Genomic DNA, 43,042 nt, shown 5'->3' on the forward strand with positions numbered 1-43,042 from the left:
ACCTATAACATTTTACTATATATGTTAGGTGGCTCATTTTTGTTGCAATTTAACGGATATAGACAAAATAAAAATACTAATACAAGATTTTTACTTATACTATCGAGTTAAATTACAATAATATTTTATTTTTTATCTATTACATCTAAATTTAATTTTGAAAATAACAAAAAACATTCCAGCTGTTATATATCCTTTAAAAGCAAATGTTTTTAAAAATTTAAACTGTGCCACAAAAAACTGAATGGATAATTGAATGTAACTATTCAAATTTGTGTTTTGCCACAATGCAGCATTGCCCAATAACTTCATTGGTAATCCACCTAATTTATGTCAAATAATAATTAATCACACGTTGCTCTCATACAAGCAAAAAGCGCACCAATTAATTATTTCGTATTTCATAAGTGTAGCAAATTCATAATAAGCGATTTTGTAAAAATTAAGATATTCAAATTTTAAATTTTTATTGAATAACCATTTTATGGTTTTATTTTTTGCTTTTATTAAACCATTTTCTCACTATATCAAACGAAGTTATTGAAGTATCTATCTTTCATTTTCATAATAGCATCTTAAAGATGCTTTTCTTTAGTAGCACGCTTTTTATTACTACTGAATTGTGCTTTGTTAAAATGTCTTCTATGATTTGTCAATAATTAGACCACTTGTTATTTTCTTTGCAATTTAAAAAGAAATTCCTAATGGTTTTATCTATTTTGCACATTTTTTATGGTCTGAAACGTAAATATTTAACTATTTCTCTCTTCCTAATTTCTTTATTTTATCTCCTTAAGAGCAAAAAATCTAGACACAAATGTATCTAGATTTTTATATATTTTTTAACAAACACAAACTCGTTATTATAAAAATTTAAGAACCGCCGGCAAATTTAAATAAAACCGATATAAATTTGATTGTTTTAAAATATTCCTTGCAAAGTTAAAAGAATTAAATATTTCTAATTTCTCTTTAGAAGTTTCTTTAAAACAAACCATATCCTTATTTTTTTAAAGTTGATAGTTACCATCGTGATATGGGTAGCTTAAATAGAATGCAAACTTAAAGTTTTGGTACTTTTAAGTCATCTAGTTTTTTGTAAAAATAGTTATTATTCCTTCTTAACTATTTTTTTCCTTAGATTCTTTACTTTCAGGAGTTAATTTTAATTCACCTAATTTAATTTTGTCATCAAATTTAGGAATGTTTTTTTTAATTTGATCTGGAAGATCGGTAATTAATTTTTGTAAATCTTTTTCTAAAACTTGCTTTTGAAGGTCTTCAAAACTCTTTTTAAATAGACCTTGAAATACAAGGACTTCATTTTTTTCAATTTCTTTAACCTCTTCTTCATCAAGATTATTTATCAAATCATCTTCTTCTGGTGTTGGCTCTGGTTTAGGTAGGGCTGGAGATGTAAGGGTATCCTCGCCATCCTCATCTTCTGTTTTGCCGTCAGGAAGGGTTTTTCCTAAATGTTCATTATTTTTATTATTTTCTTTTTTTGAATCATTATTCTTGCCATCATCTTTTGGATCCTTATTTTCAGGTTCAGTTTTGCCATTAATTTCTGGTTTCTTTTCTTGTTCTTTGCCTTCTTCATTCTTTTTAGAATCTTCTGGTTTCTTTTGATCATCTATTTTAGGATCACTAGGTTTTTTATCATTATTTGAACTGCAAGAAATAACAGTTGCAGCTGTTATAAAAGGTATTGAAATGCTTGCTAATGTTAATAAAATTTTGTTAGATTTCTTCATGATATCTCCTTAGATAAAATTTTTATATACAAAACAAAATTATAGTTTTTTTTTTTTTTTTTTGCAAAATTTGGTAGCAAAATAGCAAAAATTTGTTTTTTTGTATGCCATAACATATTATTTTAGCTTTACTACGAATTTGCTATTATCAAAAACATATGCAAAAATAAAGGTATCATTATCATTAGCCTATTGGTCAAATAATTATATTTATGAGAATTTTACAATTAAAATTAACTTAAAAAATGAGATAATGTTGTTTCCAATTTAAGGCATCTCTTTAATCAGACTCAATTTCTCAGTAGACACAAATGATAAATAACAAAAAAATAACCAAACATCAGATACAAAAATTTTTTCAATTATTTTGTTGTTTGGTTATTTTTATATAATAAATTTAAATTTGCGTAATTACCATTCTCAAATCTCTTAATAAAAAGTAAGCTAGAAATTAATTTACGCAAAAAATTCTTACACTTCCTTATTAAAAAGATTTAAATTACGTTCTTTATTTTTATACTTAAATGAAGGGCATAGGAAAGCAAGATTACTTATGCTACCTTTTTTATTTTTTTAAAAAAATCAAGCTTTAAGTTAAAGTTTATTTATTTTTTTAAGCTAAACGGTACTTCTTAACTTCTGAAAAATTTATTAATCTAATAGCATTTAATATTCCTTAGTGAATTCATGAAATGTTTATGCATTATTTTATTCCTTCTTTATTTTTTGAAGTTCTTTTTCTTTAACAGATACATTCTCTTCATCTGATTTTAATTCTTTTTCATTTTTTAGAATTTGTTTTTTTATATTATCACTTTCACTAAGAATATTTTTAATACTTAAATCAACATCGTTTATTGTTTTAATTATTTCTTGATTAAGACTATAAATATCATTAAATTTATTTTTTGCTTTCTCTAATTTTTGCTGTTTTAGATTAATTTCAATAGCTATTTTTTCTAATTCCTTTTGTGCTTCTTTGAGTTTATATTTTTCATTATTTAGTTTCAGTAAAGCAGCATCATTTTTTTGCTTAGCATTTTCATATTCTTTTTGTTTTTTATTTGTTAAATTATTATTATTATTATTATTATTATTATTATTATTATTTGTTTTATTGATAGCTTTTTCAATATCTTGCAGTTTTTTTATTATTCGCTCTACTTCCTTAGTTTTTTGGCCTACATTTTCAAATAAACTTTGAACTTTATGATTAGCACTATTTAATTCATGTTGAACTTTTTGCAATTCTATATTATTCTTGTTAGCTTTTTGCACAGATGCATTTTTATTAGAAGCTAGCAGTTCACGTCTTTTATTTAAATCACTTAATTCGTTACTTTTTTGATTTAACACATCAGTTTTTAAAGAAATATCATTGTTAATACTTTCAAGCGCCTTCATTAATCTCTTATTATTCATAAAAGAATTTTGCTTTTGCACTTCAACATTACTTTTACTTTTCTCATTTTTAGCTACTTCTTTTTGCTTTTCATCCACAATTTTTTTTGCGTCCCTTAGGCTTTGTTCCAATGCAGCTAAAATATCATTAGAACTATTTAATGCATTATTAGCATCTTGAATCTCTTGATTTTTTGTTATTCATTTTTCCTTAGTTAATCTTAAATTGTTTTCTGCATCTTTTCTACGTTTTTTAACTTCAGCGGCTTCTGCTCTTGCCAATTGTAATAATTCAAACTTATCATTCTTTTGCTTCTCTTTGATTGCTACATTAGCATCAGCTTCTTTTAGTTTTTTTTCAGATTGGGCTTTTCTTTCAATATTTTCGTCTTTTTCTTTAGTTAACTCCAACAGTCTTTTCTCTGCTTGTAATATTTTTCCATCAAAATCTCAATATTCTTTTACTACTGGCACAATTTCCTTTTCGAGTTTTTTCTTTTTTTCTTCCCATTCTGCCAATTCTTTTTGTGCCCTTTTATAATCTTTCTCAATACTACTCTTTTCGGATTGAAGTCGATCAATTATCTCTCAAATTCTATCCTCCGCCGCAGCTCCTCCATCACCAATACCAGTATCAGATCCATTGGCCTCAGCAATTCTATCTAATGTTTCATGATAATCACTTATATTTTTATTATATGAATCAATTAGTTTCTTATTTTTTTCAACCAATTCAGATACTTGTCCGATCTTGATTCTCATAGATGTACGATTATTTCCTAGTTCAACTAGGTTATTTTCTAATAATTTTTTTTGATTAGTAAATTTAGCTATATCTAATTTTTTTTGTTTTATTTCTTCTAAATTTTGCTTAATTCTTTTTTCGATATTTATAGAACTTTCAGCAGCACCATCTTTAAGATCATTTGCGAGTTTTAAATTTTGTTTCAAAATTTCATATTCAATGTTTAACTGGTTAGCATAACGATCTTTATCGATTTCATCATTTTTAATATCAGCAATTAATTTTTCTATTTTCTTAATGGTTCCATCAACTAATTTTATTTCATTACCTAGTTTATTAATCTCTTCATTTTTTTGCTTTTTATTTTTTTTAATTTCATCTAATTGTGTTTGTAAGTTATTTTGTGTATCTTGAGCCTGTTTCAATAATCTTTTTGATTCTTCCAATTCATTATTTATTTGATTAAAATTTTGCTCTTTTTCTTGATATTCACGTTTAGAATTTTCAATTTGTTTTAAGATGTTTTTTTGATTGTCCTTTGCTTTTACTAGATTATTATTTGCTTTCTCTAATTCTTTAAAAATACGACCTGCGTCAATGGAAATTTCTTCTTCAAGTCTACTTGCTTCTTGAACTTGATTGTTTAGTTCAATATTTGTAGAAATAAGACTATTCAGTTTTTGAGTTGTCTCACTTACTTCCTGCTTTGCATCATTAAGTTGTTTATTTGCTTGATCTAGTTGTTTTTGAGCATTATTTAATTCATTATTTATTCTATTTTTATCACTATTAAGAGCAATTATAGTATTATTAGCTTTTTCTGATTCTTTTTTAGCTTCTTCTAATTCCTTAGTTTTCTTTGCTAAATCATTATCTATATCAATAGCGTTAGAAGTTGAGGATTCAACGCTTTCTTGAGCATTTTTAACCTTATTTTTAGCTTTTTCTAGTTTCCTATTTTCTTCATTTAATTCTTTGGTTAGTTTATCTACTAACTCATTATTCGCATAAATAACGCTATTTTCTAATTCTTGTTTATTTTGCTCCGCATCTTTTTTTGATTTTTCAAGCGTTTTTATTTTTTCTTTAATAAGTTGAAGTTGTTTTTCCAAAGCTTCCTTATTTTTCCTGGTTTTATTTAGTTTTTCATTAGCCTTGTTTAATTCTTCTGTCTTAGAAATTACATCCCTATTTTTTAATAAATCATTTTGCTTTGCTTTCTCTAGTTCGCTGTTTGTTTTATCTAATTCATCTTGTGAATATTTTTGCTCAGCTTTTAAGGTTTTAAATTGATGAATAAAAACAATTTTATTATTATAAACCATCTGAAATTCATAATCAGTATTAGGAGATAACGGTTTCTCATTATTTAGCCCAAAATGCATATTTTCACTATTTTTTCCGACTGTGTGAGACTTTCTAACTATTTCATATGGTGTTTTTTTGGCATAAAATAAAACTAAAAATGTTCTATCCATATTATCATTTTCATCAATATTTTTCAAATTAAACACTGCTGAGTTTGAAGCAATTTTCTGGTCCTTTATTTTTAAACCTTTAATATCATTTGCACCATTAACTCCATTTTTATTGGCATTTAAGAAATAATAAGCAACCAAAGCTCCTGTCGCAACAATTGATAGTGAAAGGGATAAAGCTAAAATAATGTTGCCACGTCTTTTCTTTTTTTGTTTGTTTTCACTGGTATTTTCCATAAATTTATACTCTTTCTTTTTTTAAGCTATCGTTTTCAAATATTTTTCAATTTTTATAGGTTATATGTTACATTTTTTTTTTTTTTTTTTTCGCAAAGTTGCTTATTTTGAAAGGCTATCATTATTTATAATAATGATAAAATTTGTATATGTTTTAGCTTATTTATCCAATATATTCATGCTTTCTAACCCTGGGTAATAAAAAAGAGGCAACTGCCTCTCTCTAAAATAATTTACTTTTAAAACAGGAATTCTTACATCTTCTTATTTTAAAATTTATTGTAAATAATTTCATTGCTTTCATCATCATTTGAATATTTATTATTCAAATGGGATTTAGATTTAGATGAATCAAAACCTGAAATTGTCAAATATTCTTGTGTATCATCATCTGTATGATTTTCGATTTCACTATTTGTGAGTTTAAAATCATTTTCTTCTTTATTGTTGGTTCTATTTATTCCTGTAGCAATTACAGATACATAAATTTCACCAAGTTTTTCTGCTTCTTCATTAGCAGGAGAACCAACGCCAAATATAACATCAATATTTTCGCCAGCAACATTCTTTAAAACATCAATTGCGGCTTCAAAATCATTGATAGTGCTATTTCTTGATGACGAAAAATAAACTATTGCTTTAGTGATACCTTTTATATTACTTTCTAAAATAGGACTGCTTATCGCATTATGCATTGCTTTCTGCGCCGCATTTTCACCAGTTGATTGTCCGATTCCTACAATGGTTTCACCACTGTTTTTAATTAACGTTTCTAGGTCGGCTAAGTCTAAATTAATCAAACCAGGTACAGCTATAATATCGACAACAGTTCTAATAAATTGCTTAACAATATTATCTGCAACCTTAAAAGCATCCTTAAAAGAAATTTCGCCAAAAGATTCTTTTAATTTATCATTTGAAATAATAATATAAGAATCTACATTTTTCTTTAATTCTTCAATCCCTTGGAGTGCAATCTGACTTCGCTTTTTTCCTTCAAATGAAAAGGGTGTAGTTACAATTGCTATTACCAAAGAATTTTGTTCTTTAGCTAATTTGGCAATCACGGGGGCTGCTCCAGTACCTGTGCCGCCACCCATCCCAGCAGTAATAACTACTAGGCTAGCATTTTTTATCTTTTCCTTTATTTCATGTGTTGAATGCTCGGCAGCTTGTCTTCCAATTTCTGGATTAGCACCAGCCCCGATACCTTTTTTATCACCTAATTGTAGTGTTAGTGATTTATCAAATTTATCTAGAATTTGTCTATCTGTATTTGCAACAACAAATTCTAATCCATCAATTTTTGTATCAAGAAGACTTTGAATACTATTATTTCCACCACCACCAACACCGATAACCTTAATATTAGCAACGGAATTGAAATTTTCAAATTCTGGCATGGCAGTACTCCTTACTTTTTTTCTACTTTATCTTTAATTTAACTAAATTATATAAATAAAATTGAGTTTATTTTTTGTAATTAAAAGAATATCCTTTTTCCTCTCGTTTATTTACGTCTAAAATAAATAATTCAGAGGTTATAGTCATTTCTTTAATAGTATTTTGTCTTTTGTTAACAAGATTAATAATTCCCATCATTTCATAACTAATAACATCAATTGCGCAATAAGCTTTGTCTGATAAATAACTTAAAATTTTAAAGTTTTTAAACGTTTTTATGGTTTCTAGGAATTTGCTATTACTTACATTAAAATTAACTTTTATATTAATATCTTTTATATTTTTTAAAAAAGATTCAACATAATCATTAATTTTTTTTAAATAATATCCCAGAACTTTTTTAAATAATAAATTATTGCCAGAATTTAAGTTACATTGCCATAAATTAAATTTAGTATAAGCTATTTTTTTGGTAGTTTTCAATTGTTTAGCAATGAATTCAATTAAATAATCTATTCCTAAATTAACATTTTTTTTAATTATAACTACATCATTTTTTAAAACATTTAATTTCAAGCTGTAATCATCTAAATAAATTTGGGTAGCTATTCCAGAATCTCTTTGTTGATTAAAATAAATATTTTTAAGAAATTCATAGTCATAAATTTTTAAAATATTTAGGTTATTTTTCTTAAATAGATTAAAAATGTTTTTAGCAACATTTCATTCTAAAAGATTAAGACTTATTAATTGATTGTTATTATCATTATTTAGATATGAGTAATCAAATAAGTAATTACTATTTGATTTTTCTAAGTAGTATAGTTTCTTAGCTAATTCATAATTAGTTAGCTTTTGATTACTTTTATTAGAAATTATTTTCTTATTAATTTTCAAAAAAGATGAATCTTGAATAATTACAACAACATTTTTTATTGTCAAAGATATGGTTGCTTCAATTTCTTTTTTAGTTTTGCAAATAAATGAATCTAACTCAAATAGGTTAAAAATTGTGCTACTAATGCTTCTTTTATAAATCAAAATATTTCCAAAAGAATTTTGCTCTATAACCTCAACAGAAAAACTGCTGACCTCAAATTTGTATGCTATAATAACACTTTTCTTCATAAATTAACCTATTTTTGTTATCACTCTCATTTTTGCGCTACGTGATCTTTTATTATTCTCAAATTCGCTTTGAGAAGGAAAAATAATTTTTTGTTTTCACTTTAATTCAGTCTGAACTGGCAATCTTTTTAATTTAGGATCTACATAATTTAAATTTTGAAAGAATCTTTTGACTTTTGCATCTTCCTTGCTATGAAAGGTTATAATAGCTAACTTGCCGTTAACATTTAATAAATCTATAACCTGATTTAGCAAATCATCTAATGCATTTAATTCATCATTAACCGCAATCCTTAAAGCTTGAAATACAGCTTTCGATGGATTCTTTTGTCTAACAATTTTGGCTGGTAATGCTTTTTTAATAATTTCATTTAATTCAAAAGAAGTACTAATTGGTCTATTTTTAACAATTGATTTCGCAACTATTCTTGCTAGCTTTACATCACCATAATCGTATAAAATTTGTGCAATTTTATCTTCTTCTCACTCATTGACTATTATATGTGCATTAAGTTCTGCATCCAAATCCATTCTCATATCCAGTTTTGTATCCTGTGAATATGAAAAACCTCTTCTAGCATCATCTAGTTGTGGACTAGATACGCCTAGATCAACTAAGATTCCATCAACTTTTTCAATATTAAGTTTCGCTAATTCTTCTTTCAAGAATCTAAAATCACTCTTAACTAATATAAAAAGGTCACTCACTAATTTTAATTTTTGTTCGGAATCACGTATTGCTTCAATATCTTTATCAAAGCAAATAAGTCTCCCGTTACCTTGGTCTTTTATTTTTTTTAAAATTTCAACACTATGTCCAGCTCTTCCTAAAGTTAAATCAAGATAAATCCCATTTGGCTTAATGTCTAATGAGTTAACTACTTCATTTAGCAAAACAGGAATATGTTTTTCTATAATTTAACCCCTTGTTCAAATAATTTCTGAGCTAGATTATTAATGTCAATTTCATCTTCGAAATATCTTTCTTTTGCATCATAAACTTCTTTTGCAAAAAGTTCACAGGTGTTTCCTGATCCGATGAAGACAACATCCTTTTTGATAGTGGTTTTAAAAGCTAAATGTTTCGGAATAATAATACGATTTGACTTATCTGGCACAACTAATTCTGTATTTGCAAAGATAAATCTACTTAATTCTCTCAAATCTCTATTAAGCAAATTATTATCCTCAAGTTTAGATTTTAGTTTTTCAAACTCAACCTTATCTCTCAAAACTAATTGTTTGTCAAAACCAATTGTGATAAAAAATTCCTTTCCTAAATCATTAAGTATTTTAGGCGGAATGACAACTCTTAATTTGTCATCTAAGCTTCGCTCGTATTTACCATACATTTCCACTTCCTCCCACTATCAACCAAATTTTACTATTTTTATAAACTATTTTTTGAAAAAAGTATTTTTTTAATAAAAAGCGACAAGTTTATATTTTTTAAAATTAACAAATGAATAATTAATAATTTAGAAAATTACTTTTTTACTAAAATTTGCTAAAATAATTTACATGCTGGTTTAGCTCAGATGGTAGAGCAACTGATTCGTAATCAGTGGGTCGGGGGTTCGATACCTCTAACCAGCACCATAATTGCCGATAATACGAGATATGATGGTGCTTATATAAATAAATTAAAAATTTTTATTAAGAAATATTTTTTTAGGTTATAATAATTAAGCATTTACTTATATGAGTGCCGACTTAGCTCAGCGGTAGAGCAGCTGGCTGTTAACCAGTTGGTCGTTGGTTCAATCCCAATAGTCGGCGCCAGTATGGCCCTATGGTGAAGTGGTTAACACATATGGTTTTCATCCATACATGCGTGGGTTCGAGTCCCGCTAGGGTCACCATTTGGAGAATTAGCTCAGTTGGGAGAGCATCGCCCTTACAAGGCGAGGGTCGTGGGTTCGAGCCCCTCATTCTCCACCATTTGTAAATCACCAATAAAAAATGCCTTCACGGCATTTTTTTTATGCTTTATTTGTTATCCACTAATTTAAGCGCATAACAAATAAACCAACATAATAAGATTTTTAACTATAAAAAAAAGTAATTACGATTACCGCAATGAATTATCATATATGAAATAATTGCATCAATATAAAAATCACAAGCACCCAAACTAACTGCTTTAAAATTCAATTTATGCTCTAAATTCTTAAGAGCTTTATATTGGCTGCCAATGCCTGAAAACATTTCAAATAATTTCATTTTCCTCATAACATATTAAGTTTAGCGCGCAATTTGAATTATATTAATTATTTTTTCATTATAAAATTTAAAATAAAAAAAGAAAGGCATTTATAACCTTTCTAAACAACATATTTAATGATATGGTGCGCGAGGAGGGACTTGAACCCTCACGCCGGAAGCATTAGTGCCTAAAACTAACGTGTCTGCCAATTTCACCACTCGCGCATATATGGTGCCGTTTATAGGACTTGAACCTACGACCTACTGATTACAAGTCAGTTGCTCTGCCAACTGAGCTAAAACGGCTTACTTATTTAATGCTATATTATTATATATAATTTTTTTGTTATTTAATAAAAAAAGTAGCATATATTTTAATTTTTTGAAATATGATTCAAAACACCTATTTTTATTTTATACACTTTTATAAATTAGTAAATTAGTGTTTTTATAAAATAAAGAGATATTTTTTAACTAGCAAATCAAGTAAAACTTGTCTCATGATAAATATGGTAATCTTCGTTAATACATAAATCCAACACTTAATTTAAAAACTAAGAAGATAAAGCTTTTGATATTCAGTTATCTCATCAATAACCCCTTCAATTGATTAAATAATTTAAAAATGATATAATAAATTACATTGAGGAAAAATGTTTTTTAAGATTAATAAAAAAAGAGGAGAATCAAGTTTTTTTGCAATTAAAAAATTTGCAAAAGAACATAATATTAAAAAGATTGGTCATAGCGGTACTCTTGATCCGTTAGCCCAAGGTCTTTTAATAGTTGCTAGTGATGATGATACAAAAGTTTTGCCATGACTTATTAATGATACAAAACAGTATTTTGTTGAAGCTTCACTTCATTGCTCTTCTAAAAGTTATGATGAAGGTGAAGAAGTTATTTTTTTAAAAAATAAAAAAATGATTACCAAGGAACAATTAGAAAATGCGCTAAAACATTTTAAAAATCAAACCAAACAAATTCCTCCAGTTTTTTCGGCCAAAAAAATAAATGGACAAAGAAGTTATGATTTAGCTAGAAAAAACATAGATTTTTCATTAGCAGAATGTAATATTAAAATACACAACTTGGAGTTAATAGATTTTAACTATCAAAAACAATCATTCATCATTAGGACAAAAGTATCAAAAGGAACTTACATAAGGTCATTAATTCATGATATTGGAACATATCTTGAAACGGATGCTGTTGTAAATATTTTAAAGCGAGAGAAAATTGGGAATATTAAATTAAATGAAAGTCTCGATTTTGAGCAAATCAATAACATAAACTCTCTTTTTAGAGTAAAATTATATACACTTACACATTTTGAAGTGAAATTAATAAAGTCAAAATTGGTTTTTTTCGATAGATTTAAAAACTTTAACGGAAAAGGCCTTTTTACATTTAATAATCAAATAATTGGTTGAGGACAAATAAATAACGGTTTCATAACCTTCGACAAGGTTTTATTCAACCGTATATTTTCATTGCCTAGTTAAGAGGTTAAAATGAATAACAAGTACAAGATGGTTGTGTTTGATATAGACGGTACATTGCTACCATTTGGCATAGATGAACTTTCTCTAAGAATGAAAGAAATGTTTCGCAAATTAAAAGATGCAGGTTATATTAATGTGCTTTGTTCAGGACGTGATATTTTTACAGTCGGAAAACAAATACATAATCCATATGTTGATTATTTTATTGGTGCAAATGGAACATTTATTTTAGATTTAAAAACTAATGAATACATATTTGAACAAACTATTGATTATAATGATTTTGTAAAGTTCAGATTATTTGCTAATGAAAGAAAGATACCATTTTCATTTGTAGGATATAAATGGGGCTATTATAATGATTTATTTAATCTAAATCATTGATTCTATCTACCTTATAAAGATAAATTTATATCAGAAAAAGAATTCGAAACAAAAAATGATAAAAACTATCTAATCACTGTTAGCACAAATAATCCCGAATATTGAGCTAAGCAACTTAATATTTTATTCGAACACCATAATATGAATATGTGAGTTTTAGCAACATGACCTGGGGGAATATTTCTTTCAGCTAAAGGCATTACCAAGGCTGTGGGTCTAGAAGTATTGGGCAAACTGTTGGATATTAAGCCAAGTGAAATGGTTGCATTTGGTGATTCTGAAAATGACATTGAGATGCTAAAACTAGTTGGTTTAGGAATAGCTATGGGAAATGGAGAAGATACCACTAAAGATGTTGCTAATGAAATATGTTTACCTGTTACTGAAGATGGACCATATTTCAAACTAAAAGAAAAAGGATTTTACGAGTAATCGTAAAATTTTTATTTATTTTTAAAATTATTAATTAAAGTAAAATTATTAATATGAAAATTTTTGAATGAAATTTTAAACAAATTTTTGAAATAAATAATGACTTAATTATGGTTTTAGGCAGTTTTGAAACTCTTCATCTAGGACACTATGAATTAATCAAAATTGCAAAGGACCTAAAAAATTCAGGGGCAAATTACAAATTAGCAATTATGCTATTTAACCAACCATATAAAAAGTCGAAAATACATGAAAACAAGGCCTTTCAAGTCCAAACAAGACTATATACATTATTTAATTTAGGATTCGATTTCGTATTTTTAGTTGATGTTAATGAAGATACAATGAATGTTTCACATTATGACTTTTGCAATAATTTAAAAAATAATAACGTTAAATATGTTGTATGCGGTAATGATTTTTATTTTGGCTTTCGTAGAAGTGGCGATGTTAATTACCTTAAAAAAAATTTTGAAGTCTATACAGCAAACGAACGAAAGATTAATAAAAGAAAAATTTCCTCAACATTAATAAATGAATTAATTGATGAAGGCAACATTTCGGCAATAAATAATCTGCTTATTGAAAAATATGCTTTTATTACCAATTTTGATAAATTTCATTTTAAATATCCTGAAAATATCAAAAAAATTAAATCAGGAATTTATATTACAAACGTTGTAATTAATGATATAGAATATCACGGTTTAGTTAAAATTGGTATAAAAAATGATGAAGGTTTTGATAATGTTGCCTATCTTTTAGATCTTGATATAATTCCAAGCAAGTATCAAGAAATATTTGTCGAGTTTGAAGCATTAATAAGATATATCAGTCTTAATCATGAAAATAAAATTCAAGACAGCGATATACAAATTGCCAAAAAATGATTTGCTAAATAAATTAAATTTGGATACTGTGGATAATTTTGTATAAATCAGTCTCAAACTTATTTTGAAGGTAGTATAGAAATTTTGTGTAAATTTATCTCTGGCTTACTTTTTTTAGTAAAAGATTTGAGATTAGCAATTACGAAAATCTAAATTTATTATGCAAAAAACAACCAAACAACATGACAAAATTGGAGAATTTTTCTTCCAAATATGTTGTTTGGTGGTACTGTAGATAATTTTGTGTAAAAATCTTCTATTAAATATTTGCTATTTAGTGATCTCTACACAAAATTATCTACGATAGCATTTTAAAGCACGAGTGCTATAGACTTTCAATAAAATCATCAAATTTTTGACTAAATTCGGTGGTTTTTAATTTATTGAAAAAAGGCATACCAATAACTCTTCAATTACCATTATTTGGCATAAGATTGATGTCACTGTTTATCAAGCTCAATAAATTCGCTTTCCAATTATCATGTTCGATTAGATGTGTACCTTTAGGTTCAACAAATACTTGCGAACTTATTTTATTGGTTTTGAAATAAAGAAGAAAATCAGGTTCAAAACGATCACCACTATCAAAATCATAAAGCGCAAGATCACTAAAACGTTCATTTCTAACTAAATAGAATTCAATATTTTTGTTTTCGAGTCGCTTTGCATAGTTATCACTAAATCATTTGACAAATTCTTTTTCTTCACTTGTTCCATAATTTTCATTAAAAACATATCATTTTTTAGAACTAAGATCCATTCTAAGTTTTTCGCTTGCTTTACTTTGAGGGTTACCATTTCCGTCTTCATCCTCAACATTAGCAACATACATTAATTTATCTTCAATAACATCTTTAAGATATTTAGGACGTAGAACTTTTTCACCTACACTTGCATCTTTGAGTGAATAAAGATAATTTTCAATTTGTTTAAATGCATCCATAACAGCACTAAAAATATCTCTTCCACTTATTTTTGCTTTCGAGTCATTAGACTTAAAGATAATTTTAACATTTGAACCTAGATAATCAGATGAAGTTAAAAATTCTTGAAGTGATTTAAGATTAGAAAACTTAGATTTTAGAAAATCAAACTTCAGTGTTTCAAAATAAAGCGCACAGCCCTCAAGAATGTGATATTCAACATCTTGAAGATTAAGTTGTTGAACAATTTTAAGTTCTTCTATTTCATTATCTGATTGTGTGTCTAAATCAAAAAGTTTTTCCTCATTAGCCTTAATTTGTTTAACTTTAAAATCAATAGTTTTAGTAAAATTAACTTTATCTTGCTCGCTTGGCATACTATTTTGTTTTGGAACTCTTTTGTTAGTTCAAACTAAAGCATTTTGAAAAAATTCTGAATTTTTAAATTCTTCTTTAAGTTTAATTTCAACTACTTTACCATTATCATCATCAATAAGACCAGTTTGTTTAAGTGTATTTTGAAGGTCATTGATATAGCGTGAATCGTTTTTGCAGTGGTAATAAAGAGTTTCTAGAACACGATATTTATTGCTTAAGTCTGCATCGAATTTTCGTTTGTTTCGATTTTGTTCATCATTGTTATACACAAAAGGACAATAACGGGCTCCACGTCCAATTAATTGAGCTTCTTTAATTGTATACTTGTTGGTTTTTACACGTGTATTTTCTTGACGTTCATCATGCAGTCTAACAATGTCAAAAAGGTTAAGTACATCTCAACCCTCATTTAGTTGATCAACTACAAAAATACCTCGTAAGAGATTATCTTTATCCTCCAATGTATTGAGCAACACTTGCATTTGTGCATCAATTGCACTTTCAGAAGACGAGTTAATAATGACTAGCGTTTCCTCACGAAAACTTTCTTTGAGTAGATTAACTAATAATTGATAGTCTTGATGCCCTAAATTTTTAAAATAACTAAGACATTGCTTCATAATTGGAATATCAATAGTTTCAAGAGCAACTATGTCTTCAATGATTAGTTTTTGAATTTTTTGCTTAAACTCTTCAAAAAACTTTTTACTTTCTGCAATGCTTTTTGACTTAAATAAAACAACAGGTTTTATTTCTAACCCTAAATCATTAAAAAGCATATGACGATATTCACTCATAATTAATGCTATAAGCGATCTTTGTCAATATGTTGTCTCAGAACTTATGTTTTGAAAGTTTTTGGTTCATTTTTCGTCTCTAAAAGTTTTGAGTGGATAGTCAAAAACTAGTTTATCAATGTATTTTTTATTAATATCTTCATTATTAAGACCTGCAGTTGCGCTAAATTCAAGTAGAAGCGATTCGGGATGTTTATTATATAAACTAATTACAGTGTTTTCTCAAGAGGGTTCTTCGAATATCTCGAGTTTTTGCACTTTACTTTTAGCTTTTGTGCTTGCATTTAGATGATGAGATTCATCACTGATGAATGCTACTTTATGATTGCTAAAATCATATTCACTCATAGCATTTTCACGTGGACTAATAATGTCATTGTGTAATTTTTGAATGGTTGTAAAACATATATTAATTGAGTCTTTATCAATGTTTGAAGCTTGAAAATTATCAACAACATTGATTTTTATTGTTTTATTAAATTGTTTTAAAGGCGAGGCAAATAAATATTTTGAACTAGTTGGATTTCCAAAGTTTTCTTTAGTTTTCTCAAGAATATTGGTTTGTGATACAAAGAAAATAAATTTTCTATAACCTTGTTGATATAAAAACAGAATTAAAGCAGCCATTATTACTGTCTTTCCGCTACCTGTTGCCATTTGAAATAGGTTATGTATTTTATCTTGAGTACGTAATTTTGTATTACCTTCATCAAGGTAATACAAAATAAATGACTGAATTGCTCTAGTTTGGTAATCTCTCAATTTAATTTTAGGATTTAGTCCATTTACAATAAATGTATCAAGGTCTTTAGGCGGAAAATAATCTAATATATTTTTTAATTTATCAGCTAAATTATTATTCATTCTCTACCTCATAAAATAATTTGTTAAATTGCTTGTCAGCTTCATTAATTCCATATGACTCATCATCTATTTGAGAATAATTTACATACAATTTGTTTTTGTTAATTATTGAAATAAGACGAGCTTTTTTCTCATCAAGACTAAGTGAATCAAAAGTACTTAAGTTAAATTCAATTTCTGCTTTACTTAAATAAGGAATTATGTCATTAGAATTTAGTATTTGGTTTTTAACATCAAGAATGTCGTTGTTAGTTGCTTTTTTCACCAAATCTACTCATTTTTGTGTATTTTGGGCTAATTCACAGTACACAAATGAACCACCGCCCTGTCAGCCTACTAGCTGAGATATTCCGCCTTTTTCACCATCAATAACTTTTTTAAGTCTTTCTACTGTGATATCTTCGATATAATCCATTTGCTCAATACCAATATATTGTCGATTCATTTTGTGTGCTACAGCAGCGGTTGTTCCTGAACCAAGAAAGAAATCTAGAATAATATCACCCTCATTTGTAGTAGCATCAAGGAGTTTTTTTATCAATTCTTCAGGTTTTTGACCCGCACCAAAACCTACACTTTGTTTTGCTCCTACGACCCAATCCATTGAATAAATCCCATTTTCCTTTGCTTTTATAATGCTTGAAGTCATTATTTTAGAACCTGAACTTGATAATTCAAATGTATAGGTAGGTTTATAAAAAATTTTATTACGCACCTTACAAAAATGGTAAATTGTTTCATGAACACGAGGCCATATGGTGCTAGTCGCTTTATACCCAAAAGGTTTTCCGCTTTCTCATATTAACTCTTTAAAATAATCAAATCCCAAACTTCTAATCAAAATATCTAAATATGACTTCATATTTTCGTCTATACTTATAAAAATACTTCCATCATCCCTTAATAATTTTTTGGCTAGCTCTAATCTGTTCTTCATAAAGACAAGTCATGTTGAATTGTTAAATTTATCATTGTAATTAAATGAATCATTGCCAGTGTTGTAAGGTGGATCAATATAGATACATTTAACTTTTCCCTCATATCTCTTTAATATAGAGCTTAATGCTATAAGATTATTCCCTTTAATGATAAGATTATCTTTTTTATTAAATAATATGTTTTGTTCAACTCCTTGTGAGCTATGGCGTTTTGCATTAACTAGGACTTTAGGATCAAGAAGTCTGTTAATATCATCAAGCCCAAGAGTTTCATTGAGCATAACCTCGCTACATTTCTGGTCGTCTTTGTCTTGATTGCCAACTAAAACACAATCTTTGAAGGGGAATGAAAGTACAACATCGTTGCTTTCGTCAAGAAAGTGTCCATTGTCATCAACTAGGCCAATGCGATTTTTAAAAGAAGTAAAACTATCAGGCATAAAGTCTTTTAGGTTGATAAAATCTATGAATTTTTTGTCATTAAAAATTCATATGTCTTTAACCTTAACAAAGAAATTTTTGCGTATTAATTCATTAGAATAAAGAATCTCCAAAAGATCGCTATCATGATTATTAACTGCAGCAAAAATATTACCTAATAAAAGCTTATTTTGTTCAGAAGAATAATACTTATTATTATCTTTAAGTATATCTAATAAACATTGAGTTAATGACGTGATTTTTGGTTCCATATTAGTCCTTTCTTTGGGGTTTTTTGTTGCAAAAACTATAATTAAATTTCTTATCTTGTTCACTTATGCTGCGGGAAGCAAAAAACTATAATTTTGTTTGAATTATATAAAAATTTTATCTAAGTTAAGGTGATATTGTTAAGAAATACAACAAAATTTTATAGACATTAGCAAGTATTTTATTACTATTCATAAATACAACAGCAGTTGTTCCTAATTGAGAATCTGTTTTTAATCAATTACAAATTATTTTTGAAAAAGAAGATTAAATAATTAAAACAACCAAACAACATATTTGGAAGAAAATTTATCCAATTTTGTCATGTTGTTCGGTTGTTTTTTGCATAATAAATTTAGATTTGTGCGATCGCTATTCTCAAATCTCTTACTCAAAAAGTAAGCAGGAGATAAATTTACACAAAATTTACTACACCACCGTGGATTATTTATTTTGAAAACTAAAAACCTAAAATGTTTATTAAAAATATATGATTATTAATGTTTCATATTAAGAGATTCTAGCAATCCATTAGCTTTTGAAGCCTCTTTTTTAGCCCTATCAAGTTCTTCGATTTTACTATTTGAAATAGATTCTTTTTGTTTAATTTCCTTATTTGATTGAGAAATCTTCTTATTTAATTTCAAATCCTCTAATAAAGCATTCTGAAGATTATTATTCGTTGTGTTAATCATAGAATCTGCTTCCTTATTTTTTTGGATTGCTTCTTCATTATCTAAAATCGCTTTATCTAATTGTTTTTGCTTTTGATGCAAATCATGAGTTTTATTTTCAAAGTCTTTTTCAACATCTTTTATTTGACCTTGAATATTGTTCTTATCAAATAAAGAATCATTATTTGATTTCTTAGCATTTTCATAATCTAATTGCTTCTGAGCTAATAAATCAGTTTTATTTTTTACATCTTGATTAGCTAAATTAACCTTATTTTTAGCATTGTCCTTAAGGCTATTAGCATGAAGTATTGCCTGATTTAATTCACTTAAACTATTATTTTTATCTTCCAATTCTTTCTTTTTTTCTTCTAAATTAGTATTTAAATTTATAAGATCTTGCTCTGTTTTCGCCTTATTTTGCGATGCTTGTTCAATCAATTTAGCATTATTTTTTAATTCATTATTTTTATCAGCAACTTCTTTACTTTTATTATTTGTGTTTTCAAGTTCTTGTTGGTACTTTTGATTAGCCAGAGTTATATTATTAAGTGACTCTTGCAATTTATTATGAATCTCGGTTTGTTTTTGAATTAACGCTTGATGATTTTTTTGCGACTCTTGATGCTTAGCATTTGCACCATCTAAAGCCTTTGTTTTTTTATTGACAGCTTCTTGTTTCATGCTAGCTTCTTCATTCGCACTTTGCAATTTCTTTTCCAAATCTGTCTTGCTTTTTAGCGTTTTTTGGATTTGCTTATTAGCGTCATCAACAGCGCCTTGCTTTTGAGATACTAAAGTTGTCTCATTATTAACCTTTTGTTTTAATTCATTTAATTTTTCTTGTAAGAAAGACTCTTTGCTTTTAGCTTCTTGCAATAATTCTTGAGCGCTCTGAAGTTGGTTATTTTTATCATCATGTTCTTGTTTAGCTGATTGCAATCGATGTTCTGCATCTTCTCTGGCTTTTCGCGCTTGTTCTGCCTCAACACGCGCAACTTCTAATCGACTAAGTTTTTGTTTAATTTCTTCTTCCTTATCCTTTACGGACTTTATTGCTGTATTTTGTTTCTGTACAGATTGAGATTTTAGCTGCTCATTGTTAGATTTAGATTCTTCTAGCATCCTTTTATCATTTGTTTTCTTGGTAATATCAACTTCAATTTCTGAAATTTTTCGCGAAGCTTCCCCAATTAGATGTTGTTGCTGATTTATCTGGTCTTCATATTTCTTGAGAGAACTAGTTAAAATAGTTGTATTTTTATTAATTTCAGCAATTTTATTATGAATAGCATTTTCATTATTCTCTTGCTTATCATATTCGTCTTTAGCATTCGACCATTTTCTTTCAGCTTCTTGTTCCGCATTTTGGGCTTCTCTATATAAAGATTCATAATATTTCTTAGTATAGTAATCATCTCTGCCTCTTTTTGAATCATTTCAATCATCAAGTTTTTGTTGTGTGTTAGCTTTTTTTTGTAAATAAGCTTGATATGCCTTTTGTTTTTTATCTGCCAATGAATTCTTGTTTCTTAATATCTTTTCCAGTTCTTTTTCCAAACTATTTTTTGTTTTTAAATTTTCATAAGCATGATTCAATTCATTAAGTTTTTTATTATGATTTTCTTTAATGCCCTCTTGCTCTACTTTCATCCTATTAGCTTGGTCAATATCTTTTTGCTTTTGTGCTAAATCTATAATTGTTTTTTCAAGATCTCTATTTCTTCTTTCGACTTCGCTTGCTGCGCTATCCTTTAGACCTTGAAGCCTTTTTAGTTCTTGCTTTAATATTTCATACTCATTATTCAATTGATTAGCATATTGGTCTTTATCAGTCTCATTTTTTGATGCGCTATCTAGCTCCCTTTGAAATTTATTTCTATCATTTTCTGCGTCGGTTTTTGCTTTGTTTTTCTGCACTAAATCATCATTTTTTTGATTAGTGTTTCTTATTGCCTCTTCTAGCTGAGACTCAATTTCTCGGTTTTCAGATGTGGCTTGTGCTAATGATTTTTTAGCTTCTTCTAATTCCTTGGTTTTTTGATTTAAATTTTGTTGTTTTTGCTTATAATCAAAATTGGATTTTTTTATTTGTTCAGCAATATTGCTTTGAGTTTCTTTTACATTTGACAATTCAGAATTTGCATCTTGCAAATCTTTAGAAATACGAGCTATATCATTAATATTCTCTTTTTCTAATTCATTAGCTTGTTGTACTTCGTTATTTAGTCTTATATTTTCGTTGGTAAGGTCTTCAGCTTTTTGTCTAGCATCATTTGCTTCTTTTTGTATATCTGCAAGTTTTTGATTTGCTAAAGCTAATTGTTGCTTAGCGTTGTTTAACTCATTATTGATTCGGGTTTTGTCAGTATCAAGAGTATTAAGAATTCTATTTATCTCTGCAACTTCATTTTGCATACGATTTATTTCTTTTTCAGATTCATTTTTAGCCCTTAATGCACTATTATATTCATCCGTTTTTGAATTAAGATCCTTAATTTTTTTATTGATATTTTCCTCTTGTTGTTCAAATTCAGAATTAGCACTGTTTTGGGCATTTATCGCATCTTGCAATGCTTTTTTTGCTTCATCTAACTCTTTGGCTTTTTTAGCTAAATCATCAGATTTTAGAATAGCATCTTTATTAACGCTATCATGATCTGAATTAGCCTTATCTTTTTTATTTTTTGCCTCTTCTAGGGCTTTTTTTGCTTCTTCAAGTTCTTTGGTTAAACGCTCAACTTCTTTAGTGGTGGAAATTACATTATTATTTGTTAGTAGCTTATTTTGTTCGGCTGCTTTTTTTTGTTTTTCAAATTCCTTAATTTTTTCCTTAATACTTTGTAATTGTTTTTCCAATTCATCTTTAGATTTTTTGGCTTCTTCTAGTTTCTTATTTGCTTCACTTAGCTCGTTGGTTTTGGAAATAACATCATTATTTTTTAATAAAGCGTTTTTCTTAGCTTGCTCTAGATCTTGTAATGCCTTTTCTCTAGCTTTTTTAGCTTCTTCTAGATCTTTATTTGCTTTATCAAGTTCTGCTTGCTTGTCTTTTTCCTCTAGCTTCAAAGTTTTAAAGTGATGAATTAAAACTGTTTCACCATTATAAATCATCTGAAACTCATAATCAGTATCTGGATATAAAGGTTTTTCATTATTAATCCCAAATGACATAGATTTTTCTTCTTGATTAATAACATGAGTCTTTCTTTGCACATTATAAGGAGTTTTTTTAGCATAAAATAAAACTGAAAAAGAACGATTAGTGTCATCATTTTTATCAATATTTTTTAAATGAAAGATCGCTGAGTTTGCAGTAATTTTCTGGTCTTTTATTTCCAAAGCCAAAAGGCTTTTTTTATCATGCTTATTTTTGTTTGTAAGATAAAAGGCTGCAATAGCTCCGGTTGTAATTGATGCTGCCAATAAAGCTGATGTTAATAAAATAACATTACGTTTTTTTCTTTTTACTTTGTTTTCTTCTACATTTTTATTCATAATTTCTTATACCTCTCTTTGATAAAATTAGCTTTTGTAAAATGCCCAAGATTTTTCAAGAAAATATTAACATTTTTTTTTTTTTTTTTTTGCAAACTTGCTACCAGTGTTTATGTATCATTATGAAATAATGATAAAAAGAGGCTATATGCCGCCTCTTTTATCATGTTTTAAAAAAAATTGCTATCTTTTTAATTTATTCAAATCTTTTTTTAATTCATCCAACTTATTTGTTATTTGCAAAATTTCTTGATTTTTCTTATTAACTTCCTTATTAATTTTATTTAACTCTTGGTGTGTCTCATCCTTGATTTTTGATAATTGCTTAATCGAATTAACCATTTGATCTATGTTTTTTTCATTCTTTGTTTTTTGATTATTAAGGTCTTTTAATTTCTGTGCTAATATCGATAAGGAATTTTCTTTTTCCTTTTGTTGTTTTTCATAGTTAGCAATATTTTTAGACTCCTCATCTAATTGCTTTTTAATAATTTCTTTTGAAAACTGCGATGCTTGTGTTTCTTGCAAAAGAAGATTTTTATTATTTGTTTTAGCTTCAATGTTCTTTTTTTGTAAACTAATGTTCTTATTTTGCTCTTCAATTTGATGTTGAACTTTTGAAATATCTTCCTTAGCTTTTTTGATTAACTCATTTAAGAGAGGAATTTCATCATTAGCTTTTTTTAATTCTTTCATTCTATTCATTAGTTCATTTTTTAGTTCGAGCAATTTATTATCAATAGCATCCTTTGCTTCTTTAGCTTCCTTAAATTCATCATCTTTTTGTTTAACATCTTTTATTTTTTGGGTAACTTTATCATTTTCTTGAGTTAATTTTTCTCCTTTTTCTTTTCTTAGTTCTTCAGCTTGTTTTTTATCTTCTAGTAATTTTTGCAGTAGCATTTCTGCATCTTTTTTCTTTTGTGCTACAGCTGCCATTTTTTGTTTGACATCATCTAATTCATTGGTTTTTTGTTCTAATGATTCTCTTTTTTGCTTAATTTCTTCTTCTAAATTACTTAGTTTATTTTGAATATTGCTTTCAGTTATAAGGTTTTGTTGATTTTTTTGCTCTGCTGCATCTACTTCTTGTTGATTGGTTTGCACATTGCTTCTATTTTGTTCCACTTTTGCATTTGCATCATCATGTTTTTCCTTAGCTTGTTCACTTTTAGTTTTTGCTGCTTCCAATGCTTGCATTGCTTCGGAAATTTCATTTGATTTTTGATTTAAATCACTAGTTTTTTGTGCAATTGTAGTTGAAATAGAAGATAATTGTTTATCAACATTTAGCTTTTTGTTTTTTACATCATCAAATGTTGTTTGAGCATCATTTTTAGCACGTTCTGCCTCAGTCATTTCCTCTGTTTTTTGTGCAAGTGATTCTTTTAGTTTTTTTAGTTCTTGTTGCGAATTAGTTTTTTGCTGATTGAGACTTTCTATTTTTTCTTCAATTTTTTGTTTCTTTTGTGTTTCTTGTTCAATGTTTTGCTGTATTTTTTGATCATTCGTTTTTAATTTTTGTATTTTAGATTCGACATCTTGAACCTTACTTGTAGCACTTTTAAATGAAGCATTAACTTCATTGTTTTTATTTGTTAATTCTTCTTTAGTTTTTTGAAACTCACTTAATTGCGAATCTTTTTGCGAAACTTGTGCTTCTTTAGTTTTTATTTCTTCATTAGCTTGTTTATAAGCTTTATCTGCCTGCTCTTTTGATGATTCAGCTTGCTTCCACTCTTCTTCTGCTTTTTTAAATAATTTTTCTTTTTGGGCTAGTTCTTGGGCCGCTTGTTCTTTGGCTTTTTCATTATCATCTAAGGCCTTTTTAGCGCCTTCTTCTTGCTTTTTGAGTTTTTGCAATGTTTTTTCGAGTTCATCTCTTTCATTTTCTTTTGCATTTAGTTGTTGCTCTAATACATCTTTTTCATATTCATAATCATAATCAGCATCTGAAATTTTTAATTTTAAGTCATCAATTTCAACCGATATTTGATCTAGTTCATCTTTTTTACGGTTTACCTCAGAATGTAATCTTCGATGTTCATCGAGCCATTCACGATATTTTTTATCAATATTGGATTTTTTAGATTCGGCTTCTTTCTTAACTTTATTGGCCTCTTCTTTTGCGCTTTGTTTCGATTTTAATTCTTCAGTTTTCTTATCTAAATCATCTTTTGCGGTTTTGGCTTTTTCTTTTGCACTTTGTAATTCGGCCTCAAGCTTTGATTTTTGCTGTGTTATAGTATCAACATTTTTTGAAGCCTGCTCTAATTCTGATTCAGTTTTGCTCTTTAATTTTTTAACTTCCATTAAGTTTTGCTTTTCTTTTTCTAGTTCTGCTTGAGCTTGTGCTAATTCAGAATTGTTTGTCTTTCCTTCTGCTTCTTTGTCTTGTATATTTTTAATAGCGTTAGTTAATTGTTGCTGCTTTTGTGCTTCTTGTTGATTAATTTGCTGATTTTTTAATTCTTCTTGCTGTATTTTTTCGCTTAATTGTGCATGTTGTTTATTGATTTCTTCTAAAGAATCTTTTTTATTTTCCAATTCAACACTTGCTTTATTTTCTTCTTCAGCTAGCCTATCAACCTCCTTTTGCAGCCTATCTTTTTCTTGGTTAGCTTCTTGTATTTCTTCTTGAATTGTTTGTTTTTCTTTGTTTTTTTGAGTCAAATCAGATTCTTTTAACTTAGCATTTGCTTTTGCACTTTCAAATTCATCTTTGGCTTTTTGCTGATTTTCTAATGCAATATCCAATGATTTCTTAGCCATATCTAAATTCTTAGCTTTTTGTTCTAACTCATTTACACTTTGTTGTGAATTTTTCTTTGCTTCTTCTAACTTTTGTATCGCTTCTTTTTGTTTTTCTAATGCAGCTTGCAATTCATTTGTTGCAACATCGACTGCTTCTTGTTTAATGCTTGCCTCACTAGACTTTTTTTCTAGTTCTTTTGTTAATTGCTCTATAAGTGCTTCAGCATCGCTTATTTGTTTGCTTAGAGATTCTATTTTATTTTCTACTTCTTGATAATTTAATTGAGCTTCTTTTTGTTTTTGCTTTAATTTTTCAAGCTCATCTTTTAAAGCTGCTAGTTCTTGCTGTTTTCCTGAAAGATTTTTGTTGGCCTTATCTTGTTCTTCAGTAACTTGTTTTATATTTTCTTTTACTGTTTGTATGACTTGATTAGCGCTATCTTTTATATGCTTTTGTGACTCTAAATCATTCATTTTTCTTTGGACATCAGCTTGTAATCTGTTTAACTCTTCTTGAAGTAACTTGTTTTGATTCTTAGTTTGCTCTAAGTCCTTTTTAGCTTGCTCTAATTCCTTAGTTTTTAATGCTAATTTCTTAGCTTTTTCTTCAAAAACTTGTTCTGCTTTTTTAAAATCCGATATGGTTTTTTCGTGCTGTGATTTTAGATTATCTAGTTGTTTTTTTATTTCTTCTAAAATCCGACTATGTTCTAAAACTTCTTTTTCTTTTTTTATAGTCTCATTTTCTATTTGCTTTAATTTATCCTGAGATTCTGCATTTAAAGCCTCAAAATTTTCGATATTTTTATTTATTTCATTAATTTTTTTGTTTAATATTTTTTTCTTATTTTTTAGCTTTAACAGCATGTTTTTAGCAAGAGATAATTCTCTTTCCTTCTGCTCAATAACCTTTTTATTTAAAGATTGCAAATTAGAGCTATCTTGTTTTTTGCTTATACTATAAACAAAAACAGAACCAGCTGCCACAACTAAAGCAGACGATAATGATAAACACAATGCTAAGGTAATTTTCTTTTTTTTCATTACAATACCACCTATAAAAAATGCTTTATTTTAATGTATATATATAAATTATTTAATATAAAATAAACTAGCCTAATATCGGTTTTTAATCAAAACAATATATATATATATATATATAGTAAGACATATACTAAAAAACAGATAATAAATGGTACTTTATACTCATTTTTTATGCTTTTCTTGCGCTTTTTTTAGGATTAGTGCTAATAAATTATTTAATTATCACCTTATCTATTTTTTTGTTTTATTTTGTATTTTTTCTTATTTTGCATGTTTTAACATGTCATATATTAAGATAAATAAAAAAGTAAAACAAGAAACTTCTAAATGAAATTGGTTGTTTTACTTAAAAATATTTTTTATCTTGTTTGGGTGGCTTTTAGTAAATCTTGTTTAGCAGCTTCTAGACTCTCGGTTTTTTCTGCGACATCCTGAATTTTTTGACTAACTTCACTAGTAAGTTTATCTAATTCTTTTTGTGCTAATTCTTTATTTTTTAGTTCTTGTTGAATTTTAGTACCAAAATTATTGATTTTTGATTCGGCTTCTGCTTTTTGATTTTTAATATCTTCTAATTCTTTATTTATTTCAGTTATTAAATTTGTTTTAGATTCAACATCATTTTGTTGTTTCTCTATTTTTTTATTTGCATCATCTAGCAGTTTTTCCTTCATTTCCTTAGGAAATTGAACGGCTTGTTTTTCTTGCAATGCAACATTTACAGCATTTTGCTTTTCTTGAATATTTTTTTCTTGTTGGGAAATGTTTTTACTTATATTTTCAATTTCTTGGGGTGCGTTGGCAATTGTTTCGCTAGCTTTTGCTATAGCCTCTTTTATTTCTTTTATTTGTTTATTTGTATTACTTAAATTACTATTAGCATCATTAAATTTTTGAATTGCTTCATTATGTTTTTGGTCAGCAATATCTTTAGCTTCCTTTGCCTTAGATTCAATGCTTTTAACTTGATTTACTGCTTCGATTTTTGAATCAACTTCCTTAGTCTTTTCGTCTAATTTCATTTTGGCTCTACTTGCATTTTCTTGTGCTTGCATTCTTTTGTTAGAAAGATCAGTTTTAGCAATTTCTAAATCAGCCTCCGCAGCTTGTTTTTCTTTTTTAGCTTCCTTATTTTCTTGTTGCGCAGTTTTTAAATCATTTGTTGCTTGCTCCAAGTTTCTTGTTTTTTGTTGGAAATTATGATCAGATTCATCAAAGGTTTTCTGGGCTTCATTTTTCTTTTGAACTAAGTCTTGATTATTTTTTTCAGATTCATTTTTAGCTAATTGTTTTTCCTCAAATTCCTTTGTTTTTTGAGCTAAATCAGTTAATGCGCTAGTTTCTCTTTTTGTGGATTCTTCATTTCTAGTTTTTGCTGCTTCAAGCGCTTCTTTAGCTTTGGAAATAATATTTTTTTGTAGGTTTATATTACTTTTTGTTTGAGCAATCTCGGTTGTTAATTCTTCTAATCTTTCGAAATAGCTATCCTTTTGTTGCTTAATTTGTTGGTAAGCGTCTTCAGCTACACTAGATGCTTCCTCTTTTTGAGCCTTTTCTTCTGATTTTGATTTAAATTCTGGTTCAATTTTGGCTTTTTCAGCTTCGGCTTCTGTTTTCTTAACATTAGCTTCATCCAAGGTTTGTTGCGCTTTTGCTTTATTTTCATTTGCGTCAGCTAAATCTTTTTCAGCTTGCTTGATTAGTTTATTAGTTTGCTCTATTTCTTCATTTTTAGCAGCAATTTCATTTTTGGCTTGTTCAATAGCTGTATCAGCATCATTTTGAGACTTTAATAGAGCCTCAACTTCCGCTTGAAGTGTATTTGTTTCAGCAAGAGTAACTCTAGCTTTCTCTTCCGTAGCTTTCAAAGTATTTAAAGCAGAATTATACTTGGCACTTGCCTCACTTTTGGCGTTATTATAGCTTTCTAATTCAGCTTCTAGACGTCTTAATAACTCGTCCTTCTCTGCTATTTGTGCTTTAGCATTTTCTAGTTCTTGTTTTTTAGTGTTAACAGATTCCTGTGTTTTGACTTTTTGTTTTTCTAAATTATCCTTACTAGTCTTTTTATTATTTCTTTCTCGCTCTTTGTTGCTTAATTTAGTCATTGCGGGATTAAAGGTATTTTTAAGATAATTAAAAGCTTCTTTATCAGCTTTTGAAAATTCAGCAAAATCAATTTTTTTTGCATTTAATTTTTTTGTTAAATCTATAACTTTTTCAAAAAGTCTATTTTTCTCTTTTTCTACCTTATTAAATTCCACTTTAGCCTCTTGGGCTTCTTTTTCGGCTTTTTCATATTCAGTATTTGCACTAGTAATTTTAGCTTCTAATTTAACTAATTCGTCTTCTAAAACTAGAATTTCCTGAGCTAATGTATCTTTGTTTTGCTCAGCTTCCTGCTTTGCCTGCATTGCTTCACTCTTAGCAGTTTCTTTTTGACTTAATTCTAAAATTCTTTGATCTAGTTCGCTTTTAGCTTCGTTCTCATTATTTCTTTTTTCTGCCAATTGTTCTTCAATCTCGGTTTTTTCTTGCAGTTTAGACTGGTATTTAGCATCTAATTGCGGAAATTTTTGCTTTGTATCATCCGATATTTTTTGGTCTTGTTTTTGTTTATTCTTAATTTCTTCTAATGAACGCTGTATTTCGGTTATTTTATTTTTTAATTCTTGAATTTCAACTGGTTTAGTTTGCGGTGCATTTGTAGCATCTTCTATTTTCTTCAAGGCTTCTAATCTTTGTTGCTCTATTTCGGCAACTTTTTGTTGTGCTTGTTCAAATTGTTGAGCCACTTGTGCATATTCTTTTAAAACTTGTTCTAACTCATCTTTCTTTTCTTCAAATTTAACTTGCGCCTCTTGTTCTTGCACTTGGAGATCATCAAATTTTTGGCGTAAATCGCTTTGATTATTTTCAAGAACTTCTTTTTCTTTTTCAAGTTTATTTTTTTCTTCTTCGTTTTGGGCTAATTCTATTGTTTTTTGATCTAGATTTTGTTTTGCATCAACTATCTCTTGTTTAGCATTTTGCAATTCTTGTTGTGCTTCAATCAAGGCTTGATTAGCATTATTAAATGATTCTGTCTTTAGTTTTAAATCTTCATCGCTTATCGACAAGTGTTTTTTTGCTTCATCTAGTTGCATTAAAACAGTGTTGTGAGGTTCTCTAATTTTTTCTATATCATTAGATAAATTATTTACTTCTTCTGTTTTTAGAGTAATCATATTGTCAGTTTCTTTGATTTTTTTAACAGCTTCTTCAATGCGTTTTTCATTATTTGTAACTGCTTCTGATAATCCATCTAATTTTTGCTTAGCCAACATATATTCATCAGAAAGTTGATTTTGCTGCGTTTTTAATTGATCTAATTCGCTTGTTATGCTATCTAGATCTTTCTTTTTTGATTCATACTCAGTAGAAACCTTACTTGCCTTATCCGAAGCATTTTTCTTCTCATCAGTAGCATCTTGAATAGCTTGCATTAATTGTGGTAAGGACTGTTCCTTTTGAATTAATTCCCCTGATTTTTGTTGACTTAAAATTTTGGCATCTTCCAATTGCTTCTGTGCTAATTCTTTCTTTGTTTTTGCTTCTTTTAATAACTTATTAGCTTCTTCTAATTGCGCTGTTTTTAAATTAAAATTCTCTAATTTTTCATCAAAAAGTTTTTTGGCGCTATTAAAATCAGATTGAATTTTTTTCTGCTCTTGTTTAGCATCTTCTAACTTAGTCCTCGCCATCTCTAAAGCACTATTAGAAGTGCTAAGTTCTGCTTCCTTGCTAACTAAATTTAAACTAGCTTGGTCTATCTTATCTTGGATATCTTGATTTGAAGATTGAATATTTTTAATATTTCTTTCAATATCGCTAATTTTCTTACTCAATTCTTTTTGTTTATCTTGCGCTTTTGTTAACTTATCTTTTGCAGATTCTAATTGCGCTTGCTTTTGATTAACAAGTTTTGTTTTTTCGGCAATCAATAAATCTCTTTGAAGCCTTATTTGATTGCTTTTTTTAATCGACGTATAAGTTATTGCTGTTGCTCCAGCAATAACTAAGCTAGCTGACAATGTTAAACACAATGCCAACACTAGTTTTTTTCTTTTCATCATAATTATTCCTTTATAAAATATTTCATCAAGACATATATAACATTATGCTTTTTATGACTAAAATCAATGTTTTTTTATATTAATACAATAATTTATATATGCACTTATATTGTATAGAGCACGAGAAAAAAATTATAATATTTCCTAAATATTTTTAATAGTAACCAATTTTAATAACATATTTTTTATAAGTTTATGTCTTTATATTATAAGAGATTCATACATCAACAAAATTAAAAAACAACTTAAAATAAGTTGAATTTTAATTTTTTTAAATTTCATTTTTTAATTTTATAAATAGTTATGCTTCTTAAAATTGTCTTGCTTCATAATTTATGGCTCTAAGTAAAAAAAATAAAATTTATATGCTAAAAGTCGTTATTTTATTTAATTTTTAATGCTAGCGATACAAAGTCATTTGCATTTAGCGAACCCTTTCCAACAAGATATCCGCTCAAATTCTTTACTTGTTCCAATCTTTCTATACTATTAAAGCAAACAGAGCCACCATATAAAACAGGAACATTTTTATCTAATTCATTGTGAATAAAATTTACAACATTTTGGATATGTTCAACCTTTGGAATAATTCCATTACCAATACAATAAACAGGCTCATATGAAATAATTAAATTATTATAATCACTAATGCCTTTTAGGGCGCTTTGGATTTGCTTTTGTAAAACATCAAACGTACGGCCAGTTTCGAATTCGTTTATCGATTCCCCGATACATAATATAGTTTTAATATTAGTTTTTTTAAGATGCAATATTTTTTGGTTGATTAATTCATCAGTTTCGCTAAATAATAATCTTCTTTCACTATGCCCGATAATTACAAAATCAACATTTGCTTCAATTGCCACATTAAGCGATACTTCACCAGTATAAGCACCATTTAATTCATGGAATATATTTTGCAATCCAAATAAATAACTACGCTGAGGATTATTATAAGCTATATATGTGCTATCAAATGAAGGGGCAATGCCAATCTTAATGTTATTTAATTTGGCTTTATTTTCATCTATGAGGTAATCAAGAGCATCGATATAAGATTCGACATCTAAAAAAGTTTTATTCATCTTAAAATTTCCGATTAAATATTTCATAAAAATTCCTTCTTTTGTTTTTTTAATTTATTATTAATTAAAATTCTTATAAATGTATTGCTAGCATACCAATAACTAGTGTAAGGGACGAAATGCCGATAATGAGATATGAAGCCAAGTTAGTTGATCCTAAAATATTTTTGTTCTTGCTTTTTTTTGCTTGTTCGATATTATAAGCATTTCTTTCACTATTTAAAATCTTATCTTTTTCAAATTGATTCATACCAGAATAATATTTAGCCTTAGCACGCATGTTAATGCGATAATTATGATAAAAGCTTAATATCGGCGAGGCCAATCCTTTACCAAATCCGCTACGAGAAATTAAGACCAATAAGCCAATACCCATAACAGTTACACAACCAACACTAATTGCATTAGACCATGTTATTTTTACAGAACTCTGCTTTTTTAAAAAACCTGTTAATAATATCATTAAAATCATTAAAAAAATTGAAATAAAAAAATAAATAATATTACCTAGTGTTCAGCTTCGTGATCAATAACTTCCAGATTTTCTATATTGACTTTTTCTATAATTTTTTTTCTTCATATCTGTTCTCTTTAATTACTAATTATACTTAATTAATTATAATTAAAACAGATAAAAAAACATTAGACAATATTATTCGTCTAATGTTTAGTTAAACTATTTTTTAACTCATTTTGCAATTTGTTCTTTTGTTCCGTATATTCAATGTTCTTTATCAACTTGATAATTAATTGGCATATTTGGAAACTGTTGCTCATAAATATAATCAATATTAAATGAAACATTTTGAAACTTTTCATTAGCATTTGATATTTTGGGAATTGCCTTAAACAAATTAATTGTATATGGGTGTAAAGGATTATTATAAATAGCTTCCGTTTTACCGCTTTCTACAATCTTGCCTAAATGCATAATTTGCACATTATCTGCAACATATTCAATCATACTCAAATCATGGGCAATAAATATTAAACCAATATTTTTTCTAATACATAAATCTTTTAATAAATTAACAACTTGCGCCTGAATAGAAATGTCAAGAGAAGCAATTGGTTCATCGGCAACAATAACTTTTGGTTCAGTAATCAATGCACGAGCAATAACAATACGTTGTAATTGTCCGCCACTAAATTCATGTGGATAGCGATATGCAAATTGTTTTAATAAACCAACATCTTCAAGAGAACGATAAATAATCATTTTATACAATAATTCTGAAATTAAATATTTAGCAAATGGAAATGAAAACTTATAATCATAAAGATTAAATCTTTTAGACCATTTCGTATGATGAACGTCAACATTTTCACTATTTTTCTTATTAAGATTTAATTCAACTCATTTATAGTCAATGCCAAGTAATAGATAAATACGCTTAATGTCTTTTCTTAAATAATCTCTTTCGATATTAAATGATTTTAATGTATCCTCTTTCAAGGCAATATCAGAGTTATACATTTTAACAACAGTATCTTTATCTTTTTTGATAGCCTGAATTTTTTCAAGAATCCTTTTGATATCTTTATTTGTTTTAAAAATATTTAGGTCATTAGGTTTTGCTTTTAGTGATTCTTTTAATACGTTATATTTCTCGGTTAGAGAATTAATTTTAGTATCATAAAGATTTTTAACATATTTAATGAATTCAAATTTATGTTTTTTGTATAAATCATTGCAAATAGTTTGATCAGCCACTAAACGTTGATACTCTGCCTTTTCAATTTGGATTTGTTGATACAAGTCATCAATAATTTTCTTATAACTTACTAAGAAGTTAGAGCGACCTTGCAAATACAGTTCTTTGGCCTCTTTAAGTTTTTTATGCGCTTGTGACAATTCTTGATGTGAATATTGCGGAATTTGTTTTAGCGCTATTCTTTGCTTTAAAGTAGATATTTGTGAATTTAATTGTTCTAATTCATCGCGAAAGTTTTGCTCATTTCTATTGGAAATTTCGGTATATTTAGAAAAATCAAACTTAAAATTTTCTTTTAATGTTTGCTTAATTTGCGCTAACATTATCTTTGAATACTCAATTTTTTCTAGATGTGTATTATAAAAGTTCAAAACATAACTTTCAAGCTCTTTAACCAATTGTTTTATATCTTCATAATGTAAAAATGTTAGACATTTTTTTAATGAATTCAAGGTCATCACTCTTGCTTTGAATAGATATTCATTTTTTAAATTATACAAATAGAAATCTAAATCAGTAGACATTAGTCGGGCAATATTCACTAAGCCTCTTTCATTTTTATTTTCCACACAGAAGTTACTAAACGTATTTTTAGAAATATAAATTTGATGTTTATGCTCTTTTATTAGTTGTTTTTTCTTAGCAAGAAGATATTCCAATTCCTTCATATCATCATATTGTTCGCAAGATAAACAACTTAATTTACTAATTTTCTTAAATTCTTCTTGTGCTTTTCGATATGCTAATTCTTCCTTAGATAATTCTTCGCGACGGTATTTAGATTGCATTTCATAATAGAAATTTATCAACGACGAAGCGTTTGAATACATATTATTAATAATCAAACTTTCCATTCTTTGTTTTTCTTCTAGGTAAGCATAAAACAACGAAAAGTTATCTTCACGGCTCAATTCCTCATCTAATTTAAAATCAGCGAATGCCTTTTTTCATTTTGAAAAGAAAGGATTAGCAAGGCGGTTAATTTCTTGATAATTTTGAAGTTCTAGCTTCATGGCTTGAATTTGAAATGTATATTTAAATGTTTTTTTGACTTCTAACCAATCTTTGAAAATATCATTTATTTTAGTTTTCATTATACCGTTGACTAATAACGGTTCTCTTAGGATTGTATAAATATTTTGTTGACTATTTAAAGAAGCATGAGGATCTTGAAAAATCATTTGAACGTTTTTACGTAGATATTTTTTAAGCGATAGGCTAATATGCTTACCTGAAATTATTTTATCTTCTAGTCGCACAAATCCATTATAGTCATCATAAAGTCTCAATATTGTTCTACCAACAGTTGTCTTCCCTGAACCAGACTCGCCAATAAGACCAACAATTTCTCCTTCATGAAGATCAAAAGATACACCATCAACAGCTTTATTAATGATACCTTGACTAACAAAATATTTTTTAAGATTATCAATTGATAATATAACTTTTCTTTCTTCTTTATTTTTCATTTTGAAATGCCTTTTTAAATAATTCTAAACGATTTTGTAGATCTTTTGTGAGTTCAACCTTCGGTGCTTCAGGACTTAATAATCAAGTAGCGGCTGAGTGTGTTTCAGTTATTGGGATTAAAGGAGGTTCTTTGATAAAATCAATTTCAAGAGCATAATCATTACGAGGAGCAAAAGGGTCACCAACAGGAAGGTTAGCCATATCTGGTGGTGTTCCTTTAATGTTATACAATTTTTCCTCTTTTGATTCAGGAATAGCAGATATTAAAGCTCATGTGTATGGGTGAGCGGGTTGTGTAAAAATTTCTTCTTTCGAACCTTTTTCAACAATTCTTCCGGCATACATAACATAAATATAATCACAGAATTTCGCAATAACGGAAATGTTATGGCTAATTAAAATAATGGAAATCCCCATTTTTTGTCTAATTTCTTCAAATAAAGCGAGAACACTAGCCTGAACAGTAGGATCAAGAGCAGTAGTTGGCTCATCAGCAATAATTAAATCTGGTTTAAGAGCAACTACCATAGTAATAACAATTCTTTGTTTCATACCACCTGACAGTGTATGAGGATAAGCACTAAAAATCTTTTCTACATCCCTTAAACCAAATGTTTTTAATAAACCCAATAAATAGGATTTTTTTTCAGTATATGTTTTAGCACTTCACTCAGTATTATTATTAAGTGCATCTAATAATTGTTTTCCAATGGTGCGAGTTGGGTTTAGCGATGTTAAGGGGTCTTGAGGGATATATCCAATTTTTTGACCTCGAACAATTTGCCAATATTTTTCTTTTTTAAAAATGTTGCTTAGTTCCAAATCACCAATTTGGATTTTATCAGCACTTATAATTCCATTCTCATTAACATTAATTAACGTTTTTGATGTTACTGATTTGCCAGAGCCTGATTCACCAACTAATCCTACAATTTGCCCACGCTTAACATCCAAGTCAACACCACGAACAATATGAATAGTTTTTTTTCTGCCTGCTGGAAAACTTACATGTAAATTTCTTACTTCTAACAATTTATCATCTTCCATTATTTCTTGCGATTGAAATCTAGAATATAAATATGATCGCTTTTGAGTAGTTTGTTTTTTAATTTGTGACATAATTATTTTCTCTTTCCCTTAGTTATTACTCTAGGATCAAGGGCATCATGAATACCAAGAGCCATAAAGTTTAGCGATAATGATAGTAATAATAATATTAATGTCGGAAGTAGGATTACTCATACGTTTTCACTAGCTTCTGAAGCCGATTCAATTAAGATCTGACCTAAGTTAGTATCATTCCCAGATTTAAAGAAACCAAGAAATGCCAATGATGCAACTCATAAAATTACACTTGGGACATTTTTAACAAACGAGTTAGCAATTTTCCCAATAATTGCAGGCAAGGCGTGAACAAATATTTGTCTTGAGGCAGAAGCACCTATTGCTTTTGAGGCTGTTATATATTCCTCGTTTTTAACGGTTATTATGTATAACCTTGTTAAACCCACAAACAATGGCCATCCAGCAATAGACATAGCTAAAATCAAGGAAATTTGGTTTGTCCCAAAGATTCCGACAAATATAAGAATCCAAATAATTGTTGGTGGAGCATTAAAAATATTAATTATTCTCATAATGATTGTATCAATTAATTTACCCGCATAAAAACCAAGGACCGCACCTAAAGTGATGCCAAACACAGCTTGAATTATTGTGGTAATAATAGCAATTTCAATCCCTCTCCATGTTGCATATCACGTTGTAACTCATATATCATAACCAGTTGAAGAGGTTCCTAAAATAGTTTTTAATGTAGGAACTTGCGGTATTAAAACCTTAGTTACATATTCATCAGTTAGTAAAACTCCGTTAGGTCTTGAGTTAATTAAACCATTCAGAACTCACGCTTTAAATAAATGATAAGCATTATAGTGAATAAATAATTGACCTTGATCATTAGTGTCAATGGTTGTTGAATTTGTAAAGAATGCAAATCAATTATTTCATTCAACTTCTTGCCCTAATTCCTTTCCATGACTAACAACATAATTATAGAATTTATAAATCTGATCGTCGGGTGTTATAGCTTTAGTTACAAAAGGTGAATATGCCGGCGGCAACGAGTTAATAAAATCATAACCATTAATTGGTTTGTTGGGGGTATAATTTGTGACTAGACTTGATGGAATTAATAATGATGCCAGTAATATAAACAAAAACACAATTAGCGAAACAACAACAATTGGGTTTGAAAAGAATCTTTTTATAATTTCAATAGCCATTTTTTTAGGGCGCCCTGCTATTGAGGAGGTTTGAACCTTATCACTTTCAGAAACAAAACCGAACTTTCTAGATAGTTCAGAACTTATTTTGTATTTTTTGTTAAATTCTTTAATCTGAGATTGTAAATTATCTTCCATATTTAACGTTCTAACCTACCTTTCATTATGGATTTTGAGACATAGAATTATGGTTTTGTTGATTCAATGCCCTTTTTGCATATAGATCTTTTTCAAGTTTCTTTCTTTCTAAAAATGCTTTAAAAAATAGCCAATAATTTTTCTTATTTTGTGCAGAATATGTAATTTTTGGATCTAATACAGCAAACATTACATCTACAAATATCTCAGCAGCTAATCCAATTCCAGTAAAGAATATCGTTGAAAACATAATAATATTAATTTCTCCAGTTGGAAATGAATTAGCAATAACAGTACTTGTTCCTGGAACATCTCAGTATCTTTCAATAATAATTGAACCAGACAATAGCCCAAGGAATGAGCCAAATAATAAGCTAAATAATGGAATCGAAATATTTCTTAATACATACTTAAAAAATATTTGAGTAGCCTTCAACCCTTTAGTTTTCGCTATTAAAACATAATTAGATGTTAATACAGTGATTACTTGATTTCTTGTATAACTAACATATACAGCCATTGAAGTTAAGGTAATAATTAACACAGGCGGTAGATATGATACAAATAATTTACCAAATGTTGGTTCAAGAGCATCTCTCGGAACTACGGTTGGAATACCAATTTTTAGTGAAATGGTAATTAATATCGGAGCTAAAACAAATGAAGGAATTGCTACAAATAATAGAACAAATAAATTAGCGCCAGAGTCAAATAATTTTCCCCTTTTATAACCGGCAAAAACACCAATAGTTATACCGCTAATTGAGCTAATAATAAATGCAGGAAGAGTAATTCTAATCGAATATTTTAATGGGGTAAAAAATAATAATTGTATGTTAGTATATTCAGAAGGATTTGGATTATTTTCTTTATTAATAATAAATCCAAAATCACCACGAAAGATATTTCCGATATAGCGGAAATATCTTACGATGATAGGAATGGGCGTACCATCTTCATATCTAAGCCCAAAAGCTATTTCATTGTCATATGTAAGTTGCTCAATTGAGAGCTTATTTTTAGGATTTTGAAATAGTTTTTCAACTATTGCTTTAACCGGACTTTGCCCAAAAGCGCTGACAAGTGTATATACAACAAAAGTTATAATAAACAATGTCAGGAGTGCAAATAATATTCTTTGACGTATATATCTAAACATTGTATAAATTAGTTTTTAATCTTTCAATCTACATATAGATCGACACCAGGATTTGTGGAATCAGGTACGACAAATTTTTTCTCTACTAATGCTCTACCAAATTCGTTCTTTTGTTTAAAAATTGCATATGTGAATCCAATATTAAAGAATGATGTAAATTGTTCCATTAACTCAATTGCTTGTTCATTAGTATGTTTTGCAATATATTGTAATCAAAATGCTGCTGTTCATGCATAAGCATCTGTTCCATGCTTGCCATCATGTGATGTTCAAGGGATTGCTTTATTATTGCTATCTCTTTTTAGAAAATAGTGTTCTTTTCCGTTTTCAGTTCTTTTTTCAAAGGTAACAGAGGTAGTATATGGTAGGTATTGTCCCTTATATTTGTTTTCAACTAAATGAAGATCCGCAAACGGTACTGAACCAATTCACTTATGTGGTCCATCCTCGTTAGCATATTTAACCATATCCTTTGCAAGTTGATAAATTTTTGGATAATTTTCTTTTATTAATTTGTTTTTATCATCCGAATCATTTGCTGCTATTCAAGTTAATGTCGGAACTAGGTTTGCGCTAAATGAAAGGCCGTCATATCCCGAACCGATTGAGTCGTAGTCATATGATCACGAAACAGTTTCTGATCCATTTGATCCTCTTGATCTAAAATTATCAAATCTAGGATCATCTTTATTATCAGTGTAATATATTGATAATTTTAATTTTGGATGTAATTGTGAAAATGTTTCTTGAATACTTTCAAATGCTGTTTTATATCCCTTAGGTATATTTATAAATGGAAAGGCATATTTAAACTCAATATCTTGGTCTTTATATTCAGGAAATTCTTTATAAAAATTATCAATTAATTTCTTTAGTTCTTCTTTAATTTGTTCAAAACCGGCAGATTCAAGTTTTTGCGATCTCGTTCCATTCTTTTTAAATAACACTTCTTCATTTTCGCTAGGACTTATTTCTTTGCCTATTGTGCCAAAATCAATTTTTCCAGACTTATCTGCCTTTAGAGCAAATAAAGAGTTTATTCTGTCTCTGACATCATTTGGAGTTCTGAATTTTGATGATTGTTGGTCACTACCGCCAATTGGTGAACCATCTGCAACTTTTGCTATTCATGCCGATGACTGAGAACTGGTTGCTTGCGAAGCAAACTCATCTCAATTAATTGCAGCATTTATTAAAGTTCTAAAAATTAATCCACGACCAGATATAAATTCACTTGGATCATTTAAACCTTTTGATAGCTCGTCTCTTGTTGCCCCATAAACTAATTTAGCAAAAGCATCATTGAATTCATAGAAATTAGTTTTTTGCCCTTGAGGAAGTGCTCTAACAAATGGTTGTGCAACGTTTCTATAAAATGGTCTATTTGTATTTACAACTTGAATGTAACGCAATCCAAATTTATTACCATCTCTCAAAATTTCATCTTGTTGTGCTTTATTTAATTGACTAAATGCAATTTGTGAAACGCTACCTTCTTTGTACTTATTAAAAATTCTGTCTGCAAATGTTTCTGCCGCAACGTTTTGATTATATATAAACACTATTTGTTCAATAGTATCAGGGCTATTCACAAATTTTTGATCATAGTAATTCTTATTTTTCTTAAGAATTAACTCTTGGCCTTTTTGAGGTGATATATAATATGCGCCATTATATAAAGTGTTTTTTAAACTTACTCCATATCAATAGGCTCCAACCTTATATACTATAGAATTTTTATCTAATTTTTTAATCTTATCTTCAAATTTTTTGGTTTCACCATTTTGCAAACCGTTATAGTTATATACTGGCAATTGCTCTGTTTGATTCTTTTCATCAATATATTGCGAAGGAGCTGGCTGAAAGGTATAATCTCTCAATATTAACTTATTAAAGAACTCTGTAAATTCTGGATCATCATGATTAGAAATTTTTTCAAATGTTACAGCATCATCTAATCCTACTTTTTGTATAAATTCTTTTTCTACAGAAAACTTCTTATGATCAATACCGAAAAGACTGAATAAATAATCATTTGAATACTCCTCTTTATCAGTAAAGGCTGATGAAGAAGCATCTGATAAAACTTTGGCAGCTTCTTTATCAAGTTCCTCAGAACCACCATTTTTATCTCTAAATGATTGACTGACAGAAAGTGTTCTTAATCACGAGTAATAAAAATCTTTTGCATTAACTTCATATTTCGTCTTTTTACCCGTTTCGTCAACCCAAAAAACACCTTTTCGAATAATAAATTGAACTTTAGTAGCTGATTTTAATTTATTATCAAAGTTAAAACTGTTGATAGATTTTTGATTATTCGATTTTAATTCTACTGAAGCAGAAGTGTAATATTTAACTCCGTCTTTTTCACCATTAGGCTCTGTCATGATATCGGCATCATCGGAATCAAATGTTGTTATAGAACCATTTTTGTCTGTTATAACAACTGCAGAAGCCATTGCTAATGCCTTTTTTGTTCAAGTTGGAGTTGTGATATATTGAGCAGTTCCAATTATTTTACCACTTTGATCCTTTTTGACTTTGTTAGTTAAAACTGGTTCTCCGATATTTTCAATGCGAACCAAACCAGCTGAAGTTTGTTGTGTCGTTGCGACACTTACATATCCACCATACGATCTTGAAGCATCATATACAAATGCTTGCCCTGTATAAGGTGAGTTATATTCAAACACGTATTTATGAACTTTACCGCTTTGTAAGTTGTTGCTGCAGCTTGCTAAAAGCAGGGGCACTGAAGCACTAAGTAAAGGTAAAGAAGCTAATAATATTTTGTTTGCTTTTTTCATTTTAATCTCCATTTTTTATAATTCCATAAAAGTCATTAAGGTGTTATTGTATTTAAAAAATTATTATCTAGTTATATAAAATGACTTATATAAAATTACAAAATAATTATAAATTATTTTTAATCTTTTGTTAGGTTTTGCTCTTAAAGAGGCGCATTTTCTCTTGTCTTTCAATGTGACTTTTTTAATACATTTTTGATTGATTTTTATTACTTTTTTATTGAAATTATTTAAATCTGGGTTTTATTAAGAAAATGCTAAAAGATACTTTTTTATTAAGAAAATTCTTATGTTTATTGAGTAATTATGTACCTCTAAAATCCATAATCTTAGGACGGTAAATAATGTTGAAATATGAAAAATCTATATTATTCTTTTTAATTTTAATCTTATTAATTATGATATTTAAATGTATAAGTTGCATTACAAATTCCTCCAAGAATAATATTTTTATTTCACGAATTCATAGAATTCATCTTAATAATACCCTTGTTGAAATTAATAATTTCAATAGCAAAAAATGCAGCTATTATAGCTGTGAACATACTAGAAATTTGATAATTTTCATTTATTTTTTTTATGTCCATCATTTTTTCCTAACATTAATTATTTTAACAACATTTAAAATTTTTTTGCAAAAAAATATAATACTTTTTAAATTTATTTATAAAAATCGACTTAGTTTTAGCAGTTTTATTAATATAAAAAATAAAATAAAAAAATAAAGCAATATTAGATATTTTTGATATAATTTTTTTAATTCAACTTGTTATGGCTAATTATTTAGCATAATGAATTGGATTAACATAGTTAATGTCTTATCCGAGCTTTTTTGCTTATTTCACTAAATAATTTAGATCAGGGTCTGCGGAGTCTGATTTTTTAAAATTGTGATAAAATTTTACTATTATGAATTCAAAGACAAAAAATATTATTTTTAACGAACATAAAGACAATATTAAATGAGATATATATTTTATGTCCTTAGCCAAATTAAGTGCATTTAGATCTAAGGACCCAACAACAAAAGTAGGGGCCTGTATTGTAAGCCCAAATAATTATGTCATTTCATTAGGTTACAATGGAATGCCAACTAGTTTTAATAACACCGAGGTTGATAATGACCTAGCCTTTCCATGGAATCGACCAAGTTGTTCTGATGATGTGCTACATTCAAAATATACATATGTTGTTCATGCTGAAGCAAATGCTATAATTAATGCTAATCTAACTAATTCTAAAATTGAACCAGGTTCAGCAATTTATGTTACACATTCGCCATGCTATAACTGTGCAAAATTAATTGTCCAATCAAAAATATCAAGAGTTTATTATGCTAGTGAATATAAACCGGAAGCAGATGATTTTAAAGCTAGCCTAAAAATATTTAGCACCTTTGGTGTTGAATTTATAAAAATAAAAAATGATTTTGATATTGATTTTAAAATAAAGAAATAATTTTTTATTTAATTTAAATTTTTAGGTCTTAAAAATAAATTTAATATCATATATTTGATAAATATTTTTAAACTATAAAAATGTTGCAATTTGACTAAGAATTAACAATTTTCTAATAAAAAATTAGAAAAAAATAGTTCTACTTTAGAAATTTCATAAGAAATTGTTTTATTTTTTTCATCTACTTTAAAATCAAATAATTTCTTATGAAATAAATAAGAAAAATTATCAAGCAGGTCTTGATAATTTTAATTATTTTGTTATAGTTTCTCCACATGATTGGGAGCCAAAAAGAGTCGCTAGATTTATTAAATATCGATGAATATTTTATTAAATCAAACATAAAAAAATCAATTTAAACTTGTTTTAGTTATAAAAACCACTAAAATTTAAGTTAAAAAAAGAATAAAGCCATCATTAAATTAAAAAAAATTCCCACTTTTTGGGGAAAAATTAAACAACTAAAAATATAAAAAAATTGCCTATATTTATGGCAAGCTTTTTTGTTCCCTAAAAACTGAATATCGACTTTTTTTTATTTTAGATAACTTCTATAGAATCACTATTAAACCAATCAATTTATTAGTACTGGTCAGCTGAATATATTGCTATACTTACACCTCCAGCCTATCAACCTCATAGTCTATAAGGAATTTAATAGGGAATACTCATCTCTGAGGG

At 27.8% G+C, this 43,042-nt stretch carries 24 protein-coding genes, 6 tRNA genes and 1 rRNA gene; 8 read left to right on the top strand and 23 right to left on the bottom strand.

Annotated elements, in window-relative coordinates:
• Positions 1-1,121 precede the first annotated feature (1,121 nt).
• The 6 genes from ACWXVS_RS02515 to ACWXVS_RS02540 form a co-directional block, all read right to left on the bottom strand.
• Positions 1,122-1,757 carry a hypothetical protein gene (locus ACWXVS_RS02515; protein ID WP_455966229.1) on the bottom strand — a complete coding sequence of 212 codons (636 nt, stop codon included), beginning with the start codon at positions 1,755-1,757 and terminating at the stop codon, positions 1,122-1,124.
• 708 nt (positions 1,758-2,465) lie between these two features.
• Positions 2,466-5,618, bottom strand: a complete 3,153-nt coding sequence (locus ACWXVS_RS02520) for a hypothetical protein (protein WP_455994890.1) — start codon at positions 5,616-5,618, stop codon at positions 2,466-2,468.
• A 269-nt stretch (positions 5,619-5,887) separates the two neighbouring features.
• The gene (gene ftsZ / locus ACWXVS_RS02525; protein WP_455966233.1) at positions 5,888-7,021 is read right to left on the bottom strand and encodes a cell division protein FtsZ; all 1,134 of its coding nucleotides are present in this window, start codon (positions 7,019-7,021) and stop codon (positions 5,888-5,890) included.
• 67 nt (positions 7,022-7,088) lie between these two features.
• Positions 7,089-8,150 (bottom strand): hypothetical protein, encoded by a 1,062-nt coding sequence (locus ACWXVS_RS02530; protein ID WP_455994893.1) that lies wholly within the window; start codon positions 8,148-8,150, stop codon positions 7,089-7,091.
• A gap of 3 nt (positions 8,151-8,153) precedes the next feature.
• On the bottom strand, positions 8,154-9,068 hold the full coding sequence (gene rsmH, locus ACWXVS_RS02535) for a 16S rRNA (cytosine(1402)-N(4))-methyltransferase RsmH (RefSeq protein WP_438340912.1): 915 nt from the start codon (positions 9,066-9,068) through the stop codon (positions 8,154-8,156).
• Positions 9,062-9,502, bottom strand: a complete 441-nt coding sequence (locus ACWXVS_RS02540) for a division/cell wall cluster transcriptional repressor MraZ (RefSeq protein WP_438340860.1) — start codon at positions 9,500-9,502, stop codon at positions 9,062-9,064. The genes rsmH and ACWXVS_RS02540 overlap by 7 nt, the downstream gene beginning before the upstream one ends.
• 171 nt (positions 9,503-9,673) lie before the next feature.
• Here ACWXVS_RS02540 and ACWXVS_RS02545 point away from each other — a divergent pair.
• From ACWXVS_RS02545 to ACWXVS_RS02560, 4 genes are all read left to right on the top strand, one after another.
• Positions 9,674-9,749 (top strand) — tRNA-Thr (locus tag ACWXVS_RS02545).
• Positions 9,750-9,857: 108 nt separating this feature from the next.
• Positions 9,858-9,932 (top strand) — tRNA-Asn (locus tag ACWXVS_RS02550).
• Positions 9,933-9,936: 4 nt separating this feature from the next.
• Positions 9,937-10,012: transfer RNA gene (locus ACWXVS_RS02555), tRNA-Glu, on the top strand.
• Positions 10,013-10,015: 3 nt separating this feature from the next.
• Positions 10,016-10,091 (top strand) — tRNA-Val (locus ACWXVS_RS02560).
• Between the two features lie 108 nt (positions 10,092-10,199).
• On the opposite strand, the gene ACWXVS_RS02565 is transcribed toward ACWXVS_RS02560, so the two are convergent.
• From ACWXVS_RS02565 to ACWXVS_RS02575, 3 genes are all read right to left on the bottom strand, one after another.
• Entirely contained in the window at positions 10,200-10,373 is a 174-nt protein-coding gene (locus ACWXVS_RS02565) for a hypothetical protein (protein ID WP_455994896.1), read from the bottom strand.
• 123 nt (positions 10,374-10,496) lie between these two features.
• Positions 10,497-10,580 (bottom strand) — tRNA-Leu (locus tag ACWXVS_RS02570).
• 5 nt (positions 10,581-10,585) lie between these two features.
• Positions 10,586-10,661, bottom strand: a tRNA-Thr gene (locus tag ACWXVS_RS02575).
• Between the two features lie 347 nt (positions 10,662-11,008).
• Between ACWXVS_RS02575 and truB the strand changes: the two genes are divergently transcribed.
• From truB to ACWXVS_RS02590, 3 genes are read left to right on the top strand one after another with little or no spacing between them, the layout of a single operon-like run.
• Positions 11,009-11,860, top strand: a complete 852-nt coding sequence (gene truB, locus ACWXVS_RS02580; RefSeq protein WP_455994898.1) for a tRNA pseudouridine(55) synthase TruB — start codon at positions 11,009-11,011, stop codon at positions 11,858-11,860.
• Between the two features lie 9 nt (positions 11,861-11,869).
• Positions 11,870-12,676, top strand: coding sequence for a YcsE-related riboflavin metabolism phosphatase (locus ACWXVS_RS02585; RefSeq protein WP_444705151.1), 807 nt, complete (start codon positions 11,870-11,872; stop codon positions 12,674-12,676).
• 53 nt (positions 12,677-12,729) lie between these two features.
• Complete coding sequence (locus ACWXVS_RS02590; protein ID WP_455994177.1) at positions 12,730-13,578, top strand: FAD synthase; 849 nt, start codon at positions 12,730-12,732, stop codon at positions 13,576-13,578.
• Between the two features lie 313 nt (positions 13,579-13,891).
• On the opposite strand, the gene ACWXVS_RS02595 is transcribed toward ACWXVS_RS02590, so the two are convergent.
• The 13 genes from ACWXVS_RS02595 to ACWXVS_RS02655 all read right to left on the bottom strand — a co-directional run bounded on the left by ACWXVS_RS02595 (position 13,892) and on the right by ACWXVS_RS02655 (position 41,493).
• Entirely contained in the window at positions 13,892-16,528 is a 2,637-nt protein-coding gene (locus ACWXVS_RS02595) for a DEAD/DEAH box helicase family protein (protein WP_455994901.1), read from the bottom strand.
• Positions 16,521-18,158 (bottom strand): DNA methyltransferase, encoded by a 1,638-nt coding sequence (locus ACWXVS_RS02600; protein ID WP_455994904.1) that lies wholly within the window; start codon positions 18,156-18,158, stop codon positions 16,521-16,523. The genes ACWXVS_RS02595 and ACWXVS_RS02600 overlap by 8 nt, the downstream gene beginning before the upstream one ends.
• Before the next feature lie 495 nt (positions 18,159-18,653).
• On the bottom strand, positions 18,654-22,328 hold the full coding sequence (locus ACWXVS_RS02605; RefSeq protein ID WP_455994907.1) for a hypothetical protein: 3,675 nt from the start codon (positions 22,326-22,328) through the stop codon (positions 18,654-18,656).
• 183 nt (positions 22,329-22,511) lie between these two features.
• Positions 22,512-26,126, bottom strand: coding sequence for a hypothetical protein (locus tag ACWXVS_RS02610; RefSeq protein ID WP_455994910.1), 3,615 nt, complete (start codon positions 26,124-26,126; stop codon positions 22,512-22,514).
• A gap of 359 nt (positions 26,127-26,485) precedes the next feature.
• Complete coding sequence (locus tag ACWXVS_RS02615; protein WP_438340869.1) at positions 26,486-30,241, bottom strand: hypothetical protein; 3,756 nt, start codon at positions 30,239-30,241, stop codon at positions 26,486-26,488.
• 383 nt (positions 30,242-30,624) lie between these two features.
• Positions 30,625-31,353, bottom strand: a complete 729-nt coding sequence (gene tpiA, locus ACWXVS_RS02620) for a triose-phosphate isomerase (protein WP_438340870.1) — start codon at positions 31,351-31,353, stop codon at positions 30,625-30,627.
• 46 nt (positions 31,354-31,399) lie between these two features.
• On the bottom strand, positions 31,400-31,906 hold the full coding sequence (locus tag ACWXVS_RS02625) for a hypothetical protein (RefSeq protein WP_438340871.1): 507 nt from the start codon (positions 31,904-31,906) through the stop codon (positions 31,400-31,402).
• Positions 31,907-32,002: 96 nt separating this feature from the next.
• The gene (locus ACWXVS_RS02630; protein ID WP_438340872.1) at positions 32,003-34,510 is read right to left on the bottom strand and encodes an ATP-binding cassette domain-containing protein; all 2,508 of its coding nucleotides are present in this window, start codon (positions 34,508-34,510) and stop codon (positions 32,003-32,005) included.
• Positions 34,500-35,630, bottom strand: coding sequence for an oligopeptide/dipeptide ABC transporter ATP-binding protein (locus tag ACWXVS_RS02635; protein ID WP_438340873.1), 1,131 nt, complete (start codon positions 35,628-35,630; stop codon positions 34,500-34,502). Before ACWXVS_RS02635 ends, ACWXVS_RS02630 begins: the two co-directional genes overlap by 11 nt.
• 2 nt (positions 35,631-35,632) lie before the next feature.
• The gene (locus ACWXVS_RS02640) at positions 35,633-36,934 is read right to left on the bottom strand and encodes an ABC transporter permease subunit (RefSeq protein ID WP_438340874.1); all 1,302 of its coding nucleotides are present in this window, start codon (positions 36,932-36,934) and stop codon (positions 35,633-35,635) included.
• A 25-nt stretch (positions 36,935-36,959) separates the two neighbouring features.
• Positions 36,960-38,093 (bottom strand): ABC transporter permease subunit, encoded by a 1,134-nt coding sequence (locus ACWXVS_RS02645; protein WP_438340875.1) that lies wholly within the window; start codon positions 38,091-38,093, stop codon positions 36,960-36,962.
• Between the two features lie 8 nt (positions 38,094-38,101).
• Positions 38,102-40,903 (bottom strand): OppA family ABC transporter substrate-binding lipoprotein, encoded by a 2,802-nt coding sequence (locus ACWXVS_RS02650; RefSeq protein WP_438340876.1) that lies wholly within the window; start codon positions 40,901-40,903, stop codon positions 38,102-38,104.
• A 392-nt stretch (positions 40,904-41,295) separates the two neighbouring features.
• Positions 41,296-41,493, bottom strand: a complete 198-nt coding sequence (locus ACWXVS_RS02655; RefSeq protein ID WP_455994913.1) for a hypothetical protein — start codon at positions 41,491-41,493, stop codon at positions 41,296-41,298.
• Between the two features lie 319 nt (positions 41,494-41,812).
• Between ACWXVS_RS02655 and ACWXVS_RS02660 the strand changes: the two genes are divergently transcribed.
• On the top strand, positions 41,813-42,361 hold the full coding sequence (locus ACWXVS_RS02660; protein ID WP_438340878.1) for a deaminase: 549 nt from the start codon (positions 41,813-41,815) through the stop codon (positions 42,359-42,361).
• Between the two features lie 561 nt (positions 42,362-42,922).
• On the opposite strand, the gene ACWXVS_RS02665 is transcribed toward ACWXVS_RS02660, so the two are convergent.
• Positions 42,923-43,042 (bottom strand): 23S ribosomal RNA (locus ACWXVS_RS02665); the annotation flags it as partial.

This window comes from Mycoplasma sp. 327 (assembly GCF_053851655.1).